This window comes from Bradyrhizobium genomosp. III (genome assembly GCF_000261705.1).
Classification (GTDB): Bacteria; Pseudomonadota; Alphaproteobacteria; order Rhizobiales; family Xanthobacteraceae; genus Bradyrhizobium; species Bradyrhizobium ottawaense.
Window position 1 is genome coordinate 1 of sequence record NZ_AJQF01000044.1, and the last position, 50,564, is coordinate 50,564.

Below are 50,564 nucleotides of genomic sequence, written 5' to 3' on the forward strand. Positions count from 1 at the left end.
GCAGGGGCCTTCGTATCCTCTCCGGCGGTGCTCTCACCCTCATCCTCGCCATCGTCGGCTTCGTGACCTGGGTCTATTCGCTCGGACCTCTCCCGCTCGACGAAGCCCGGCATGTCTCCACTACCATCGTCGACCGCAACGGCAAGCTGCTGCGGGCCTACGCCATGGCCGACGGCCGCTGGCGGTTGCCGGTCGATGCCAAATCCAGCGTCGACCCGACCTATCTGAAGCTGCTGTTCGCCTATGAGGACCAGCGCTTCTACGCCCACAACGGGCTCGACCCGCTCGCACTCGGGCGCGCCGCCTTGCAGCTGGCAACGCGCGGCCACATCGTCTCAGGCGGCTCGACCATCAGTATGCAGCTGGCGCGGCTGATGGAGCCGCGGCGGCAGCGCTCGCTCTACGCCAAGCTGCGGCAGATGGTGCGCGCGATCGAGATCGAGCGCAGCATGAGCAAGGAGCAGATCCTCGACCTCTATCTCGCGCTGGCGCCTTATGGCGGCAATCTCGAGGGCATCCGCGCCGCCTCGATCGGCTATCTCGGCAAGGAGCCGAAGCGCCTGTCGCTGGCCGAAGCCGCGCTGCTGGTCGCGCTGCCGCAATCGCCGGAGACGCGCCGCCTCGATCGCCATCCGGAGGCCGCGCGCAAGGCGCGCGATCGCGTGCTCGACCGCATGGTCGAGGAGCATGTGGTCAGCGCCGACGACGCAAGGCAGGCCAAGGCCGTGCCCGTGCCAAGACTGCGAAGGCCGATGCCGATCCTGGCGCCGCATGCGTCCGACACTGCGCTGTCGACGGTCAAGGATACGCCGGTCATCAAGCTGACGCTGGATGCGAATTTGCAGAAGGTGCTGGAGCCATTGGCGCGCGACCGCGCCATTGCGCTCGGGCCGAACATCTCCGTCGGCATCATCGTGGTCGACAACGAGAGCGGCGACGTGCTCGCACGCGTAGGGTCGGCCGATTACTTCGACGAGAGCCGGGCAGGGCAGGTCGACATGACCCGCGCGATCCGCTCGCCGGGCTCGACGCTAAAACCCTTCATCTACGGGCTCGCCTTCGAGGACGGTTTCGTCCATCCGGAGAGCCTGATCGACGACCGGCCGGTCCGCTTCGGCTCCTACGCGCCGGAAAATTTCGACATGACCTTCCAGGGCACGGTGCCCGTGAGGAAGGCGCTGCAACTCTCGCTGAACGTGCCCGCGATCGTGCTGCTCGACCGCGTCGGCTCCAGCCGACTGGCCTCGCGGCTCCGGCAGGCCGGCGGGAATCTGGTTCTGCCTAAGGACGAAGCGCCGGGGCTCGCCATGGGGCTCGGCGGCGTCGGCGTGACGCTGCAGGATCTCGCCCAGCTCTATACGGGCTTTGCCCGCCTCGGCACCACCAAGCCGCTGCGCGAGGTGATGGCTGACAAGGACGACCGCGAGCCGCTCCGGCTGCTGGACCAGGTCGCGGCCTGGCAGGTCGGCAACGTGCTGCTGGGCACGCCGCCGCCGGAGAACGCCGCTCACAACCGTATCGCCTTCAAGACCGGCACCTCCTATGGCTATCGCGACGCTTGGTCGGTCGGGTTCGACGGCCGGATGACCGTCGGCGTCTGGGTCGGCCGGCCCGATGGTGCGCCGGTTCCGGGCCTGATCGGGCGCGTCGCCGCCGCTCCGATCCTGTTCGATGCCTTCGCCCGCACCGGCAAGACGCTGGCCGCCTTGCCGAAGCCGCCAAGGGGAACCCTGGTTGCCAGCAACGCCAAGCTGCCGCTGCCGCTGAAGCGGTTCCGCCCGGTGGGGGAACTGGTGCGGACCGGCCGTGAGCAGGCGCTGCATATCCAGTTTCCGCTGAATGGCTCGCGGATCGACGTCGATCGCTCCGGGGGGCAGGAGAGCGCCGCGATGCCGGTCAAGGTCGCTGGCGGCGTGCTGCCCATGACTGTCATGGTTAACGGCACGGCGCTCGGCGAGATCGATGGCCGCCGCCAGCGCCTGATCGATCCGCCCGGTCCGGGCTTTGCGCGGCTCACCGTGATCGACGCCACGGGCGCCGCGGACACAGTCGTCATTCGAATTCAATGACCCTGCCTCAAGCGGTTGTGGCGATGGCGGTTTCAGCGTAAGCGGAACCAATGGCCGAGACCTATCCTACTCCCCGTTTTGGAGCGCCCCGCGAGCCGAAATCGCCCGCAAATCCGGGCAGCCGGCTCGTGAGCATGCTCGATGTCGCCACGGCCAGCCATGCCCGCGCCGTCGCCTTCCTGGTGCTGTGCGCGCTGCTGTTGTTCCTGCCGGGCTTCTTCACGATCCCGCCGATCGATCGCGACGAGGCGCGGTTCGCCCAGGCCACCAAGCAGATGGTCGAGAGCGGCGACTATGTCGATATCCGCTTCCAGGAGGACGTCCGCTACAAGAAGCCGGTCGGCATCTACTGGTTGCAATCGGCGACGGTCGAAGCCGCCTCGATGCTCAAGCTGCCGAAGGCCGAATTGCGGATCTGGGTCTACCGGCTGCCGTCGCTGTTCGGAGCGATCGGCGCCGTGCTCATGACCTATTGGGCGGCGCTCGGATTCGTCACGCGGCGCGCCGCGGTGCTGGCGGCGTTGATGATGTGCGCTTCGGTGCTGCTCGGCGTCGAGGCGCGGCTGGCCAAGACCGACGCGATGCTGCTGTTTTGCGTGACCGCCGCGATGGGTGCGATGGCGCGCGCCTATCTGTCCTGGCAGCGCGCCGAGGACGAGACGCATCCGCCGTGGAGCTGGCCTGCGATCTTCTGGACCGCGCTTGCGGTGGGCATCCTGATCAAGGGTCCGCTGATCCTGATGTTCGCGGGGTTGACCATCGTCGCGCTCGCGATCCAGGACCGCGATGCCTCCTGGCTGTGGAAGCTGCGTCCGGTCTGGGGCCTGATGTGGATGCTGGTGCTGGTGCTGCCCTGGTTCGTCGCGATCTTCTGGCGCGCGGGCGATGCCTTCTTCGCCGATTCCGTCGGCGGCGACATGCTGAGCAAGATCGGCGCCCAGGAATCCCACGGCGCGCCGCCCGGTATGTATCTGGCGCTGTTCTGGATCACGTTCTGGCCGGGCGCGCCGCTCGCGGCGATGGCGGCACCCGCGGTGTGGCGGGCGCGGCGTGAGCCCGGCGCGCAGTTTCTGCTGGCCTGGCTGATCCCGTCCTGGATCGTGTTCGAGGCGGTGCTGACCAAGCTGCCGCATTACGTATTGCCGCTGTATCCGGCGATCGCCATTCTCACCGCCGGTGCAGTGGAGCGTCGCGTGCTGTCGCGCTCCTGGCTGATGCGCGGCTCGGCCTGGTGGTTCGCGATCCCCGCGGCCGCCTCGATCATCGCGGTGGTCGGTGCGGTGATGCTGACGCGGCAGCCGGCTTTTGTGGCCTGGCCGTTCATCGCGGCATCGCTGATCTTCGGCCTGTTCGCCTGGTGGCTCTACGACAACAACCGCGCCGAGCGCTCGCTGCTCAACGCGCTGGTCGCGGCCCTGATGCTGGCGGTGGTGGTGTATGGCATCGTGCTGCCGTCCTTGACGCCCCTGTTTCCGAGCATCGAGATCGCGCGCGCGCTGCGCAACGTCACCTGCGTCGGGCCGAAGGCGGCGGCTGCCGGCTATCACGAGCCGAGCCTCGTCTTCCTGACGGGCACCCAGACCCTGCTCACGGATGGGTCGGGCGCGGCCGACTTCCTGAGGCAGGGGAGCTGCCGCTTTGCGCTGATCGAGCAGCGTTCGGAGCGGAGCTTCGTGCAGCGCGCCGAGGCGATCGGGCTGCGCTACAAGGTCGGCACCCGCATCGACGGCTACAATTTCTCGCAAGGGCGCGCGATCTCGATCTCGATCTTCCGCTCGGAAGGCACCGAATAGGATGCCTGTTACGACCAGCCCAGCGCCCCGTCCGGGCTATCCCGCGCAATTGCTCGCCGTGTCCCGGAGCGCGCTGGCGCAGCTCGTCCGCACGCCCTCGCATTCGCGCCGCGCAGAGGCCGCGCGAAAACTGGCGCGGCATTCGCTGTGGCTCAGTGCGGCGGGCGCGGCTCTCGTCATCGCGCTGATGCTCGCGTTCGACCAGACCGAGATCCAGCTGATGCCGGCTCGCGGCACGCCAAGCCTGTGGCCGATCCGCATCCTCACCGATTTCGGCAAGGACGAGTATCTGCTCTCGGTCCTCGGGGGCTTGCTGGTGGTGTTGGCGTTCGTTGCGGCCGGGCTTCACGGCACAAGCCGCGCGCTGCTCCTCGGTCTCGGCACACGGCTGCAGTTTGTGTTTCTGTCGATTGCCGTGTCGGCATTCGTTGCCGAGGTCCTGAAATATATCATCGGCCGCGGACGTCCGTTTGTCGGCGGCAAGGCCAATCCGTTCAACTTCATGCCGTTCGAGGGGACGGGGGCTTATGCCAGCCTGCCGTCGGGCCATGCCGTGGCGGCGTTCGCTCTGGCATTTGCAGTATCGGCATTGTGGCCGCGCTTGCGCGTGTTCATGTTCACTTACGCAATCGTGATCCTGTTGACGCGTCTGGTGCTGGTCGCGCATCACCCGAGCGACGTCGTGGCCGGCGCCCTGGTCGGCACGGTCGGCGCCATGGCGGTCCGCTATTGGTTCGCGGCCAGGCGGCTGGGCTTTGCCATCTGCGCCGATGGCACCATTGTGCCCCTTGCCGGGGCGGTTTCGGGCCATCTCAAAAGGGTTGCCCGCGGGGCATCCGCCCCATAAAAGCGGCTGCCTGTCGGGGCCGCCGGTTCCCCGGGAAGGTCCATTCCAACCACGAGCCTCGATTTGTCGTCGTCCCAGCCTTCGGTTTCCCAGCCCTCGGTTTCCATCGTCGTTCCCGTGCGTAACGAAGCCGACAACATCGCGCCGCTGATCGCGGAGATCGGCGCGGCGCTCGATGGCCGCTGGGCCTATGAGATCATCTACGTCAACGACGGCTCGACCGATGCGACCGGCGAGCGGCTCGCGGCGATCATGGCGCAGCGGAGCAATCTGCGCCAGCTTCGCCATGCCAGATCAGGTGGCCAATCCGCGGCCGTGCGCAGCGGCGTGCGCGCGGCGCGCGGGGCGATCGTGGCGACGCTCGATGGCGACGGCCAGAACAATCCGGCCTTCCTGCCCGACCTGATCGCGGCGGTCGAGAAGGGAGCAGGGCGCGTCGGCCTCGCCGCGGGGCAGCGTGTCGGACGCAAGGATACCGGTTTCAAGAAACTCCAGTCGCGCGTGGCCAACGGCGTCCGCAACTCCATCCTGAAGGACGGCACGCGGGATACCGGCTGCGGGCTGAAGGCATTCCGGCGCGAGGTCTTCCTGATGATGCCCTATTTCGATGGGCTGCATCGCTTCCTGCCGGCGCTGGTCCGGCGTGAAGGCTACGACATCGCCTATGTCGACGTGATCGACCGGCCGCGCCATTCCGGCGTGTCCAACTACGGCTTCTTCGACCGGCTCTGGATCGGCATCATGGATCTCGCCGGCGTATGGTGGCTGATCCGCCGCAAGAAGCCGACACCAGATGTGACTGAGGTGAACGCATGATCATTCAATACGGTCAGGCGCTGAGCAACTATCTCTACGACGTCTTCGTCGCCAAGTTCGATTTCTGGCTGGCGTTCGGCCTTGTCGCGCAGCTGTTCTTCACCGCGCGCTTCCTGGTGCAGTGGATCGCGAGCGAGCGCGCCGGCAACAGCGTGGTGCCGATGGCGTTCTGGTTCTGCTCGATGGGCGGCGGACTGATGACGCTGGTCTACGGCGTCGTGAAGCGCGAGCCGGTCATCATCCTCGGACAATCGCTCGCGACCATCATCTATATCCGCAACATCATGCTGATCATCAAGAACCGCGGCCGCGCCTCGAAAACGCTCGATCGCTGAGCCCAGGTTTTAGCGCGGCAACGCCGAGGCCGCGCCTGAGGCTGGCAGGGCGGCTGTCTCCGCCTCGGTCCTGCGATAGGGCACGCCGGCCGCGTCGAGCACGGGATAGGCGACCGAGCAGATGTGCGAGTGGATGCGGCGCAGATCGCGCAGCACGTCCAGATGCAGCGAGGTCGTCTCGATGGTCTCGGGGCGGCCCTCGCGCAGGCGGTCGAGGTGGCGCTCGACTGCGGCAAGCTCGGTGTTGCGCAGTGCAGTTTTCTCCACCAGTAGCTTGCGCGCCTCGTTGGCGTCGCCGGACATGAAGACGCCGAAGGCGATCCGCAGCGAGTCCATGGTGCGCTTGTGGAAGGCGGCGAGCTCGTCGGCCCCTTCCGCCGAGAACTGGAAGCGCCGCTTGATCTTCTTGGTGGCGAGCTCGCTCAGGCTCTTGTCGATGATGTCGCCGATATGTTCGAGGTTGATGGCGAAGGAGATGATCTCCATCGCGCGCCGCCCTTCGCTCTCGTCGAGGCTGCCCCGCATCAGCTTGGTCACGTAGAGCTTGATGGCCTCGTCGAGACCGTCGACGAAATTGTCCATCTTGGAGACCTGGTCGACCAGCGCACGGTCGCCGGTCATCATCGCCGCCATCACCTTCCGCAGCATGACCTCGACGAGATCTCCCATCCGCAACGTCTCGCGAGCGGCGTCGGCGAGCGCCAGTGATGGCGTCTCCAGCGCAGTCTCGTCGAGATAGCGCGGGCGGGCCGGATCGGCCTCCTGCACGCGATCCGGCAGAAGGCGTGTCAACAGGCGCGACATGGTGTCGAGCAGGCCGATGAAGACGACGGCCGTGCCGACATTGAAGGTGATGTGGAAAGCCGCCGTCATCTTGGCCAGATCAGGCTGCCAGGCGTGCATGTGCTCGGCGATCGTGCCGAGGAAGGGCAGGACGAGCGCAATCCCGATCACGCGGTTGACGAGATTGCCGACCGGCAGGCGGTAGCTCGCGGGATCGTCACGCCTGGCGCCCTCGAACACGGGATTGATGGCACTGCCGAGATTGGCCCCGAGCACCAGCGCCAGCGCCGCGTAGGGCGTGATGAACTGCGAATAGGCCAGCGACATGATCAGCAGCACGCTGGCGACGCTTGAATGCACGGCCCAGGTGACAAGGGCGGCGATGATGATGCACAATATGGGATCGCCCGTGATGGCCGACATCACGATGCGGACGCCCGGTGCGTTCTCCGCCGGCGCCAGCGTGTCGAGCAGGATATGCAGCGAGAGCAGCATCAGGCCAAGGCCGATGCAGACGCGGCCGATGTCCTTGATCCGCGATCGCGGGCCGGAGCGGAAGGCGACGAGGCCAAGCACGAACAGGACCGGCGCGACGGCTGCGATGTTGAACGACAGCACCTGCACGATCAGCGTCGTGCCGACATTGGCCCCGAGCATGATGGCAAGCGCCGCGGCAAGGCTGACGAGCCCCTCGGCTGCGAACGAGCTCGTGATCAGGGCGGTCGCGGTGCTGCTCTGGAGCAGCGCGGTGAGGCCGAGGCCGGCGGCGAAAGCGCTGCCGCGGTTGCTCAGCGCCTTGCCGAGCAGCCGCCTGAGGTCAGGACCGAAGGCGCGCAAGATCCCGCTGTGGACCATGTGCAGGCCCCACAGCAACAGCGCAACGCCGCCCATCAGATCGAGCAGAACCAACGTTCCCATGCTCCGTGTCCGGATTGGAGTCGATTTGTGAGGCTAGCGCCAAATGCTTGAGGTTCAAACCTTTTGTTGGCGCGTTGGCGTTAACGTTTACGCCAGCTGCACGTTCCCACGGCGCGCATTGCGCGTCCGTCGCGGCGCGCGTTGGCGCGTCCGCGGTCGAGATGCCTTGTGAGCAGGCTCACATTGCCGCTTTGAGGGCAGCGAAGCCGCGGTCGAGATCGGCCTTGAGGTCGTCGACGCTCTCGAGGCCAATGTGGAGACGCAGCGTCGGGCCGCCCGGCGCCCACTTGGTCGCGGTGCGATAGGCGTCGCAGTCGAAGGGAATCGCGAGGCTCTCGAAGCCACCCCAGGAAAAACCCATGCCGAACAGCTTGAGCGTGTTGAGCATGGTGTCGACGGCCTTCTGCGGTGCTGGCTTCAGCACGATGCTGAACAGGCCTGACGCGCCGGTGAAGTCACGCTTCCAGATCGCGTGGCCGGGATCGGTCTCGAGCCCCGGATGCAGTACGCGCGCGACCTCGGGTCTAGCAGCGAGCCAACGCGCCATGTCGAGCCCGGAGCGGTGATGCTGTGCCAGCCGCACCGACAGCGTGCGCAGGCCGCGCAGCGCCAGGAAGACGTCGTCGGGTCCAGCGCAGACGCCGAGCAGGCGGATGCCTTCAGTGACCATCGGCCAGGCCTTGGCATTGGCCGAGATGGTGCCGAACATGATGTCGGAATGGCCGCCGATATATTTGGTGGCGGCCTGCATGCTGATGTCGACGCCCTGTTCGAGCGAGCGGTGATAGAGCGGCGTCGCCCAGGTATTGTCGTCGATGACGAGCGCGCCGTGCCGATGCGTGACCTCGGCGATGGCGCGAATGTCCGGCATCTCGAACGATTGCGAGCCCGGGGCCTCCACCAGAACGGCCCGGGTGTTGGGCTTGAACAGCTTGTCGATGCCGGCGCCGATCATCGGATCGAAATAGCTGGTCTCGACGCCAAGGCGGGTGAGCATGCCGTTGCAGAAATTGCGCGAGGGCCGATAGACGTTGTCGCAGACCAGGAGATGGTCTCCGGCCTTGAGCACCGAGAGCAGGGTGGTCGAGATCGCCGACAGCCCCGACGGGACGATGCCGACGCCGGCGCATTGTGGTCCCTCCAGCGCCATCAGCGTCTCCTGGAACGCCTTGGTGGTAGGGGAACCGTGGCGGCCATACGTGAACTCGCCGCGATGGGCGTGCAGGTCCTCCGCAGTCGGGTAGAGCACGGTCGAGCCATGAAAGACCGGCGGATTGACGAACCCCTTCTGCGCCTTGGTGTCGCGGCCGGAGGTGACCAGCCGGGTCTCGGCCTGCTGCTCTTGGGGGTGCGAGGAATCCATGCGTCTGCTTTCAAAACCGCGTTTCCGCTCGGGCTTGGCGCCTGACGGGCTGGCCGAAAGGCCGCTGTCGTTAATAACAGAACACAGAAGAGTCCCGTCAACCCCTTGACCCGGCACGCCAGTCGTTCTGTGATGCGCAGGTGCTATTCAGTCGCCGCATGTTGAGGGGCCTGCCGCGACCTTCGATCCATCGTCTGACCGGACCTTGCGTCACAGCCATATCGGCCGGCGCTGCGGCGGGGATTAAGGTATGGCCTTTCGGGATCGGCGGGTGTTCGGCAAGGTTTTCCAGCATGACTCTTGCAGGGCTGGCCTTGATACGCCTGGCCCTGGCAGGGATGATCCTGAGACAACGTTCCTTGATACGACTTTGAAAGGCCCAAAGCCCATGAAACGCGTAACCCTGGCTCTCACCCTTGCTCTCGCCGCCGGCCTCTCCGCCCAGGCCGCCGATGCGCAAACGCTCAAGACGGTCAAGGACCGGGGCATGTTGTCCTGCGGCGTCAGCCAGGGCCTGCCGGGATTCTCCTCGCCCGACGACAAGGGCAACTGGACCGGCCTCGACGTCGACGTCTGCAAGGCGATCGCCGGGGCGATCTTCAACGATGCGACCAAGGTCAAGTACGTGCCGCTGTCCGCCAAGGACCGCTTCACCGCGCTTCAATCCGGCGAAATCGACGTGCTCTCGCGCAACACCACCTGGACCATCTCGCGTGATACCTCGCTCGGCGCCAATTTTACCGGCGTGACCTATTATGACGGGCAGGGCTTCATGGTGAAGAAGTCGCTCAAGGTGAATTCGGCGCTCGAGCTCAACAGCGCCTCGGTCTGCGTGCAGACCGGCACTACCACCGAGCAGAATCTGGCCGACTACTTCAAAGCCAACAACATGAAGTACGAGGTGATCGCGTTCGGCACCAACGACGAAACGGTCAAGGCCTATGAGGCCGGACGCTGCGACGTCTTCACCACCGATCAGTCGGGCCTGTACGCCAATCGCCTGAAGCTTGCCAATCCCAACGACCACATGGTGCTTCCCGAAATCATCTCGAAGGAGCCGCTCGGCCCCATGGTGCGCCACGGCGACGATCAGTGGTTCGACATCGTGAAGTGGACGCTGTTCGCGATGGTCACCGCCGAAGAGCTTGGCGTGAGCTCGAAGAACGTCGACGAGAAAGCAAAGCTGGAAAATCCCGAGTTGAAGCGCGTCCTCGGCACCGACGGCAATTTCGGCGAACAGCTCGGCCTGACCAAGGACTGGGTGGTGCGGATCGTGAAGGCGGTCGGCAATTACGGCGAGGTGTTCGATCGCAATGTCGGCGCGGGCTCGCCGCTCGCCATCAATCGCGGTCTCAACAATCTCTGGAACAAGGGCGGTCTTCAGTACGCGCCGCCGATCCGCTGATCATCCTGATCCGCTGGCAGCGGCATGAGCACCGAGGCCCGAAAACCGCCACCCCAGATCGCGCTGAAGATCAGGCGCGTTCTGGGTGGCAAGGCAGGCTGGAACGGCGTTGCCGTCCAGTTTGCCTTCGCGGCGATCCTGGGCTGGATCGGCTATGAGATCGTCTCCAATGCCCGCGCCAACCTCGAAAACCAGCACATTGCCGCCGGCTTCGGCTTCCTCAGGAATAATGCCGGCTTCGACGTCAACCAGACCCTGATCTCCTATACCGGCTCGGACACGTTCCTGCGCGTGTTCGTGGTCGGGCTCCTGAACACGCTCGTGGTCTCGGTGGTGGGCATCGTCTTCGCCACCTTGATCGGCTTCATCGTCGCGCTGTGCCGGCTGTCACCCAATTGGCTGTTGTCCCGCGTCGGCGAGATCTATGTCGAGCTCATCCGCAACCTGCCGCTGCTGTTCCAGATCCTGTTCTGGTACCTCGCGGTGCTGGCGGCCTTGCCCAATCCGCGGCAGAGCATCTCGCTGCTCGGCGTTGCCTTCATCAGCAATCGGGGCCTCGTCATTCCAAGCCCGGTCGGCGGAAGCGGCCTGGAGCCATTTCTGGCGATGCTGGCGCTCGGTATCGTCGCGTCCCTGGCCTTGCGCTTCTATGCGCGGCGCGCGCTGTTTCAGGAAGGGCGGATGATCCGGATCTGGCCCACTGTGCTTGGCCTGCTGTTCGGCCTGCCGCTCGCCACGATATTGGTGTTCGGTCTGCCCTTTACCTTCGAGCTGCCGCAGCTGAAGGGCTTCAATTTCGCCGGCGGATCGCGGATCATTCCGGAGTTCGTGGCGCTGACGCTGGCGCTGTCGACCTATACCGCCGCCTTCATCGCCGAGATCGTGCGCGCCGGAATCCTGTCGGTCCACAAGGGGCAGATGGAGGCGGGGGCCTCGCTCGGCCTCAGCCGCGGCACCACGCTCCGGCTGGTCGTCGTGCCTCAGGCCATGCGCGTCATCGTGCCGCCGCTGACCAACCAGTACCTCAATCTCACCAAGAACTCGTCGCTGGCGGTCGCGATCGGCTATCCTGACCTCGTCTCGGTGTTCGCCGGCACGTCGCTGAGCCAGACCGGGCAGGCGATCGAGATCATCGCGATGACCATGGGCATCTATCTCCTGATCTCGCTGCTCACCAGCGCGATCATGAGCGTCTACGGGTGGCGCGTCAGCCGGAGTCTGGGCGCATGAGCGATATCGCCTCGAGCAGCTTCGTCCGCCGGGACCTGCTCACCGAACGTCCCGCGCCTGTGAAGACCACGGGCTTTGTCGGGCTGATGCGCACGCGCCTGTTCAACTCGCCGACCAACATCCTGCTCACGATCGTTGGCGCCTTGCTGCTGTGGTTCACCATCGTTCCCTCGGTCAGGTTCCTGATGGTCGATGCGGTCTGGAGCGGCAAGGACCGCACGGCATGCCTCGCGGAGAACGCCGGCTTTGCGGTCGGCGCCTGCTGGCCCTACATCCAGGCCAAGCTGCCGCAATTGATCTACGGTTTTTATCCCGAGGCCGAGCGCTGGCGGGTCAACCTCACCTTCATTCTTGCGGTGGCCCTGCTGGTGCCGCTGCTCGTGCCGCGTCTGCCGGCGAAGGGGCTCAACGCCAGTCTGTTCTTCTTCGCATTTCCTGTGGTCGCGTTCTTTCTGCTGCACGGTGGCGGCATCAAGGGCTTTGGTCTCAGCTGGACCGCCGGCCTGCTGGAATTGTTCGACGACAGCATCATCGGCGCCGGGCAGGCCGTGCTCGGTCTCAGCAAGACATCCGCCGCCGCGCCGTTGTTGTGGTTGGTCGGGAATTTTATCGTGCTGGTCGGCACGGCGATCTCCTGGCTGATCCTTCCGCTGACCTGGCTGCGCGATCAGATCCAGGGCGCGGGTCAGTCGATCTGGGCCGATTTCGCCGTCACCACCGCGGTCGTGTCGTTGATCGCCTTCGGTCTCGGCGGCGGCTTGCGCACCGGCTGGCGCGCTCTGGCCTCGAGCATCGTTGCCTTCGGTGCCATCGCTATCGTGATCAAGCTGATGGGGCTCGATCGCGGTGGACTGCCGGTCGTGACGACGAATTTGTGGGGCGGCCTCCTGGTGACGCTGGTGGTCTCCGTCACCGGCATCGTCACCTCGCTGCCGATCGGCATCGCGCTGGCGCTCGGCCGCCGCTCCACCATTCCCTTGATCCGGATATTCTCGATCGCCTTCATCGAGTTCTGGCGCGGCGTGCCGCTGATCACCGTGCTGTTCTTCGCCACCTACATGCTGCCGCTGTTCCTGCCCGGCAATTTCACCGTCGACGGCCTCGTCCGCGCGCTGATCGGCATCGCGCTGTTCACGGGCGCCTATCAGGCCGAGAACGTCCGCGGCGGGCTCGCCGCGATCCCGCGCGGGCAGGGCGAGGCCGCCGCGGCCCTCGGCCTGTCCTGGTGGAAGACGACCTCGCTGATCGTGCTGCCGCAGGCGCTACGTCACGTCATTCCGAACCTCGTCAACAGCTTCATCTCGCTGTTCAAGGACACCTCGCTGGTCTCGATCGTGGCGCTGTTCGATCTGCTCGGCTCGCTCAGGGCCTCGTTCTCGGACCCGAAATGGTCGACGCCTTCGACCGCGTTCACCGGCTTCGCCTTCGCCGGGATCATCTACTTCATCTTCTGCTTTGGAATGTCGCGCTACTCGCTGTTCGTCGAGCACCGCCTCAACGCCCACCGTCGCAACTGATCGAGGTCACCATGTCCGACCCCATCGTCAAGATTTCCGGCCTCAACAAATGGTACGGCGACTTCCACGTGCTGCGCGACATCGACCTCGCGGTCGAGAAGGGAGAGCGCATCGTGATCTGCGGACCCTCGGGCTCCGGCAAGTCGACCCTGATCCGCTGCATCAACGCGCTGGAGGAATTCCAGGAGGGCGAGATCGTCGTCGACGGCATCGCGCTCGGCCCCAACCTCAAGCACATCGACGCGGTGCGCCGGGAAGTCGGCATGGTGTTCCAGAGCTTCAACCTGTTCCCGCATCTGACCGTGCTGGAGAACTGCACGCTGGCGCCGATCTGGGTGCGCAACATCCCGAAGAAGGACGCCGAGATCAACGCGATGAAGTTCCTGGAGCGGGTCAAGATCCCGCATCAGGCCAACAAGTTTCCGGGTCAGATGTCCGGCGGCCAGCAGCAGCGCGTCGCGATCGCGCGGGCCCTGACCATGAACCCGAAGGTCATGCTGTTCGACGAGCCGACCTCGGCGCTCGACCCCGAGATGGTCAAGGAGGTGCTGGACACCATGGTGGACCTCGCCGAGGAAGGCATGACCATGCTGGTCGTCACCCACGAAATGGGCTTTGCCCGCGAGGTCGCCAACCGCGTGGTCTTCATGGACGCCGGCCAGATCATCGAGGCCAACACGCCGAACGAGTTCTTTGCGGCGCCCCAGCACGCCCGCACAAAACTGTTCCTGAGCCAGATCCTGCGCTGAGCACTCGCCATCCGGAGGCCGCGCCGGCCTGACTGACCCGCCAGCCTGGCACCATCCGAATCAGCTGTGCCTCTTTCCGGGCCATCTTCCGGAGAGAGACCTTGCAGAGCAGTGTCGGCGCGCGCGCATTCCAGAATGCGCGATTGCAAAAGAAGTTGAGGAAGCAGGCGGACGCCGTCATGTCGCTCGCGGTCGAGGCGCTGCGGCAGGGCCGATTTGCCGAGGCCGAGACGCTCTGCCGCGGCATTGTGGAGGAGGTTCCGGATCATTTCCACGCCACGCACCTGCTCGGCCTGCGCGCGTATGAGGGCGGGCGGCTGGAGGAGGCGCAACGACTGTTCGAACGCGCGGTTGCGCTCGATCCGCGCTCGCCCGATGCCCATGGCAATCTCGGCGCCGTGTATTCCGATCTCCAGAAATTTCAGGACGCCCGCGCATGCCAGGAGAAGGCCATTGCGCTGAAGCCGAATTGTCCGATCACCCTGACCAATCTCGGCAATACGCTCCTGAATGTCGGCCTCGGCGAACAGGCGATCGGGCTGCACGAACGCGCGATCGGGCTGCGGCCCGACTATGCCGATGCATTTTGCAACCGCGGCATGGCAGAGCTGTTGATCGGCCGGTCCGAGCGCGCCAAGGAGAGTTTCGATCGCGCCCTGTCGCTTCAGCCGCGTCATGCGGAAGCGATCGCCGGCAAGGGCATGGTGTGCATCGAGCTCCGGCATTATGAGGAGGCGGAAGCCGCCCTCGCGGCAGGGCTCGCGATCAAGCCGGGTTCACCGCGGATTCTGGCCCAGCGCGGACGGCTCAATTTCGATCTGCACCGGCTGGAGCAGGCGGCGGCGGACTTCGATGCGGCACTGGCGCAATCGCCGCGGCTCGAGCTCGCGCTGCGCGGCAAGGCGCAAGTCAACCTTCTCTTGGGGAACACGACGCAGGCGATCGCGGCCGTCAAGATCCTGCTCGAGGACAATCCGCGGTCCGATTACGCAATCGTGCTTCTCGGCGCCTGCTATGCGAACCAGGGAGACGTCGCGACGGCACTCGAGCATCTCGACGCGGCGCTCGAGATTTCACCTGACTATGCGGATGCGATCGCACGCAAGATATTCATCCTGGATTATCTGCCGGAGGCCGATTTCGCGGTCCAGCAGGCGGCGCGAAAATCCTGGTGGGATGCGATCGGCGCCCGACTGCCGCAACGGACACTGCGGCCCCGGGAGCTCGATCCGGACAGGCGGATCGTCGTCGGCTATGTCGCCTCGGAATTCAGGAACCACTCGGCAGCGTTCGCGCTGTTGCCGGTGCTGCGCCATCATGATCACGCCAGGTTCGAGATCGTCTGCTATTCCTGCTGGCCGCTGCAGGATGAGATCACCGAGAGTTTCAAGCCCCTCGCGGACGTCTGGGTCGATGCCGCGCAGCTTTCGGACGACGAGCTCCTCGATCGAATCCAGGCGGACAAGATCGATATCCTGATCGACGTGTCCGGGCATACGGCTGGCAACAGGCTCCCCGTATTTGCCCGCAAGCCGGCCCCGATACAGGTCACGGGTTTCGGACACGCCACGGGCACGGGCCTTCAGACCATGGATTACGTGCTCGCCGATCCAATCTTCATTCCGCACTCGGCGCGCCATTTGCTGGTCGAGAAGGTCCATGATCTGCCCTGCCTGATCACGATCGATCCCATCCTGGACGTGCCGCCCTCGGAGCTTCCCATGCTCCGGAACGGCCATGTGACCTTCGGTGTGTTCAACCGCATCTACAAGATCTCGGATGAGGCGATCCGGGTGTGGTCGAAAGTGATGCGCGAGGCGGCGGGTTCGAAGATCATCATCAAGCACGGGCTGCTCGACGATCCCTTGCTGCGCGACGGCCTGATCGCACGGTTCGCAGTCCAGGGCATTGCCGAAGACAATATCACCTGCCTGGGCTCGACCACGCGCCACGAGCATCTGTTGGCCTTTGCGCAAGTCGACATCTCCCTCGACACCTTCCCGCAAAATGGCGGCATCAGCACCTGGGAATCTCTCTATGCAGGTGTTCCAGTCGTCGCCAAGCTCGGCAACGGCTCTTCGTCGCGCGCCGGCGGCTCGATCGTGGCGGCCGTCGGCCTCGACGACTGGGTCGCCGAGGATGACGACGGCTACGCCGCGATCGCGTGCAAATATGCGGCGCAGCCCGCTCATCTGGCGACGTTGCGGGCGGAACTGCCGGCTCGGATCGCAGCCTCGCCTGCCGGCAACGTCGAACTCTATACGCGTGAGGTCGAGGCGGCCTATCGCCGGTTCTGGCAGGATCATTGTGCCGGCGCCTCGGAACGCGGCGAGGTGGCGAGCCAGAGCTGAGCCCCGGGAAATCCCGGAGGCGATGCCGGTCTGCTGACGAGCCGGCCAGGGCTGCGAATCAGTTAGACTCCGGGTCAGGGCATCCTCCGGAGAGACACCTTGCAGAACAGCGGCGGCGGCGCGCGCGCATTCCAGAATGCGCGATTGCAGAAGAAGTTGATGAAGCAGGCCGACGCCGTCATCGCCGCTGCGGCGAACGCCTATGGCCAGGGCCGCTATGCCGAGACCGAGGCGCTGTGCCGCGAAATCCTGAAAGCCCTTCCGGATCACGTCGACGCTGTGCATCTGCTCGGCATGTGCGCCCATGACGGCCGGCGCCTCGAGGAGGCGAAAGAGCTGCTGGAGCGCGTGATCGCGCTCGATCCGCGCCTGCACGATGCCCATAACAACCTCGCAACCGTGCATTTCGACCTCGGCAATTACGAGGAGGCGCGGCGATGCCAGGAGAGGGCGATCGCGCTGAAGCCCAATTTCGCGGTTGCGCTGACCAATCTCGGCAACACGCTGATGCATCTCGGGCTATACGAACAGGCGCTCGAGCTGCACGAGCGCGCCATCAAGATCAAACCGGATTATGCCGACGCACTCTGCAATCGCGGCATGGTCGAGCTCGTGCTTGGGCAGATCATGCGCGCCAAGGAGAGTTTCGATCGGGCCCTGCTGTTTCAGCCGCGTCACGCGGAGGCCATCGTCGGCAGCGGCATGGTCAGCATGGAACTGCGGCACCACGAGGAGGCGGCAGCCAAGCTCGCCATGGCGCTCGCGATCAAGCCCGGCGCGCCGAGGATCCTGGCCCAGCGCGGGCGGCTCAGTTACGAGCTGCAGCGCCTGGAGCCCGCGCTTGCGGACTTCGATGCGGCGCTTGCGATTTCGCCCAAGCTCGAGCTGGCCCTTCGGGGCAAGGCGCAGGTCTGCCTCGTCATGGGACGGACCGCGCAGGCGATGGCGGCGGCGACGACCTTGATCGAGCGAAATCCGCGCTCCGAGATGGGGTTGGCGCTGCTGGGCTTCGCCTATTCCAACCAGGGAGACATGGACTCCGCGATCCAATATCTCGATCGCGCGCTTGCGCTCCGACCGGATTATGGAGACGCGATCAGGGGCAAGATCTTCTTGCTGGACTACCTCGCGGACGCCGATTTCGCGGTCCAGCAGGCGGTGCGCAAGTCCTGGTGGGATGCGATCGGCTCGAAGATACCGCGAAGGACGCTGCCGAAGCGGCCGCTCGATCCGGACAAGCGGATCGTGGTCGGCTACGTCGCCGCCGAATTCCGGCAGCATTCGGCGGGACTTACCCTGCTGCCCGTGCTGCGCAACCACGATCACGCCAAGTTTGAGATCATCTGCTATTATTCCTGGCCGGGAGCGGACGAGTACACCGCCAAGTTCAAGTCAATGGCGGACGTCTGGGTCGACGCCTGGCAGATGTCGGACGACGAGCTCGCCGATCGTATTCAGGCCGACAACGTCGACATTCTGATCGACGTTTCCGGCCACACGACCGGCAACAGGCTGCAGGCCTTCGCGCGGAAGCCGGCTCCGATCCAGGCCACGGGATTCGGACACGCGACGGGCACGGGCATGCCGACCATGGACTATGTGCTCGCAGATCCCATCTTCATTCCGCCATCGGCTCGGCATTTGTTTCCGGAAAAGATCTACGATCTGCCGTGCCTGATCACGATGGAGCCAGTCACTAATCTGCAGCCCTCCGAGCTGCCGATGCTCCGCAACGGCTACGTCACCTTCGGCGTGTTCAACCGCATCTACAAGATTTCGGATGATGCGATTCGTGTGTGGTCGCGCATCATGCGGGAGGTGCCGGGATCGAAGATCATCCTCAAGCATGGTTTGCTCGATGATGCCCTGCTGCGCGATAGCCTGATCGCACGCTTCATCGCGCAGGGCATTGCGGAGGAGGACATCACCTGCCTCGGCACCACCTCGCGCGACGACCACCTGATGGCCTTCGACAAGATCGATATTTCGCTCGACACGTTCCCGCAGAATGGCGGCATCAGCACCTGGGAATCCCTCTACAAGGGCGTTCCCGTCGTCGCCAAGCTCGGCATTGGAGCCTCTTCGCGTGCCGGCGCCTCCATCGTGGCCGCCGTCGGTCTCGGCGACTGGGTCGCCGAGGATGACGACGGCTATGTCGAGATCGCCCGCAGATTTGCGTCGCAGCCCGAGCATCTGGCGAAGTTGCGCGCGGGATTGCCGGCTCGGATCGCAGCCTCGCCCGCCGGTAATGTCGAGATCTACACGCACAGGGTCGAGGAGGGCTACCGCCAGTTCTGGCGCGACTATTGTGCCGCGGCTGCAGAGTGCGGCGACGCTGTAGCAGGCGAGGCAGACCCACCCAGCGGTTCCTGAGCAGGCAAGTCCTGGGCGAGCCCGGGATATCCCGGAGGGATTTCAGGTTCGGCTGGCCTGCCGCGCGAATCAGCTAGACTCGCCAATGGGCCATCTCCCGGAGAGACACTTTGCAGAGCAGCGCCGGCGCGCGCGCATTCCAGAATGCGCGATTGCAGAAGAAATTGAAGAAGCAGGCCGACGCCATCATCTCCGCCGCGGCGAGCGCTTATGGCCAGGGCAGATATGCGGAGAGCGAGGCGCTTTGTCGCCAGATCGTGCAAGCCGTTCCGGATCATTTTGACGCCACGCATTTGCTCGGCCTGAGCGTGCAACAGGGCGGGCGCCCGGAGGAAGCGCAACAACTGCTTGAGCGCGCGATCGCAATCGATCCACGTTCGCACGAGGCGCATCACAATCTCGCCGCTGTCCACCTGTCCCTTCAGAAATTTGAGGCCGCCCGCGCGTGTCAGGAAAGGGCGATCACGCTGAAGCCGAATTTTCCGCCGGCCCTGGCCGGCCTCGGCAACGCCTTGCTCCAGATGAACCTGCCGGAACAAGCCATCGAACTGTATGACCGCGCCATCGCCTTGAAGCCCGACTACCCCGATGCGCTCTGCAATCGGGGTCTGGCCGAGCTGGCGCTGGGCCGATTTGACCGCGCCAGACAGAGTTTCGAGCGCGCGCTGTTGTTTCAGCCGCGTCACGCCGAAGCCCTCATCGGCAAGGGCGTGGTCGGGATCGAGCTCAAGCATTACGACGAGGCGGAAGCCGCGCTCGCAGCGGCGTTCGCGATCAGGCCAGGTTCGGCAAAGCTCCTCGCGCACCGCGGACGGCTCAATTTCGCGCTGTCGCGGCCCGAACGGGCAGCTGCGGATTTTGACGCGGCACTGGCGCTTTCACCGAAGCTCGAAGTGGCTTTGCGGGGGAAGGCCGAAGTCTCGTTGAGCGTGGGGAATACGGCGCAGGCGATCCTGGCCTGCACGGCGTTGCTCGAGGAAAATCCGCGCTCGGCGATCGCCCTGGCGCTGCTGAGCTCCTGCTTTGCCAACCAGGGAGAGATCGCAGCCGCCATCGAACATCTCGACGCCGCTCTGGCAATTGCGCCGGACCAGCCGGACTTGATCGCGCGGAAGATCTACTTTCTCGACTTTCTCTCCGAGGCCGATTTCGCGGTCCAGCAGGCCGCGCGCAAATCCTGGTGGGATGCGATCGGCGCCAGATTGCCACAGAGGAAGCTCGCACCCCGGCAGCTCGATCCCGGCAGGCGGATCGTGGTCGGGTATGTCGCGGCCGAGTTCTGGTACCACTCGGCGGCGTTTGGCCTCTTACCGGTGCTGCGCCACCATGATCACGCCAAGTTCGAGATCGTCTGCTATTCGTGCTCGCCGGTACGAGATGAGATGACAGCCAAGTTCAAGTCGTTGGCGGACGTCTGGGTCGACGCCGCGCAGCTTTCGGACGATGAGCTGGCCGATCGTATCGAGGCCGACAAGGTCGATATCCTGATCGACGTGTCCGGGCATACGACCGGCAACAGGCTTCCGGTCTTCGCCCGCAAGCCGGCCCCGATTCAGGTCACGGGCTTTGGACACGCCACAGGCACGGGCCTTCAGACCATGGACTACGTGCTCGCCGATCCGATCTTCATTCCGGAATCGGCCCGTCATCTGCTGGCCGAAAAGGTCTACGATCTGCCGTGCCTGATCACGATCGATCCGATCCTGGATGTGCCTGCTTCGGAGCTTCCCATGCTCCGCAACGGCCATGTCACTTTCGGCGTGTTCAACCGCGTCAACAAGATCTCGGACGAGGCGATCCGCGTTTGGTCGAAAGTGATGCGCGAGGTGGTCGGATCGAAGATCATCATCAAACATACGCTGCTTGACGATTCTCTGGTACGCGATGGCCTTCTTGCGCGACTCGTGAACCAGGGCATCCCAGAAGAGAACATCACCTGCCTGGGCTCGTCAGCGCGCGCGGAACATCTTCAGGCCTTCGCGAGAGTCGATATTTCGCTCGATCCCTTTCCGCAGAATGGCGGCGTCAGCACCTGGGAATCCCTCTATGCGGGCGTTCCTGTCGTGGCCAAGCTCGGTCATGGCGCCTCGTCGCGCGCCGGCGGCGCCATCGTGGCGGCGGTCGGGCTTGACGACTGGGTCGCCGAGGATGACGACGGCTATGTCGAGATCGCCCGCAAATTTGCCTCGCAGCCCGAGCATCTCGCGAAGTTGCGCGCGGGCCTGCCGGCTCGGATCGCAGCCTCGGCGGCCGGCAATGTCGATATCTACACGCACAGGGTCGAGGAGGGCTACCGCCAGTTCTGGCGCGACTATTGTGCCGCGGCCTCGGAACGCGGCGAGGTCGCGTAAACCGGCCGAACGGCGCTGACGTTGTGGACCCGCGTCCCCGACCCGAGGGGGCGCGTGACGATCACACGAAGGGTGGCTTGATGTTGCTGCGCTTCTCCAACCATTCCGGCACCGGCAGGTTCTTGGCGCGCATGAAGTCCGCGTTGAACAGCTTCGACTGATAACGGCTGCCGGAATCGCACAGCACGGTGACGATGGTCTTGCCGGGCCCGAGCTGATTGGCGAGGCGTATTGCGCCCACGATGTTGACACCGGTCGAGCCGCCGAGGCACAGGCCCTCGTGCTGCAGCAGCTCGTAGATCACGCCGACGGCTTCGGCATCGGGAATGAGATAGGCATCATCGACCTTCGCGGTCTCCACGATGGCGGTCGCCCGGTTGAGGCCGATGCCCTCGGTGATCGAGCCACCCGGCGTCGCCTTGGGATCGCCGGTCCTGAAGTATTCATACATGCCGGCGCCGTGCGGATCGGCGCATGCGATCCGCACGTTCTTGTTCTTCTCTTTCAAGGAACGGCTGACACCAGCCAGCGTGCCCCCGCTGCCGACCGAGCAGACGAAGCCGTCGACCTTACCGCCGCTCTGCTCCCAGATTTCGGGGCCCGTGGACTCGTAATGCGCCTTGGCATTGTCGAGGTTGTTCCACTGATCGGCGAACAGCACGCCGTTCGGCTCGGTCTTGCGCAGCTCGTCAGCAAGACGGCGACCGACATGCTGGTAGTTGTTGGGATTGGCGTAGGGCAGGGCCGGCACCTCGATCAGCTCGGCGCCGCACAGCTTCAGGAAATCCTTCTTCTCCTGGCTCTGCGTCTCCGGGATCACGATCAGGGTGCGGTAGCCGCGGGCGCTCGCGACGACCGCAAGGCCAATGCCGGTATTGCCGGCGGTCGCTTCCACCACCAGACCACCGGGCTTGAGCTCGCCGCGCTTCTCGGCCTCCAGGATCATCCATTTGCCGGCGCGATCCTTGACCGACTGGCCGGGATTCATGAACTCGGCCTTGCCGAGAATGGTGCAGCCGGTCAGTTCCGAGGCGCGCTTCAGCTTGATCAGCGGGGTGTTGCCGATGGCTTCGACAACGTCATTTCGAATGGTCATGTCGGGGAAATCGCTACCAAGGGGGTTGATCTGGTCGGCCAGAACCTAGTGCTTGGGAGGCCAAAGGGGAAGGCTTTTGCGCTGCGGCGAAACCGGCTGAAACGCCTGTCCAAACAGCGATATTCTCGAGAAGCGAGGCCGGCGATGATGTGTTCGGCCACGCGGCGAGATATCGATAGGAGGAAATGGCTGAACTCCGCCAGAGCACGGAAGATGACGGTCGCCACCAGCCGCTTCACGACCGCTTTTTTCCAAGGGTGAGATCAGCCGAAACCCGAGGGACGTGGATGGTCTGGATGGCCGAAATCATATCTGCACCAGGGATGGCTCCCTTTCGGGAATTGAAGGCCAGGTGAGATGGAGCGGCCGGAGCGCACGACTGAACCGACGCCGCGCGGGGCTGGTGCGGTCGGATGGAAAGGCTCAGATGCCACTGTGGCAGCAATAACACATGAAATCTTGGTAAGCTTGATCGCGTATCCCAATGTTTCAGAATGAGAGAAATCCCTGCGAGACAGTCACCTTTCGAATTCAGATCGGCTCGCTCGCACCTGATTGGCGTGGCCATCTCGCAACTGCGGGACTGTCCCGCAGTTCAGCGCCCGGCTAGTATGATTTTTGAGGTTCCGCAGAAAGCATCGCCGCTGTGAACGAGTTGTCCAAAGCCCCCCGACTGTCCCGCCGCGAATCGGTTAATCCGGCTGTGCGGCGGTTCGATCTGCCCGGCGGGGGATGGATGTGACAGAGGATGTTCCTGCGATCGCCATGCGGCGGTCTGAAGGTTCTGCATCCCGGACGCTGCGCGCGGCGCGCTGGATTGCGGTGTTGTGCCTTGCCGCCGCTTCGGGTGCTTGCGTGCTGACCCAGGACCTTCCCGATCCCGCCCTCGACGTTCCCACGCAGTACAAATATGCGGGCAAGGGTGATGCGCCGCCGTCACTGGATTGGTGGCGCGGGTTCCGCTCCGCGGAGCTGACGCAGCTGATGGAGGAGGCGCAGACCGTGAACCTCGACATCGCCGCCGCCGTTGCGCGCATCGTCCAGGCCGACGCCCAAGCGCGGCAGGCGGGTGCGGCGCTGCTGCCGAGCGTGTCGACAGGCGGATCGGAAACCTATTCGCGCACTTCGGGCTCCAGCGCGTCCGGCCTCTCCATCGGCGGGCGCGAGGTCGTCAATTACTCGGCATCGCTGAGCGCGAGCTACCAGCTCGACTTCTGGGGCCAGAATCGCGACGCGCTGCAGACAGCGGAGGAGACCGCGAACGCCAACCGCTTCGATCGCGACACGGTCGCGCTAACGACGCTGGCGGCCGTCGCCAATGCCTATTTCCAGGTGCTGGCCTCGCAGGATCGCATCAGGACCTCACAGCGCAACATTGCGAGCGCGCAGCGCATCCTCGATGCGGTCAGGGAGCGGCGCAAGGCCGGCACCGGCACCGATCTCGACGTCGCCCAGCAGGAGAGTGTGCTTGCCAACCAGAAGGCCCTGGTGCCGCCGCTGCGCCAGACGCTCGACCAGAACGTCAACGCACTCGCCGTGCTGGTCTCGCGCCCGCCGGAGAGCGTGCGCGTGCTCGGCGGCTCGCTGGACCGGATCGCAATCCCGCGCGTGACGCCCGGCCTGCCGTCGGAGCTCCTGACGCAGCGGCCCGACATCCGCCGGCAGGAGGCGCAGCTCGCCTCGGCGACGGCGAATATCGGCAATGCCCGTGCTCAGTTCTTTCCGACCATCCAGCTCACCGGCAATGGCGGCTATCAGAGTTCGGCCTTGGTCTCGCTGTTCCAGCCCCATGCGGCCTTCTTCCAGCTCGTCGGCAGCGCCACGCAGCCGATCTTCGACGGCGGCAAGATCCTCGGCAATTTCGAGTTCGCCAAGGCGCGGCAGGACGAATTGCTCCAGACCTACCGCAAGACCATCATCCAGTCGTTTGCCGACGTCGACAATGCGCTGTTCTCGATCAAGCAAACCACGATCAAGCTGCAATTGCAGCGCGACGTCGTCGTCGCCTCGCGCCGCGCCTTCGATCTCTCCGAGCAGCAATTGCGCGCCGGCACCGCCGACATCGTGACCGTGCTCAACACTCAATTGACCCTGTTCCAGGCGGAAGACGCGCTGTCACAGGCGCAACTGGCCCGCTTGCTCGCCATCGTCAGCCTGTATCAGGCGCTCGGCGGCGGCTGGGAGCCGCGAATGGAGAAACCGGTCAATGCTCTTTAAGCCGGATACGAAGGACGCGAAGGAGGGGACGGCGAAGAAGTCGCGCGGCCGCGGCTTCATCATGACCCTGATCACGCTCGCGATCCTCGGCGGCCTGTTCTATCTCGGCTGGACTGCCACGCATCAGCAGCAGGCCAACAACCGCAACAACCAGAGGCTCGATCTGCCGGTGCCCGTGCTCGCGGCCACGCCCCGCGTTCAGGACGTTCCGGTCTATCTCGACGGCGTCGGCGCGATCCGCGCGCTCAACACCGTGACCGTGCGCTCGCAGGTCGACGGCAAGCTGATCGCCGTGAACTTCACCGAGGGCCAGGACGTCAAGAAGGGCGACGTGCTCGGCGAAATCGATCCTGCGCTCTATCAGGCCACCTACGACCAGGCGGTCGCCAAGAAGGCGCAGGACCAGGCCCAGCTCGCCAACCAGCGCATCGACCTGACACGGTACGAGCAGCTCGCTGCCTCCAACGCCGGCTCCAAGCAGCAGGCCGACACCCAGCGCGCGCTGGTCGCGCAGACCGAGGCGCTGGTCAAGGCCGACCAGGCTGCGATCGACAACGCGGCGGCGACGCTGAGCTACACCAAGATCGTGGCGCCGCTCTCGGGGCGAGCCGGCCTGCGCCAGGTCGATCAGGGCAACATCATCCACGCCTCCGACACCACGGGCCTCGTGGTGATCACGCAATTGCAGCCGATCGCGGTGTGGTTCAGCCTGCCGCAGCAACAGATCATGCGCGTCAACGCCGCGGCCGCCAAGGGCACGCTCGCGGTCGACGTGTTCGGCAATGATGGCATCACCGTGATCGATACCGGCAAGCTCACCGGCATCGACAACCAGGTCGACCAGACCACCGGCACGCTCAAGCTCAAGGCGGAATTTCCCAACGCCAACTACCAGCTCTGGCCGGGCCAGTTCGTCAATGTCCGTCTCAAGGTCGAGACGCTGATGCAGGCGCTGGTGGTGCCGACATCAGCCGTGCAGCGCGGCCCGATCGGAACGTTCAGCTATGTCATCGGCGATGACAATATCGTCTCGGCCAAGCCTGTGACGGTGACCCAGCAGAACGAGCATGACGCCGTGATCGCCAGCGGCCTGTCGGCGACCGACAGGGTCGTCACCACGGGCTTTGCCAATCTGTCCGACGGCTCCAAGGTGACCGTCGGCCGCGACGACCAGACCCCGTCGGCTGATCTTGCCCCGCGCAAGCGCTCGCGCGGGCCCGACGCCCAGAAGAAGGATGGTGCCAAGGAAGGGCAGAAGGAGCACCAGAAGGACGGACAGGGTAAGGACGGCGAGTTCCGCGCCAAGCGCAAGAGCAGCGAAGGCGACCAAAAAGGACAGACCGGGCCGGCTCCAGGTCCGGGGGCATCGGGAAGTGGAGCCAAGCAGCCATGATCCCGACAACAGCCGCTTGAAGCGGCAGGCAGATCCCATGGGTGTCTCCGAACCCTTCATCCGCCGTCCGATCGCGACCTCGCTGCTCGGCATCGCGCTGCTGATCGGCGGGCTGCTGGGCTATTTCGCGCTGCCGGTCTCGGCGCTGCCGCAGGTCGATTTCCCGACCGTGCAGGTGACGACGCAGCTTCCGGGCGCGAGCCCCGACGTGATCGCCTCGCTGATCACGGCGCCCTTGGAGCGGCAGCTCGGGCAGATCCCGTCGCTGTCGGCGATGAACTCGACCAGCTCGTTCGGCGTCAGCCAGATCTCGCTGCAGTTCGATCTCAACCGCGACATCGACGGTGCGACCCAGGACGTGCAGGCCGCGATCAACGCCGCGGCGGGCGTGCTGCCCAAGACGCTGCCGTATCCGCCGACCTACGCCAAGGTGAACCCCGCGGACGCGCCTGTCATGACGCTGGCGCTGCGCTCCGACACCATCTCGCTGCGGGCGATGAGCGACATCGCCGACACGCTTCTGGCGCAACGGCTGAGCCAGATCTCCGGCGTCGGACGGGTCTCGGTGCTCGGCGGGCTGAAACCGGCCGTGCGCATCCAGGCCGATCTGGCGCGGCTTGCCGCCTACGGCATCGCCATGGAAGATCTGCGCACCGCAATCGCCAATGCCAACGTCTCCGGGCCGAAAGGCTCGCTCGACGGCGCGCAGCAATCCTACATCATCGCGGCCAACGACCAGATCGCCGCCGCCGACGCCTACAAGCCCGTCATCATCGCCTACCGCAACGGCTCGCCGGTCACCATCGCCGACGTCGCGCAGATCGTCGATGGCCTCGAGAACGACCGCACCGGCGGCTGGTACCAGGGCACGCCCGCCGTCATAATCGACATCCAGCGCCAGCCCGGTGCCAACGTGATCGACGTCGTCAGCCAGATCCGCGCCGAAATCCCCAAAGTGCAGCGCGCGATCCCGGCCGGTGTGAACCTCACCATCGTGTCCGATCGCACCGTGACCATCCGCGCCTCGGTCCACGACGTGCAGTTCACGCTGGTCCTCAGTGTCGTGCTGGTGACGCTGGTGGTGCTGCTGTTCCTGCGCTCGCTGCGGGCGACCCTGATCGCCGGCGTGGCGCTGCCGCTGTCGCTGATCACCAGCTTCGGCATCATGTATTTCGCCGGCTTCAGCCTCGACAATTTGTCGCTTATGGCGCTCACGATCGGCACCGGCTTCGTGGTCGACGACGCCATCGTCATGATCGAGAATATCGTCCGCCACATGGAGAATGGCGACGGGCCGATGGAGGCCTCGCTGAAGGGCGCCAGCGAGATCGGCTTCACCGTGATCTCGCTGACGGTGTCGCTGATCGCGGTGTTCATCCCGCTGCTGTTCATGTCCGGCCTCGTCGGGCGCATGTTCCGCGAGTTCGCGCTGACCTTGACGATCGCGGTTGTGACCTCGGCCGTGGTCTCGCTGACGCTCACGCCGATGATGTGCTCGCGCCTGCTCAAGCATGCTCATGAGGAGCTGGCGGTGCCGGGCCTCGCCGCCATCAGCCGCTTCATCGACCGCACCGTCGAGGCCTATCACCGGACGCTGCTGGTGGTTTTGCAGCACCAGCGGACTACGCTGGTCGTGACCTTCGCCACGCTGATTGCGACCCTCGTCCTCTACGTCGTTGCCCCAAAAGGCTTCCTGCCGCTGCAGGACACCGCCTCGATCACGGCGGTGACGGAGGCCGGGCCGGACGTGTCGTTTGCCGAGATGCAGAAGCGGCAGGGCGAGGTCGCCGACACCATCAAGGCGGACCCTGACGTGGTCGGCGTGGTCTCGGTGATCGGCGCTGGCTCGGTCAATCCGACCACCAATGTCGGCCGTCTCGTCATGACCTTGAAGCCGCGCGGCGAGCGGCGGGACGATGTCAGCGTGGTCGTGACCCGGCTGAAGCAGCGGGTGGCGGGCATTCCCGGCATGACCGTCTATTTCCAGCCGGTGCAGGACGTGCAGATCTCGACCCAGTCGAGCCGCTCGCAATACCAGTACACGCTGACCGGCACCGATGCGGCGCTGGTGTCGGAATGGGCGCGCAAGCTGGTTACGGAGATGCGGCGCGATCCCCTGTTCCGCGACGTCTCCTCGGAGGCGCAGGAGGGCGGATTGCGGGCGCAACTCGACGTCGATCGCACCCGCGCTGGCCAGCTCGGCGTCAGCCTGCAAGGCATCACCGATACGCTCAACGACGCCTTCGCGCAGCGCCAGATCTCGACCATCTACGGCCAGGCCAACCAGTACCGCGTGGTGCTCGAGGCGCTGCCGATGTACCAGCGCGATCCCTCGATCCTTTCAAAACTCTATCTGCCGGGCGCCGCGAGCGCGACCGCCGGCGCGCCCAACGCCCAGGTGCCGCTGTCGGCCGTGGCGACGCTGAAGCGCACCACCGCGCCGCTCGCGATCTCGCACCAGGCGCAATTCCCGTCCGTGTCGCTCAGCTTCAACCTCGCGCCGGGCGCCGCGCTCGGCGATGCCGTCGACGCCGTCAAAGCGATCGAGACCCGGATCGAAATGCCCAACAGCATCGTCGGCGTCTATGCCGGCGATGCCGCCGAGTTCGCCAAGGCGCTGGCGGGACAACCCTGGCTGCTGCTCGCGGCCGTGATCACGATCTACATCGTGCTCGGCGTGCTCTATGAGAGCTACATCCACCCGATCACGATCCTGTCGACGCTGCCCTCGGCCGGCGTCGGGGCGATCCTGGCGCTGGTGCTGTGCGGGCAGGACCTCTCGGTGATCGGCCTGATCGGCATCATCCTGCTGATGGGCATCGTCAAGAAGAACGCGATCATGATGATCGACTTCGCGCTCGAGGCCGAACGCGGGCAGGGCATGTCGCCCAACGAGGCGATCGTGCAGGCCTGCCTGTTGCGCTTCCGTCCGATCATGATGACGACGCTGGCGGCGCTGTTCGGCGCCTTGCCGCTGGCGATCGAGAGCGGCACCGGCGCCGAGCTGCGCTTTCCGCTCGGCATCTCCATCATCGGCGGCCTGCTGCTCAGCCAATTGCTGACGCTCTACACCACGCCCGTGATCTACCTCGCGCTCGACCGCATCAACCGCCGCCTCGAGCAGGCGCTGCCGCCGGCCGAATCCGGCGGACCACCGGTCGCGGGCGCGACCGAGGGGATGCAGTGATGGCATCGATCTCGGAGCCCTTCATCCGCCGCCCGGTTGCCACCACGCTGCTGTCGATCGGGTTGTTCCTGCTGGGTGTGGTCGCCTACGATTTCCTTCCCGTCGCCTCGGTCCCGAACGTCGACTTTCCCGCCATCTTCGTCTCGGCCAGCCGGCCCGGCGCCGACCCGTCGGTGATGGCGGCCACGGTGGCTTCACCCCTGGAGCGGCGGCTCGGCGAGATCTCGGGCATCAACCAGATCACCTCGACCTCGACGCTCGGCAATACCAGCATCCAGCTCCAGTTCGACATCGGCCGCAACATCGACAAGGCCGCGCGCGACGTGCAGGCAGCGATCAACGCCGCGATGGTCGACTTGCCGAGCGACCTGCCGACGCTGCCGCGCTTCCGCAAGGCCAACACCGCCGGCGCGCCCGTCTTCGTGCTGGCGCTGACCTCCAAGACGCTATCCGCCAGCGCGATTTACGACGTCGCCGACACGGTGCTGGCGCAGCGCATCTCGCAGGTGCCTGGAGTCGGCGACGTCACGGTATCAGGCGCCGACCAGCCGGCCGTGCGGGTTCAGCTCAACCCCGTCGCGCTGTCGAACGCCGGCATCGCCACCGACGACGTCAGGACCGCGATCGTCAACGCCAACCCGCTCGGCCCCGTCGGCATCTTCAACGGCGAGCGCCAGAGCGAGACGCTGGCCCTCAACAAGCAGATGCGCACGGCGAAAGAGTTCCGCGACATCGTCATCAAGAGCGCCAACGGCAATTTCGTGCGGCTGTCCGACGTCGCCGACATCGAGGATTCCGTCCGCAACGCCCGCTCGATCGCCTGGTTCAACAAGCAGCCGGCGGTGCTGATCCAGATCACCAAGCAGGGCGATGCCAACGTCATCGATACCGTCGACAGGGTAAAGGCGCTGGTCCCCCAGCTGAAGCAGTGGATTCCGGCCGGCGTCGAGATCTCCACCCTGGTCGACCGCACCGGGACGATCCGCGCCAGCGTGCTTGACATGCAATGGACATTGCTGGCGACCGCGGTCCTGGTGATGGTCGTGGTGTTCGTGTTCCTGCGCAGGCTGACGCCGACGATCGCGGCCGGCATCTCGGTGCCGCTGGCGCTGGCCGGAACCTGCGCCGGCATGTGGGTCGCGGGCTTCTCGATCGACAATCTGTCGCTGATGGCGCTCGCGATCTCGGTCGGTTTCGTGGTCGACGACGCCATCGTCATGATCGAGAACATGTATCGCAATCTCGAGCACGGCATGCGGCCGCTTCGGGCGGCGCTGGAGGGCGCGAGGCAGATCGGCTTCACGGTGGTCTCGATCAGCCTGTCGCTGATCGCGGCGTTCACGCCGCTGATCTTCATGGACGGCATCGTCGGTCGCCTCTTGCGCGAATTCTCGCTGACGCTGACCTTCGCCATCCTGGTCTCGACGCTGGTGTCGCTGACGGTGACGCCGATGATCTGCGCCCATTACATCCGGCAGGCTACGTCCGGCACGGCGACGCTGTTCGACCGCATCATCGAGGGCTCGCTGACGCGCATCGTCGCCTTTTACGCCCGAACCTTGCGCACCGTGCTGGACTACCCGCTGGCGACGCTGCTGGTGTTCTTCGCCACCATCGGTCTCACCGTGACGCTCTACATCAAGGTCCCCAAGGGCTATTTCCCGACCGACGATTCCGGCTTCGTGATCGGAGCGACGCGCGCCTCGGCCGACATCTCGTTCCAGTCGATGCTCGGCCTGCAGCAGCGGCTCGCCGACATCGTGATGCAGGACCCGGCCGTGGCCGGCATCGGCTCGACCGTCGGCGCCGGAGGCGGGCCGGGGGGAGCGACCTCGAACCGCGGCGTCATGTATATCAGCCTGAAGCCGCCGGAGGAGCGCGACCACGTCTCGACGCAGGTCGTGATCGACCGTCTGAGGCGCGCGCTGTATCCCGTGCCCGGCATCCGCCTCTTCATGTTCGCCGCCCAGGACGTCCGCGCCGGCGGGCGGCAGAGCGATTCCGACTACCAGTACACGCTGACCAGCACCGACCTCGGTCTGCTGCAGAAATGGGCGCCGATCGTGGCCAAGCGCATGGAGAGCGTCGAGGGCATCACCGACATCTCCAGCGACCGCGATCCCGGCGGGCTTCAGCTCACGCTCGCGATCGACCGCCAGAAGGCCTCGGCGCTCGGCGTCAGGGTCCAGGATATCGATAATGCGCTGAACAACGCCTTTTCTCAGCGGCAGATCTCGATCATCTACACCCAGCGCAACCAGTACATGACCGTGTTGGAGATCGATCCGAAATTCCAGGTCGATCCCTCCAATCTCGAGCGCATCTACGTCGCCGGTGCGGGCGACGCGCAGGTGCCGCTGTCGGCCGTGGTGCACGCGACGCGTGGGTTGGCCGCGCTCGCGGTCTATCACTCGCAGTCGTTTCCCTCGACCACGGTGTCGTTCAACCTGCTGCCGGACGTGCAGCTTCAGGCGGCGACCCAGAACATCCAGCGCGCGGTCGAGGAGCTGCATATGCCCGAGGGCATCCGCGGCAGCTTCGACGGCAACGCCGGCGACTTCGCCAAGACCAGCGGCCGCCAGCCGCTGCTGATCCTCGGCGCGCTGGTGGCGATGTATATCGTGCTCGGGGTGCTCTATGAGAGCCTCGCCCATCCGCTCACGATCATCTCGACGCTGCCCTCGGCCGGGCTCGGTGCGCTGCTCGCCCTGCAGCTCACCAACACGCCGCTGACGGTGATCGCCTTCGTCGGCATCATCCTGTTGATCGGCATCGTCAAGAAGAACGGCATCATGATGGTGGATTTCGCGCTCGACGCCGAGCGCCAGCGCGGCCTGTCCTCGGCGGAGGCGATCTTCGAGGCCTGCCAGGCGCGCTTCCGCCCGATCCTGATGACGACCATGGCGGCGCTGTTCGCCGGCATTCCGCTCGTGGTCGCGACCGGCCCCGGCACCGAGCTGCGCCGTCCGCTCGGCATCACCATCATCGGCGGCCTGTTCGTCTCGCAGATCCTGACGCTCTACACCACGCCCGTGATCTACCTCTTGATCGACCGCCTGCGGCGGCGGTCGGAGCCGCGTCCGGTGCCTGCGCCGGCGGAATAGGTTGTTGAAGCGCCGCATCAAGCGTATAGCGGCGCCCATGTCGAACCCGCCAGATATTGCCGCCGCCGATCCGATCCCCGAGTGCCCGCATTGCCAGAAGCCGATGCCGCTGTGCATCTGCGACAGCGTCACGCCGATTGAAAAGAGCCGCCTCGGGCTCCTGATCCTGCAGCATCCGCAGGAGCAGGACAGGGCGCTCGGCACCGCGCGGCTGCTGGCCCGGCATTTTGCCGATGCCACGGTGCGGGTCGGCCTGTCCTGGCCGAGCCTGTCCAAGGCGCTGGGACGGCCGGTCGAGAACGCCTCGCATTGGGCCGTGCTCTATCTCGGCTCGGCCCGCGCCGCCGATCTCGAAGCGGAAGGCGAGATCGTCGCGCTCAACCGCAAGGGCGAGGTCGCGGAGAACCAGCGCGGAATCCTCGGCAAGCTCGAAGGAATCGTGCTGCTCGACGGCACCTGGAGCCAGGCCAAGGCGCTGTGGTGGCGCAATCCCTGGATGCTCAAATGCCAGCGCGTGATCCTCAACCCGGCGCATCCCTCGCGCTATGGGCGTCTGCGCAAGGAGCCGCGCAAGGACGGGCTCTCCACGATCGAGGCTGCGGCGACGATTCTCGCCGGGCTCGAGCGGCGTCCTGACATCGCCGAGACGCTGAATGCGAGCTTTGAACGCCTGTTAACACGCTACCGCGAGGTCCAGGCCGAGATGCCGGAATTGGCGCCCAAGCCTGCCCCGAAGGGCCGGCGCGACTTCCGGCGGCGCAAACGAGCCTGACTTCGGCCTAGTTCATCTGTACGGTCGATTGCACCGCGAGGGCCGGGCGTCTAGAGACGATCGGCCGACACCGGTTTCGATCTGCTCTCCTGTTGCGGCATCGGAGAGCGAGAACCTGAGGGGCAGTCGTATTCAGCTCGCAGCAAAGGAAATTCTGGCACAGGCGGCGCGGCCCGATCGTTGGGGCACGCTCGCGCTGATGGACATTTCGCTGCGCTACCGCAGGACCGTGATCGGCCCGCTCTGGATCACGCTGACGCTGGCCGCGACGATCGCAAGTGTCGGCACCGTCTATGCGGCGCTGTTCAGGCAGGACATCGCCACCTTCCTGCCGTCCTTCGCGGTCGGCCTGATCGTCTGGACCCTGATCGCCACGACGCTCCAGGAGGGCTCCAACATCTTCGTGGCGTCCGGCCATCTCATCAAGGCGGTGCCGGCGCCGCTGATCGTTCATATCCTCCAGATGATCGCGCGCAACGTCCTCATCTTCGCGCATCATTTGGTGATCGTCGTGCTGCTCTATGTCGTGATGCCCTGGCCGCTGCACTGGAGCATGCTGCTCGCGCTGCCCGGGTTTGCGATCCTGTTCCTCGCGCTGCTCGGCGGCTCGGTCGCACTCGGCATGCTCTGCGCGCGTTTTCGCGACATTGGTTCGGCGATCGTCAGCGGCCTGCAATTCGTCTTCTTTCTCACGCCGATCATCTGGACCGAGGACAGCGCGCGCGGCACCGCGTTTCACTGGCTGACGCGGGTCAATCCGTTCGCGACGCTGCTCGATCTGGTGCGGCGGCCTCTGTTGTCGCAGCCGACCGATGCGGAGCAATGGCTGTTAGGGGCCCTCTATGCGATCGTCGTGGCCGTCATCGGCCTCGGCTGCTACGCAAAATACCGCCATCGCGTGGCGTATTGGCTGTGATGCGCATGACCACCACGGCCCACATCGTGCTACGCGACGTCTCGGTCACGTTTCCGGTGCTGTCGTTTCGCGACCGCTCGCTGCGCAGCCGGTTCGTCGGCGCCGTGACGCTGCGCCGGAAGGCGGCGGTCTCGCACCTCGTCAAGGCATTGAACGAGGTCAGCCTCGATATCCGCGCCGGCGACCGCCTCGCCATCATCGGCGCCAATGGTGCCGGCAAGACCACGCTGCTGCGGGTTCTCGCCGGCATCTATCATCCGACGGCGGGCAGCATCGACGTGCGCGGCCGCTGCCTGTCGCTGTTCGATTTGCAGGCCGGCTTCGACGAGGAAGCGACCGGTTACGAGAACATCATGCGGCGCGGGCTCGTGATCGGCGCGCGCCGCGCCGAGATCGACGCGCGGCGGGCGGAGATTGCCGAGTTCACCGAGCTCGGCGACCGGCTCGACCTGCCGCTGCGCACCTATTCCAGCGGCATGATGCTGCGCCTGATCTTCGCGGTCGCAACCGCGGTCGAGGGCGAGATCGTGCTGCTCGACGAATGGATCGGCGTCGGCGACCAGCAATTCCGCAAGAAGGCGCGGCAGCGATTGGATGAGATCCTGGTGCTCGCCTCGCATGACATCGAGCTGATCCAGAGCACCTGCAACCGGGCGATCCTGCTGGAGCAGGGGAAGATCATCGCGGCCGGCGCAACCGATACGATTCTCGCGCAATATCTGGCGGGGTCCGGCGGGAAGAAGGCGTAGCGGTTCGAAGGTCCCCCTGACGGGGCGGCCTCCAGCCAAAATCGGACGAAGGCGGTTGCCTAAACCCTTCATCCCCTATATTGCTCCGGCCTTACGGGGCCACGTGGCGGAGTGGTTACGCAACGGTCTGCAAAACCGTGTACACCAGTTCAATTCTGGTCGTGGCCTCCATCATATCCCTCTGATCTCCCAGCATAATTCGATTTCGCCGCCGGCGCCGCTGATGCTGCGCGCAACGTTCTGCCGACGTGAGAGGCGGATCGATCACCGGGTTTGTCCGGAGCTCGCTGGAACCCCCGATTCACGCCCGTTGGCATAGACTTCGCATCTGCGAAGTGATGCGACCGACATCAACGAGCGCTGGAGCACCCGTGGGCGACATCGTCCGATTTGTCCCGAAATCCGAGCTGGAGCGGGCCCGCCTCATCCGCGAGGCCCGTGCGATCTATGACAGCATCTTTCCATCGGCCGCACCCGACCGGGCGCCGCAGGATGGCGAGGAACGCGTCAAGACCTGATCGGCGCGCCACCCGATTTCCGGCGACGGCAAAACGCCCGCGAAAGCGGGCGCTACGGCTCACCGTGAAAGCAGCCCTCAGCAGGCTGCGTACCATCCGTCGGGGAACGGCAGGAGGGGCCAGGCGCCCTCGTTGTCATTGGCGGCTTTGGGCGTCGCGTCAAAACTCCACGAGCGGGGCACGAACTCCTCCTCCGGCGCGGGAGCAAAGTCTTCAATGACCATGGCGTCCCGGACGGCATCCAGCAACAAGTTGAATTCGGCTTCGCTTCTCATCGCACCCTCGCAGAACGCGGACGGCGCAATGTCGCAAAGCCGGTTTGTTACCCGGTTGAGCGGATCGTTCGCATTTTAACGATCCGGCGATCGGGTCCCGATTGGTTAGCGGTTTGTAAAAAATCCCCTGGGAAACTCTAGGTTCCTCCGCCGCGCCGGCAATGTGAAAGAGATCACATCCTCGGCGGTTTATTTCTCCTACCCCTTCGCATACCGGCCCGATGCAGGCTGGAGCGGGCACGGCGGAACGGGAGACTGGTCATGAAGGCGAGGTTCTTGCGGTTTGCGGGTGTGAAGAGCCGGGCGCGCCGCGCCTCCACGGTCGGGCTGTTCCTGACGCTGTTTGCTTCCGCCGCCCACGCGCAGGGGACAGCCGAACAGCGCCGGGCCTGCACGCCCGACGTCTACCGGCTCTGCGCCGGCGAAATCCCCAACGTCCGCGCCATCACGGCGTGCCTGCGGCGCAACCGCTCGAGCCTGAGCGAAGCCTGCCGCAGCGTGTTCGATCAGGCCGGCGGCTGAGGACCTGTGGATTTGTGCGCAGCAAGTGGCTCGCGCCGGCTGACGAATTCGCGATGGCGGTCCTGTGGATATGCTGCGGACAGCCTGTGGATCAACGGGGGCCGCAGCTCCCGTCACCCGGATGGGATCGCAGCGCAATCCGGCTCCTAGCCTACAAGCGGTTGCGCTGCCCGACGGGCAAAACACGCTAGCCGTGGGGCAAGACGCGCAGGCGAAAATATTCGCCTTTACAGAATTTCGGCTTTGTCGCATTGTCCCGCCACCTCACCCCGGTCAGAGGGGCGTATCGCGATCGTCACGAAACGTGGGGTGAGCTGCGGTGGACGTGGGTCACATCGGCGCGAAGGGTTTTGCAGGGCGGAGCGCCGTGAGCAAAGACCTCGCGCACACGACCGGTGTGATCGGCGTACGGCAAAATCGTGTCGTCCTGGCGCCCGGGGTCTGTGCGCCAAGTCTTGCGGTGATGTGTATTGCTCAACCGGGCAAGCGCATCAGCCATCCGCAAGGCGACGGGGGCGATAGTGCAACGCTCCCCGGGGAGAGCACGACATAAGCCGTCAAACCACTGCGCAGGGAAGGCCGGGTTGTCCTGGCTACACCTGTATGCCGCTGTGCAGCTTCTTGTCACGCAGGTTTCGCACAGTGGACCGCGGGTGCCAGCCGGCACCCGGTCTTCCCTGCGCCCTCTGACAAAGAGGGCGATGAGATGAGCAAAGCTCGGGCAGAGTGAGCCGCGAGGATGCGGATCTGTGTCTGCGTTACACATTGCAAGTTGGTGGAGCGAGGCGTTGCGTGGGGGAGCGCTTAGTCTCGCGTGCCCCGGACGCTGCGCAGCGTCTCCCCGGCGATGCGAAGCATCGTCCGGTTCGACGGTGCGCTGCAGAGCCGGGACCCATGCATCAGCAAGGTGCGCGGCTTCCCGGGGCCCGGCTCTGCGCCGCAACGCTGACGGCTGCAGCTTGTCCGGGACACGAAGGCTGCGCGAGCCGCAACCGGCTTGCCGAACCCTCCCTGCATTTCGTTTCAAATTGCAACCCGCGCGTGCAAGAAGTCTTGATCGGGTGTGATCTAGGGGTGAACGCCCGGCTTGAACGTGGGTCCCTGGCACAACGACTAATAAGTAGCGTGCATGAGGGTCAGGGAAACGTGATTGCGCCTCCTCTTTCTAAAGCACCAAAATGGTGCTTTAGTGCTTTCCATGAGCCAGTCGCCCCGAAACGCGCCGTCCGCGCTGCGTTACAGGCTTGCCCCTGATTCGGCCGCCAAGGCCGCGCTGGAGGCGACGTTCAGGGCTTATGACCGCATGATGGAGATCCTCGATGAGGTCGCGCGGAGCCACAATGTCGGCTCCAATGTCGTCCTGCTGCATGCCCACGCCTATGACCCGATCCGCAAACAGACCGCGCTGCCTTCGCGCCTGGTGACGCTGGGCCTGCGTGACCGCGCCGAGTATCGCGCGGCACAGGGCCGCCGTCTGCCGCTCGACGACAAGCTCGCCAAGATCAAGGGGCCGGCCACCATCTCGATTGCGACCGTCGAGGGACGCTTCAGCGTGCCCTTCGACTATGCCGGCTATGCCGAGGGCTGGGGGCAAAGCGTGCCCGCGCGCCTCATCCGCACCGACGACGGCTTTGAAGTTCACTACGGCGTCACGCCGAACAATCTGCCAGAGGAGGAGAACGCCATGGATACCATCGCTGCCGCTCCCGAAAACTTCCTGTCCCGGGTCGGGCGCCTGATCGCCGGGATCGCCTATGACGCGATCGAGCAGGCGGAAGGCAAGAACAAGCTGAAAGTGGTCGGGCAGGCCATCCGCGAGATCGAGCGGGCCGAGAGCGAAGCGCGCGACGGGCTGGCCGCTGCGCGTGCCGAGGAGTATCGCCTCAACGCGCGCCGTACCGAGATCGAACGCGAGATGGCCGATCTCGCCCCCAAGATCGAGGGCGCGATCGCTGACAGCCGCGACGATCTCGCCCGCGCCGGCATCGCGCGGCAGATGGATCTGGAGGCGCAGTTCGATGTGCTCTCCCGGGCCATCGACGAGAACAACGAGAAGATCGAGCAATGCATCACCTCGCTGCGCGCGGTGCTGTCTGCGCTCCAGGACGCCGAGCAGCGCCGTGCCGATCTCGAAAAGAGCGAGGCGGCGGTAATCCATCAGGCCTCGACGTCATCCCGAAAACAGGGCGGCGGCTCTGCGGCAGCGAAGGCGCTGCGGGCGGGCAGGGCGGTGGCACGCGCCACCGGCGTGCCGCCGGGTATTCCCTATTCGAGCGACATCGACGAGCTCAGCACGCTGCATCGCGACAAGGAAATTGCGGCGAGGCTCGCGCGATTGAAGTCGCGCTCCTGAGTACCGTGTCATGAGCGCTCTGCTCGAACACGTCATGTCGCCGGAGGTCAGGCCGTTCGCGATCGCGGCGGCCATGATCCTCATCGTCGGCTCGATCGAAGTGGTCTCGATGCTGGTCGGGGCTTCCTTGAGCGAAATGCTCGGCACCAACATCGATTTCGCTCACCCCAGCGACAATGGCGTGATCAACGCCATTTCCTGGATCAATGTCGGCGGCGTGCCGCTTCTGATCTTCCTGCTGCTGCTGCTCGGCGCCTTCTCCATCACCGGCTTCCTGATCCAGGACATCGCGCGAATGGTTGCGGGGCCCTTGCCGGCAACGCTCGCCTCGGTCGGGGCCGTCGCGGTCTCGGTTCCGCTGGTCCGCGCTGCCAGCAGGGCGATCGCGCGGGCCATTCCCAGGGATGAAAGCTATGCCGTTGGCCTCGGGGATCTCGTCGGCCGCATCGGTGAGGTCGTCATCGGCCCGCTCGACCAGGGGCCGCCCGGGCGCGTCAGCGTCGCCGACGTCCACGGCAACCGCCATTTCGTCTGGGCGGTTGCGGCGCCGGCGTCATCGCCCCTGCCACAGGGAACCATGGTCCTGCTGGTCGACCGCGACGGCACCCGCTTCGTGGCGGTCAAGGCCGACGATGAACTCAAACCTTCCAAGCCCACTCTAAACAGCTAGCAAGTCATCATCGGAGAACATCATGTTCGACATCGCAGTCCCGGCCATGATCGGCGTCGCGCTGATCGTCGTCCTGGGGATCGTCTTCACCATCCTCTACAAGCGCGCCACCCGCGACGAGGCTTTCGTGCGCACCGGCCTCGGCGGCAAGAAGGTCGTGCTGGACGGCGGCGCCATGATCCTGCCGATCTTCCACTCCTATGCCAGCGTCAATCTGAAGACGCTGCGGCTCACCGTGGAACGCAAGGAGCGGGAATCCCTCATCACCAAGGACCGGCTGCGCGTCGACATCGTCGCCGAATTCTACGTGCGCGTCCGTCCCGACGATGAGAGTATCGCGCTTGCAAGCCAGACGCTGGGCGCGCTGACCAATGACGCCGAGGCCCTGCGCAACCAGGTCGAGGCGAAATTCGTCGACGGCCTGCGCTCGGTGGCGGCGACCATGTCCATTTTGGAGCTGCAGGAAAAGCGCAGCGATTTCGTCAAGCACGTGCAGGCCACGGTCGAGTCCGACGTCAAGTCGAACGGCCTCGAGCTCGAATCGGTGTCATTGACAAAACTCGACCAGACCGACGTCAAGTTCTTCAACCCGGAGAACTTCTTCGACGCCGAAGGTCTCACCCAGCTCAAGACCGTCACCGAGACGCGCCGGCGCGACCGCAACGCCATCGTGCGCGACAACGAGGTGGCGATCGCCCAGAAGGACCTCGAGGCGCGGCAGCAGACCCTCGGCATCGAGCGCACCAAGAAGGAAGCCGAGCTGTCGCAGGAGCGCGACATCGCCAACAAGACCGCGAGCACCCGCGCCGAGGTCGCAACCGCGACGCAGACCGCGCGCCTGACCGAGGAGAATGCCCGCATCGATACCGACCGTGCCGTTGCCGAGAAGGAAGCCGGCGCCAAGCAGGTCAAGGAAACCGCGGTGATCGAATCGGATCTGGCGATCAACAAGCGCAAGACCGACGCCCAGCGCGAGATCCAGATCGCGACCCAGGAGAACGAGATCCAGATCGCCTCCAAGAGCAAGCAGACCTCTGAAGCCGTCGCCGAGGCCAAGACCGCCGAAGCGATCGCGGTCTCCGCGGAGGAAAAAGTCGTGACCGCACGCGCGGTCGAGGTCGCCGATCGCGCCCGTCTCACCCAGGTGCTGGCCGCGCGGACCGAGGCCGAGCGCAAATCGACGGAGCTGATCGTCGCGGCCGAAGCCGAGAAGAAGGCCTCGCTCGATCGCGCCGAGGCCGTGAAGACGCTGGCCACGGCCGAAGCCGAGTCCAACAAGATCAAGGCCGTCGGCGTGCGCAACATCGGTGAGGCGGAAGCTGCCGTCATCACCATGAAGAACGAGGCGCAGAACAAGCTCGGCAGCAACGTCATCGACTTCGAGATCGCCAAGAAGCGGATCGAGACGATGCCGTCGGCGCTGGCCGAGATGGTCAAGCCGATCGCCAACCTCAAGGACGTCCGTATCCTGCACACCGGCGGCGCCTTCGGCGGCAACGGCGCCGGTGGAGGCAATGTCGGCTTCGGCGAGGGACTCGCCGGCGAACTCCTCAAGGTGCATGCGCTGCGTCCGATGATCGACGAGATCCTGCGCCAGAGCGGCTTTGCGCCCGACGACGATCCCGTGAAGGCGCTGGTCGGCGCCGTGACGGGGAAGAGCAACGGCGCCGCCGTGCCGGCTCCGGCACCGGAGAAGACGAACACCGCCGATCTATGAATGCCCGTTCATTGCTGCGGAGAATTCGAATCGATAAACAGGCTGAGCGCGTCTCGCGTCGCGCAACGTGCCGGAGTGACGATCGATCGTCTTGAACCTTTCGATCGCACTCCGGACGAACCTTCCAAGGCAACGACATTGGTTGCCGCGGCGCCTGCGCCGATCGACGCCAGGCGCTGAAGCCTGTTTCGATCGGGGAATTTCATATGAAATATTTTCTGTCTGGACTGATCGCGATCGGCCTTTCGATCGCCGCCATGCCCTCGTTCGCGGCCGATGCCCGCAACGTCACCGTCGTCAACGAGACCGGCTATGCCATCAAATTCCTGGGCTTCAACGCGCCGGACGATGGCCTGGACGAATGGGACAATGAACTCGAGAAGGTTTTGCAGAACCAGGCCAGCACCTATGTCGAGTTCGACGAGGACGACGAGGGCTGCGTCTGGAACATCCGCGTCGACTGGCAGAACTACGACGAAGCCGTGCTCTGGAAAAACGTCAACCTCTGCAAGATGACCGCGCTTCGGCTGCGCTACGATCCCGGCACCAAGACCACCTCGTTCCTCGCCGAGTAGCGTTTGGCCGACACGGCCCGGAGGAGGGGGCGTCCCAGCCTTCCTCCGGCGCATTGCGGATGATGACGAATTCGTCCTTTGCAAGCGCAAGCGGCTTTGTTATACGCAGCCGCGCGCGAACGACTGGTTCGCCTTTTCCTCGGTAGCTCAGCGGTAGAGCATCCGACTGTTAATCGGATGGTCGCTGGTTCGAATCCAGCCCGGGGAGCCAAATTCTGCCGCAGATTCAATGATTTATGGCCGCGCCCTCATGTAGCGCGCGACGTCGTTGTCTTGCTCTCTGAGCCGCGCATCCATAGATTCTTGCCCGGAATCATCCTCAAGCAGATGTGTGCACGGGCGCCGTCACGCCATGCGGGTGGCGCCAAATCGACTCAATTGAAATCGAGCCTCGGGTTTGCCGGATCTCAACGGAGCTGATTCCCATGCCAGACATCCAGGTCGACCATATGGCCCCCTCGATTCTGCCGGCCGACATTCCCGAGCTCAGCGACGACGAATGCCTCGCCTGTCTGGCGCGTGCGGTCGAGACGCCCGATTCGGCGCGGCTGGACGAAGTCGCCGCTCTCATCGGCCGCCTCGCGGTGGCCATCGAATAATCCGTCCCGACCCTGATGCGGTAACATGCGGATGCCCTAGCTGCGCAGGCTAACGGCCGTGTTGCGTTTTGGCCGTGCATGCTCCAAAGATGCCGCGAATTTCGTCCGCGGCATCGTCCGCCTTGCAGGGTCCGCAAATGTCCGGTTTCTCGACCGCGCGCCTCAAAATGGTCGATGGCCAGGTGCGCACCAATGACGTCACCGATCGTCGTGTTCTCGATGCCATGCTCACGGTTCCACGCGAGGCCTTCGTGCCGGCCGACCGGCAGGCGCTGGCCTATCTCGATCTCGATCTCGACGTGAGCGAAGGCGCTGCCAAGCGGTTCCTGATCAAGCCGCAGCTGACCGGCAAGCTGCTCCAGGCCGCCGAGATCGGCGAGGGCGACAACGTGCTGGTGGTCGGTTGCGCCACGGGTTACCTCGCCGCGCTGACCGCCAAGCTGGCCGGCCAGGTCACCGCCACCGAATGCGATTCGGCTTTGGCCGCGAAAGCCAAGGCCGCCCTGAACCTTGCCAACGTCACCTGCAAGGCTGCGGCCTGCGCCGACGGCGATCCGTCCGCCGCTCCCTATGACGTGATCATCCTCAATGGCGCGACTGAGGTGACCCCGGAAGCGCTGCTCGGGCAGCTGAAGGAGGGCGGGCGTCTGGTGGGGGTGTCGGCCGAATCCAGGCCGCCGCGCGCCATAATCGTGACCCATACCCATGGTGAATTCGGCCATCGGGCCCTGTTCGACGCTGCCGCTCCGGTCCTTCCCGGGCTGGAGCGGGCGGCCGCCTTCGTCTTCTGACGCCCAAAACGCGATAAAATCCCGTTCTGAATCAGAAGTGTGGCCGGGATGCTGCACGTGAAGAGTTTCCACCGAGAACTACCCTCAGGTAGTTCCGTCGCGCTTGACCGCGTCTTATGTTGCGGCGGGGCAACGACTCCACTCGTAGACGGTAACCCAGCTCGCGGGCACGAGCCGGGCGTTAGAATGAACGGAATTTTTGGGATGCATGGGGTGAAGCTCTTCACCGGAGCTGCGGTTTCGGTCCTGCTGCTCGCGCTTGCCGGGCCGACGCCTGCCTTGGCGGACACGATCGAGTCCGCGCTGGTGCGCGCCTATCAGAACAATCCACAGCTCAACGCACAGCGCGCCCAGGTGCGCTCGACCGATGAAAACGTGCCGCAGGCGCTGTCGGGATATCGCCCGAAGGTCTCGCTGACGGCGAGCGGGGGCATTCAGTACTCGGACTTCAAAAGTGCCACCAACAGCGATCCGATTAACGGTAAGGGCTATCCCCGAAGCGTGGGACTGACTGCCACCCAGACGCTCTACAACGGCAACCAGACCGCCAACAGAACGCGCGCCGCGGAGAGTCAGGTTTCCGGCTCCCGCGAAGCGTTGCGCAGCCTCGATCAAACCGTGCTGCTCCAGGCCGCCACGACCTACATGGACTATCTGCGCGACGCGGCGACGCTCGAAGTCCAGCGCAGCAACGTGCGCGTGCTCGAGCAGACGCTCAAGCAGACCCGTGATCGCTTCAATGTCGGCGAGGTGACGCGCACCGACGTTGCGCAATCGGAAGCACAGCTGGCGGCTGGCAGGACGCAGGCCCTGACCGCGGAAGCAAATCTCACCACGACGCGCGCGAACTTCCGTCGCATCATCGGCAACGAGCCGACGAATCTGGCACCCGGCTCGCCGGTGGATCGCTTCCTGCCTGCGACGCTCGCTGCCGCGGTCGAGCTCGGCCTCGTCGAGCATCCGAACGTCACGGCCGCGATGTTCGGCATTGACGTCAATTTCTTGCAGGTCAAGGTTGCCGAGGGCGCTCTGCTGCCCACGGTCACCCTGCAGGCGGGCGTGACCCAGGCCTACGAACAATCTTTGATTCAGTACCGCTCGCTCAGCGCTTCCGCGCTCGCGCAGATCTCGGTGCCGATCTATCAGGGTGGTTCCGAATATTCGCTGATCCGCCAGTCCAAGGAAAACCTGGCGCAGCAACGTCTCAACCTCGAAAACACGCGGGATCAGACCCGCGCGACCGTCGTGCAGTGGTGGGGTTCGCTGCAGGCCGGCAAGGCGCAGGTGCAATCGGCGCAAGCGCAGGTGACGGCGTCCGAGATCGCGCTGAACGGCGTGCGTGAAGAGGCAAAGGCCGGTCAGCGCACCACGCTCGACGTGCTCAACGCGCAGCAAGCGCTGGTCAATGCGCGCGTCGCGCTCGTGACCGCGCAGCACGACCGTGTCGTCGCATCGTACAACGTCCTCGCCGCCGTCGGCCGTCTGGCGCCGCAGGTCCTCGGCCTTGGGACGACGGTTTATGATCCTAGCGTTCACTACCATCAGGTCCGCGATAGCTGGGCCGGCGTGCGTACGCCTGACGGGCGCTGATTCCCGTACTCGTCCGGTCGGCCTCGTGAATTGCCGAGGCCGACCGGCGCTTTGCTTGCAATCACCAAAATCCCTGACATAGCCTTTCCAAGACGATGCGGGTCGATTCGCCTCGCAGTGATGCCGTATGCGTAAAGCTTGAGTGCCGGGGGCAGGGGCGCACCGCTGCACGTTGAGCCGTGATCTGGGGACAAGTCGGGCTGCCGCGACGAAAATGTCGGGCCACCCATCCGGAACCGGCCAATCCTGTCGTGCTTGGTGTAAAACAACGCATGCGAGGGCGTTGATGATGTGGAGTCGGAGATGACGCAGCCTGCAAAGGTCACAGAACCCTCGATGGAGGAGATTCTGGCCTCGATCCGGCGCATCATTGCCGACGATGAGGCCAAGCCGCCGCCGGCTGAGGCTGCAAAGCCGGCGCCAGCTCCTGCAGCGCCCGCACCCAAGCCGCAGGCGATGAACGACATTCCGCCCTCCAAGGTTGCCCCTGCCAAGCCTGCCGCTGAAAAGCCCGCGCCACCCCCTGCCGCAAAGCCAGCACCGGCCCCACCGCCTGCACCTGCGGCGGATGCATCCAATAACCAGGACGATATCGACGCGCTGCTGGCGGGGCTCGATGCGGCAACACCTGCGCCGGAGGTCCGCGAGCCTGAGCCGGAGCCCGAGCCTGAGCCCGACGTGCTCGAATTGACCGACGAGATGGCGATGGACCCGACGCCGCCTCCGCCGCCGCCGAGCTTCCGCAAGGTCGAGCCGCGCGACGACCTCGAATTCGCCGAATCGCCGCCGCCGCGTCCGACCCCGCCGCCGTCCTACGCGCCGGTGGACTTCGATGCCCCGCCGCTGCCGCCGCAGCAGCCCATGCTCGCGCAGTCGACGGTCTCGGCGGTCGAATCCGCCTTCAACTCCCTGGCCCATACGGTGCTCAGCAGCAATGCACGGACGCTGGAGGATCTGGTCAAGGAGATGCTGCGTCCGATGCTGAAATCCTGGCTCGACGACAATTTGCCGGGGCTCGTTGAACGCATCGTGAAGGCCGAAATCGAGCGGGTCTCGCGCGGTGGCCGCTGAGACGGTCGTGCGGCCCCGATAAAGCCCTGCTCCTGTGGCATATTCGGTCTGCGGACCGGGCTGGAAAGCCTTTGCCGCTGAGCTTCCCGTTGACTTGACCCGCACACGCGGCTTTCTAACAGCCCCATGATCGAGAAAAATTACCAGCCCGCCGATATCGAAGCCCGCATGTCCGTGGTGTGGGAGGACAGCCTTGCCTTCAAGGCCGGCCGCCCCGACCGCCGCGACGCCGTGCCCTTTACCATCGTGATCCCGCCGCCGAACGTGACGGGCTCGCTGCACATGGGCCACGCCCTCAACAACACGCTGCAGGACATCCTGTGCCGGTTCGAGCGCATGCGCGGCCGCGACGTGCTGTGGCAGCCCGGCACGGACCATGCCGGCATCGCCACCCAGATGGTGGTCGAGCGGCAACTGATGGAGCGCCAGCAGCCCGGCCGCCGCGAGATGGGCCGCGAGAAATTCCTGGAGCGGGTCTGGCAGTGGAAGGCCGAGAGCGGCGACACCATCATCAACCAGCTCAAGCGGCTCGGCGCCTCCTGCGACTGGTCGCGCGAACGCTTCACCATGGACGAGGGCCTGTCGAAGGCCGTCATCAAGGTGTTCGTCGAGCTGCACCGCGACGGCCTGATCTACAAGGACAAGCGGCTGGTGAACTGGGACACCAAGCTGCTGACCGCGATCTCCGATCTCGAAGTGCAGCAGACCGAGGTGAAGGGCCATCTCTGGTATCTGCGCTATCCGATCGAGGGCAAGACATTCAGCCCTGAGGATCCCTCGAGCTTCATCGTCGTCGCCACCACGCGCCCCGAGACCATGCTCGGCGATACCGGCGTTGCCGTGCATCCCGAGGACGAGCGCTACCTGAAGCTGGTCGGCAAGAACGTGATCCTGCCGCTGGTCGGCCGCAAGATCGCGATCGTCGCCGACGATTATTCCGATCCCGAGAAGGGCTCGGGCGCGGTCAAGGTGACGCCGGCGCACGACTTCAACGACTTCGAGGTCGGCAATCGCCACGGCCTGCGCCGGATCAGCGTGATCGACAGGGAAGGCTGTCTCGATCTCGTCGACAACGAGGATTATCTGCGCGACCTGCCGGAAGGCGCCGGACAATTCGCCGAGGAATTCCACAAGGTCGACCGCTTCGCCGCGCGCAAGCGCATCGTCGAGCGGCTGGAATCGTTCGGCTTCGTCGAGCGGATCGAGCCGCACACCCACATGGTCCCGCACGGCGATCGCTCCAACAGCGTGATCGAGCCGTATTTGACTGACCAGTGGTACGTCGACGCCAAGACGCTGGCAAAGCCCGCGATCGCGGCGGTGCGTTCGGGCGAGACGTCGTTCGTGCCGAAAAACTGGGAAAAGACCTATTTCGAGTGGATGGAGAACATCCAGCCCTGGTGCATCTCGCGCCAGCTCTGGTGGGGCCATCAGATCCCGGCCTGGTACGGCCCCGATGGCAAGGTGTTCGTCGCCGAGACCGAGGAGGAGGCCGTCAGCCACGCGCTCGGCTACTACGTCGAGCAGGAAGTCATCACGGCCGAGCAGGGCCGCGAGATGGCGCTCGAGCGCAACAAGCGCGAGGGCTTCATCACGCGCGACGAGGACGTGCTCGACACCTGGTTCTCCTCGGCGCTGTGGCCGTTCTCGACGCTCGGCTGGCCCGAGGATGCGCCCGAGGTGCAGCGCTATTACCCGACCAATGCGCTGGTGACCGGCTTCGACATCATCTTCTTCTGGGTCGCCCGCATGATGATGATGGGCCTGCACTTCATGAAGGAGGTGCCGTTCTCGACCATCTACATCCACGCCCTCGTCCGCGACGAGAAGGGCGCCAAGATGTCGAAGTCGAAGGGCAACGTCATCGATCCGCTCAACTTGATCGACGAATACGGCGCCGACGCGCTGCGCTTCACGCTGGCCGCGATGGCGGCGCAGGGCCGCGACATCAAGCTCGCGACCAGCCGCGTCGAAGGCTACCGCAATTTCGCGACCAAGCTCTGGAATGCTTCGCGGTTCGCCGAGATGAACCATTGCGCCGTGCCCGAGGGTTTCGAGCCGGCGAAGGCCAAGGAGACGCTGAACCGCTGGATCGCGCATGAGAGCGCGCACACCACGCGTGAGGTGACCGAGGCGATCGAGGCCTATCGCTTCAACGATGCCGCCGGCGCGATCTATCGCTTCGTCTGGAACGTCTATTGCGACTGGTATGTCGAGCTCGCCAAGCCCGTGCTGCTGGGCCCCGACAGCCCCGCCAAGGACGAGACCCGCGCCATGGTCGCCTGGGCGCGCGACGAGATCCTGAAGCTGCTGCACCCCTTCATGCCTTTCATCACAGAAGAGCTGTGGGAGGTGACGGCCAAGCGCGACGGTCTGCTCGCATTGGCGCAATGGCCGCTGAAGCCGGCCGAGCCGACCCCGGAGCAGCTCGCAATCCTCGCCGCAGCGGCCGGACCGACCGAACCGCTGATGTCGCCGATGCTGGTCATGCCGATCTTCGACCACGCGGACTTCACCGATCCCAAGGCGGAAGCCGAGATCGGCTGGGTGATCGACCTGATCACGCAGATCCGTTCGGTGCGTGCCGAGATGAACATTCCGCCGGCGACGCTGACGGCGCTGGTGCTCGTCGGCGCTTCCGCCGAAACCAGGGAGCGCGCGCCGCGCTGGACCGACGTCATCAAGCGCATGGCGCGGCTGTCGGACATCTCCTTCGCCGATCGCGCGCCCGACGGAGCGGTTCAGCTGCTCGTCCGCGGCGAGGTGGCCGCGCTGCCGCTCAAGGGCGTGATCGACGTCGCCGCCGAGCGCACGCGTCTCGACAAGGAGATCGGCAAGGCCGACGCCGACATCAAGCGCGCCGAGTCCAAGCTCGCGAACGAAAAATTCGTCGCCAACGCGGCCGAGGAGGTCGTCGAGGAGGAGCGCGAAAAGCGCGAGACCGCGCTGGCGCGCAAGGCCAAGCTGCTCGAGGCGCTGGAGCGGCTGAAGCAGGCGTCCTGAGAACGCTATTTCGGGAACGGCTTGCTCAAAAACTTCGAGCCCCTGACGCCATAGCGCCAGGGCAGCTCGACGGCCTTGGTGATGCCGATCCGGATGCCGGCAACCACCTCCAACTCCTCGGTCCTCGCATGCAGCGCGATCGGAGACCGGTCCAGCGGCAGCGTGTTGTGCGCGATGGTGATGCCGAGCGCCTCGGTCAGCTTGCCCGGACCCGAGCACAGCGCGTGCGCATCCTGGAGGTGACGCCGGCGGCGCATGACGGCGATCCCGTGCGTCGGCTCCAGCGCGCGGATCAGCACGGCGCTGGCCGAGCCTTCCTCCTCGCAGACGAAGTTCACGCACCAGTGGATGCCGTAGGAGCGATAGACATAGGCATAGCCGGGCGGGCCGAACATCACCTGGTTCCGCGGCGTCGGCCCGTTGTAGGAGTGCGCCGCCGGCTCGGTATGATGATAGGCCTCGACCTCGACAATGAGGCCGCCGACGCCGTCGACCAGCATGGTGGCACCGATCAGGTCCCGGGCGACCTCGCGGACGTCGCGGTTGAAAAAGGCCCGCTTCAGAACCTTGCCGAGCCGCGGTGTGGAAGTCTTCGATACTGGAGCCATTCGAGGTGAGAATCGCCTGAGAACAGAGCAAGATATTGCCCATATCTGCCATGTTCCCTGAAGCGGCGCGAGCCGGGTTGCGATGCGTGGCGAGACCGACTAGGTAGGACCTGAACAGACCGGACACCCCATGGTCGTTATTGTCGATACCATCACGAACCCGCTGCGCCCGCGCCACCCCGAAAAGGTGAATCGCCCTGACTCCGCTTCGCCGCCGAAGCCGGACTGGATCCGCGTGCGCGCGCCCAATACCCGCGGCTACGGCGAGACCCGCAACATCGTGCGCGCCAACGGCCTGCACACGGTGTGCGAGGAAGCGGGCTGCCCGAACATCGGCGAGTGCTGGGACAAAAAGCACGCCACCTTCATGATCATGGGTGACACCTGCACCCGCGCCTGCGCCTTCTGCAACGTCAAGACCGGCCTGCCCAATGCGCTGGATGCAGCCGAGCCTGAGAACGTCGCCGAGGCGACCGCCAAGCTCGGCCTTGCCCATGTCGTCATCACCTCCGTGGACCGCGACGATCTCGCTGACGGCGGCGCCGAGCATTTTGCCCAGACCATCCGCGCGATCCGGGCGGCGTGCCCCTCGACCACGATCGAGATCCTGACGCCGGACTTCCTGCGCAAGGAGGGGGCGCTCGAGGTGGTCGTTGCCGCCAAGCCCGACGTCTTCAACCACAATCTCGAGACCGTGCCGTCGCGCTATCTCACGGTGCGGCCGGGCGCGCGCTATTTCCATTCGATCCGGCTGTTGCAGCGGGTCAAGGAGCTCGATCCCACCATCTTCACCAAGTCCGGCATCATGGTCGGCCTCGGCGAGGAGCGCCACGAGGTGCAGCAGGTGATGGACGATCTGCGCTCCGCCGAGGTCGATTTCCTGACCATCGGCCAGTACCTGCAGCCGACCCGCAAGCACCACGCCGTGATGCGCTACGTGCCGCCGGACGAGTTCGCCTCTTACGAGAAGGTCGCCTACACCAAGGGCTTCCTGATGGTGTCGGCGAGCCCGCTCACCCGCTCGTCGCATCATGCCGGCGAGGATTTTGCGAGACTGAGGGCCGCGCGGGCCGCAACCGCCCGCTGAACCGCCATGCCCAAATTTTCGAGCAAGCGCCGTGTCAATCACAGCGCCTCCGAGATGTTCGATCTGGTCGCCGACGTCGAGCGCTACCCGGAATTCGTGCCGCTCTGCAGCGCGCTGAAGGTGCGCCAGCGCATGGCCAAGCCTGATGGCACCGAGGTGCTGGTCGCCGACATGACGGTCTCGTTCAAGCTGGTCAAGGAATCCTTCACCAGCCGCGTGAGCCTCGACCGCGCCAATCAGAAGATCCTGGTCGAATATCTCCAAGGTCCTTTCAGCAACCTGGAAAACCGCTGGACGTTCGAGCCCAAAGGTGAGGGCGTTTGCGACGTCGGTTTCTTCCTGTCTTACGAATTCAAGAGCCGCATGCTGGCGCTGCTGATGGGCTCGATGTTCGACGCCGCCTTCGCGCGGTTTTCGAGCGCGTTCGAAAAGCGCGCGGATGCGATCTACGGCCGGCCGAAGCTGGCGTCGTCGTAGGTAACTCTCGTGTCCCGGACGCGCTGCAACGCCCTCGGCGTTGCTGCGCAGAGCCCGGGACCCACGCCGCCCGAACGCCTCGGAGAGATGGGCCCCGGCTCTGCAGCGCACCGCTGAAGCTGCGCTGCGTCCGGGGCACGAGAGCCATCCTCAATCCACCGCCTTCACCACATCAGGCGGCTGCGAGGCGTAGTACGCCGCGGCCTGCTCGATCTCCTGCGGCGTCATTCCGCGGGCGATGTTGCGCATCTGCTGGCTGATGTCGTTGCGCCGTTCACCGGAGGCGAAGGCGTGAAGCTGCGCCTTCATGTAGGCTTCGGACTGTCCCTCTAGCCACGGGCTGCCGGTCTTGTTGTCGAGGCTGCCATGGCAGG

At 65.2% G+C, this 50,564-nt stretch carries 37 protein-coding genes, 2 tRNA genes and 1 pseudogene; 34 read left to right on the plus strand and 6 right to left on the minus strand.

Annotated elements, in window-relative coordinates; all coding sequences use genetic code 11:
* The 5 genes from pbpC to IC66_RS0104000 all read left to right on the plus strand — a co-directional run.
* Positions 1-2,069: penicillin-binding protein 1C (gene pbpC, locus IC66_RS0103980; RefSeq protein ID WP_038946720.1), on the plus strand; the 2,069-nt coding region annotated here is incomplete at its 5' end.
* Positions 2,070-2,119: 50 nt separating this feature from the next.
* Positions 2,120-3,862, plus strand: a complete 1,743-nt coding sequence (locus IC66_RS0103985) for an ArnT family glycosyltransferase (RefSeq protein WP_028144723.1) — start codon at positions 2,120-2,122, stop codon at positions 3,860-3,862.
* A gap of 1 nt (position 3,863) precedes the next feature.
* Positions 3,864-4,709: a phosphatase PAP2 family protein gene (locus IC66_RS0103990; protein WP_038946721.1), complete on the plus strand. Its 846-nt coding sequence runs from the start codon at positions 3,864-3,866 to the stop codon at positions 4,707-4,709.
* Between the two features lie 63 nt (positions 4,710-4,772).
* The gene (locus IC66_RS0103995; protein WP_038946722.1) at positions 4,773-5,525 is read left to right on the plus strand and encodes a glycosyltransferase family 2 protein; all 753 of its coding nucleotides are present in this window, start codon (positions 4,773-4,775) and stop codon (positions 5,523-5,525) included.
* The gene (locus IC66_RS0104000; protein WP_018323154.1) at positions 5,522-5,860 is read left to right on the plus strand and encodes a lipid-A-disaccharide synthase N-terminal domain-containing protein; all 339 of its coding nucleotides are present in this window, start codon (positions 5,522-5,524) and stop codon (positions 5,858-5,860) included. The genes IC66_RS0103995 and IC66_RS0104000 overlap by 4 nt, the downstream gene beginning before the upstream one ends.
* A 9-nt stretch (positions 5,861-5,869) precedes the next feature.
* On the opposite strand, the gene IC66_RS0104005 is transcribed toward IC66_RS0104000, so the two are convergent.
* A complete protein-coding gene (locus tag IC66_RS0104005) occupies positions 5,870-7,561 on the minus strand; it encodes a Na/Pi cotransporter family protein (protein WP_038946723.1) in 1,692 nt (563 codons plus the stop codon).
* Positions 7,562-7,739: 178 nt separating this feature from the next.
* On the minus strand, positions 7,740-8,924 hold the full coding sequence (gene metC, locus IC66_RS0104010; protein WP_038946724.1) for a cystathionine beta-lyase: 1,185 nt from the start codon (positions 8,922-8,924) through the stop codon (positions 7,740-7,742).
* 388 nt (positions 8,925-9,312) lie between these two features.
* Between metC and IC66_RS0104015 the strand changes: the two genes are divergently transcribed.
* The 7 genes from IC66_RS0104015 (at position 9,313) to IC66_RS0104045 (ending at position 20,900) form a co-directional block, all read left to right on the plus strand.
* Positions 9,313-10,329 (plus strand): amino acid ABC transporter substrate-binding protein, encoded by a 1,017-nt coding sequence (locus IC66_RS0104015; protein ID WP_028144715.1) that lies wholly within the window; start codon positions 9,313-9,315, stop codon positions 10,327-10,329.
* A gap of 24 nt (positions 10,330-10,353) precedes the next feature.
* Entirely contained in the window at positions 10,354-11,559 is a 1,206-nt protein-coding gene (locus IC66_RS0104020) for an amino acid ABC transporter permease (protein WP_028144714.1), read from the plus strand.
* Positions 11,556-13,076 carry an amino acid ABC transporter permease gene (locus tag IC66_RS0104025; RefSeq protein ID WP_028144713.1) on the plus strand — a complete coding sequence of 507 codons (1,521 nt, stop codon included), beginning with the start codon at positions 11,556-11,558 and terminating at the stop codon, positions 13,074-13,076. Before IC66_RS0104020 ends, IC66_RS0104025 begins: the two co-directional genes overlap by 4 nt.
* 11 nt (positions 13,077-13,087) lie before the next feature.
* Complete coding sequence (locus IC66_RS0104030) at positions 13,088-13,825, plus strand: amino acid ABC transporter ATP-binding protein (RefSeq protein ID WP_018323160.1); 738 nt, start codon at positions 13,088-13,090, stop codon at positions 13,823-13,825.
* A gap of 101 nt (positions 13,826-13,926) precedes the next feature.
* The gene (locus tag IC66_RS0104035; protein ID WP_038946726.1) at positions 13,927-16,176 is read left to right on the plus strand and encodes an O-linked N-acetylglucosamine transferase family protein; all 2,250 of its coding nucleotides are present in this window, start codon (positions 13,927-13,929) and stop codon (positions 16,174-16,176) included.
* A gap of 99 nt (positions 16,177-16,275) precedes the next feature.
* Complete coding sequence (locus tag IC66_RS0104040) at positions 16,276-18,549, plus strand: O-linked N-acetylglucosamine transferase, SPINDLY family protein (protein WP_083859257.1); 2,274 nt, start codon at positions 16,276-16,278, stop codon at positions 18,547-18,549.
* 110 nt (positions 18,550-18,659) lie between these two features.
* Entirely contained in the window at positions 18,660-20,900 is a 2,241-nt protein-coding gene (locus tag IC66_RS0104045) for an O-linked N-acetylglucosamine transferase, SPINDLY family protein (protein WP_038946728.1), read from the plus strand.
* Between the two features lie 61 nt (positions 20,901-20,961).
* On the opposite strand, the gene IC66_RS0104050 is transcribed toward IC66_RS0104045, so the two are convergent.
* Positions 20,962-21,996 carry a cysteine synthase A gene (locus IC66_RS0104050; RefSeq protein WP_038946729.1) on the minus strand — a complete coding sequence of 345 codons (1,035 nt, stop codon included), beginning with the start codon at positions 21,994-21,996 and terminating at the stop codon, positions 20,962-20,964.
* A gap of 732 nt (positions 21,997-22,728) precedes the next feature.
* On the opposite strand from IC66_RS0104050, the gene IC66_RS0104055 reads away from it, so the two are divergent.
* The 9 genes and pseudogenes from IC66_RS0104055 to IC66_RS47565 all read left to right on the plus strand — a co-directional run bounded on the left by IC66_RS0104055 (position 22,729) and on the right by IC66_RS47565 (position 34,852).
* Positions 22,729-24,213 carry an efflux transporter outer membrane subunit gene (locus tag IC66_RS0104055; protein WP_038946730.1) on the plus strand — a complete coding sequence of 495 codons (1,485 nt, stop codon included), beginning with the start codon at positions 22,729-22,731 and terminating at the stop codon, positions 24,211-24,213.
* Positions 24,203-25,606: an efflux RND transporter periplasmic adaptor subunit gene (locus IC66_RS0104060; RefSeq protein WP_038946731.1), complete on the plus strand. Its 1,404-nt coding sequence runs from the start codon at positions 24,203-24,205 to the stop codon at positions 25,604-25,606. Before IC66_RS0104055 ends, IC66_RS0104060 begins: the two co-directional genes overlap by 11 nt.
* A gap of 37 nt (positions 25,607-25,643) precedes the next feature.
* On the plus strand, positions 25,644-28,793 hold the full coding sequence (locus tag IC66_RS0104065) for an efflux RND transporter permease subunit (protein ID WP_038946732.1): 3,150 nt from the start codon (positions 25,644-25,646) through the stop codon (positions 28,791-28,793).
* A complete protein-coding gene (locus tag IC66_RS0104070) occupies positions 28,793-31,897 on the plus strand; it encodes an efflux RND transporter permease subunit (protein ID WP_038946733.1) in 3,105 nt (1,034 codons plus the stop codon). The genes IC66_RS0104065 and IC66_RS0104070 overlap by 1 nt, the downstream gene beginning before the upstream one ends.
* Before the next feature lie 37 nt (positions 31,898-31,934).
* A complete protein-coding gene (locus IC66_RS0104075) occupies positions 31,935-32,669 on the plus strand; it encodes a tRNA-uridine aminocarboxypropyltransferase (RefSeq protein ID WP_028144704.1) in 735 nt (244 codons plus the stop codon).
* 199 nt (positions 32,670-32,868) lie between these two features.
* Positions 32,869-33,585, plus strand: coding sequence for an ABC transporter permease (locus IC66_RS0104080; protein ID WP_028144703.1), 717 nt, complete (start codon positions 32,869-32,871; stop codon positions 33,583-33,585).
* Positions 33,586-33,746: 161 nt separating this feature from the next.
* A pseudogene (locus IC66_RS0104085) lies at positions 33,747-34,334 on the plus strand (ABC transporter ATP-binding protein); the annotation flags it as partial.
* 97 nt (positions 34,335-34,431) lie between these two features.
* A tRNA-Cys gene (locus IC66_RS0104090) sits at positions 34,432-34,505 on the plus strand.
* Positions 34,506-34,705: 200 nt separating this feature from the next.
* A complete protein-coding gene (locus IC66_RS47565) occupies positions 34,706-34,852 on the plus strand; it encodes a hypothetical protein (protein WP_162832223.1) in 147 nt (48 codons plus the stop codon).
* Between the two features lie 77 nt (positions 34,853-34,929).
* On the opposite strand, the gene IC66_RS0104100 is transcribed toward IC66_RS47565, so the two are convergent.
* Positions 34,930-35,127: a hypothetical protein gene (locus IC66_RS0104100; protein WP_028144701.1), complete on the minus strand. Its 198-nt coding sequence runs from the start codon at positions 35,125-35,127 to the stop codon at positions 34,930-34,932.
* A 261-nt stretch (positions 35,128-35,388) separates the two neighbouring features.
* Between IC66_RS0104100 and IC66_RS0104105 the strand changes: the two genes are divergently transcribed.
* The 11 genes from IC66_RS0104105 (at position 35,389) to IC66_RS0104155 (ending at position 48,018) form a co-directional block, all read left to right on the plus strand.
* Positions 35,389-35,649: a hypothetical protein gene (locus tag IC66_RS0104105; RefSeq protein ID WP_015686208.1), complete on the plus strand. Its 261-nt coding sequence runs from the start codon at positions 35,389-35,391 to the stop codon at positions 35,647-35,649.
* A gap of 1,189 nt (positions 35,650-36,838) precedes the next feature.
* Positions 36,839-38,002 carry a PspA/IM30 family protein gene (locus IC66_RS0104110; protein WP_028144700.1) on the plus strand — a complete coding sequence of 388 codons (1,164 nt, stop codon included), beginning with the start codon at positions 36,839-36,841 and terminating at the stop codon, positions 38,000-38,002.
* 10 nt (positions 38,003-38,012) lie between these two features.
* Positions 38,013-38,672: an OB-fold-containig protein gene (locus tag IC66_RS0104115; protein ID WP_028144699.1), complete on the plus strand. Its 660-nt coding sequence runs from the start codon at positions 38,013-38,015 to the stop codon at positions 38,670-38,672.
* 22 nt (positions 38,673-38,694) lie between these two features.
* Positions 38,695-40,389 carry a flotillin family protein gene (locus IC66_RS0104120; RefSeq protein WP_028144698.1) on the plus strand — a complete coding sequence of 565 codons (1,695 nt, stop codon included), beginning with the start codon at positions 38,695-38,697 and terminating at the stop codon, positions 40,387-40,389.
* A gap of 206 nt (positions 40,390-40,595) precedes the next feature.
* Positions 40,596-40,964, plus strand: a complete 369-nt coding sequence (locus IC66_RS0104125; RefSeq protein ID WP_028144697.1) for a hypothetical protein — start codon at positions 40,596-40,598, stop codon at positions 40,962-40,964.
* A 136-nt stretch (positions 40,965-41,100) separates the two neighbouring features.
* A tRNA-Asn gene (locus IC66_RS0104130) sits at positions 41,101-41,175 on the plus strand.
* 214 nt (positions 41,176-41,389) lie between these two features.
* The gene (locus IC66_RS47570) at positions 41,390-41,563 is read left to right on the plus strand and encodes a hypothetical protein (protein WP_018320416.1); all 174 of its coding nucleotides are present in this window, start codon (positions 41,390-41,392) and stop codon (positions 41,561-41,563) included.
* 137 nt (positions 41,564-41,700) lie between these two features.
* Positions 41,701-42,354: a protein-L-isoaspartate O-methyltransferase family protein gene (locus IC66_RS0104140; RefSeq protein ID WP_038946736.1), complete on the plus strand. Its 654-nt coding sequence runs from the start codon at positions 41,701-41,703 to the stop codon at positions 42,352-42,354.
* Positions 42,355-42,558: 204 nt separating this feature from the next.
* Complete coding sequence (locus IC66_RS0104145; protein WP_028144695.1) at positions 42,559-43,944, plus strand: TolC family outer membrane protein; 1,386 nt, start codon at positions 42,559-42,561, stop codon at positions 43,942-43,944.
* 303 nt (positions 43,945-44,247) lie between these two features.
* Positions 44,248-45,015 (plus strand): PopZ family protein, encoded by a 768-nt coding sequence (locus tag IC66_RS0104150; RefSeq protein WP_038946737.1) that lies wholly within the window; start codon positions 44,248-44,250, stop codon positions 45,013-45,015.
* A gap of 126 nt (positions 45,016-45,141) precedes the next feature.
* The gene (locus tag IC66_RS0104155) at positions 45,142-48,018 is read left to right on the plus strand and encodes a valine--tRNA ligase (protein ID WP_038946738.1); all 2,877 of its coding nucleotides are present in this window, start codon (positions 45,142-45,144) and stop codon (positions 48,016-48,018) included.
* A 5-nt stretch (positions 48,019-48,023) separates the two neighbouring features.
* Here IC66_RS0104155 and IC66_RS0104160 read toward each other — a convergent pair whose 3' ends face one another.
* Complete coding sequence (locus IC66_RS0104160) at positions 48,024-48,626, minus strand: DNA-3-methyladenine glycosylase (RefSeq protein WP_038946739.1); 603 nt, start codon at positions 48,624-48,626, stop codon at positions 48,024-48,026.
* Positions 48,627-48,756: 130 nt separating this feature from the next.
* Between IC66_RS0104160 and lipA the strand changes: the two genes are divergently transcribed.
* On the plus strand, positions 48,757-49,713 hold the full coding sequence (gene lipA, locus IC66_RS0104165) for a lipoyl synthase (protein WP_028144691.1): 957 nt from the start codon (positions 48,757-48,759) through the stop codon (positions 49,711-49,713).
* 6 nt (positions 49,714-49,719) lie between these two features.
* Positions 49,720-50,190 (plus strand): type II toxin-antitoxin system RatA family toxin, encoded by a 471-nt coding sequence (locus IC66_RS0104170; RefSeq protein ID WP_028144690.1) that lies wholly within the window; start codon positions 49,720-49,722, stop codon positions 50,188-50,190.
* A gap of 150 nt (positions 50,191-50,340) precedes the next feature.
* On the opposite strand, the gene IC66_RS0104175 is transcribed toward IC66_RS0104170, so the two are convergent.
* A partial coding sequence (locus tag IC66_RS0104175; protein ID WP_038946740.1) for a cytochrome c occupies positions 50,341-50,564 on the minus strand: 224 nt, incomplete at its 5' end.

Coding starts and splice junctions, on each gene's coding strand:
- IC66_RS0104140 (WP_038946736.1), top strand. CDS start 41,701: ATGTCCGGTTTCTCGACCGCGCGCCTCAAAATGGTCGATGGCCAGGTG.
- IC66_RS0104125 (WP_028144697.1), top strand. CDS start 40,596: ATGAAATATTTTCTGTCTGGACTGATCGCGATCGGCCTTTCGATCGCC.
- IC66_RS0103985 (WP_028144723.1), top strand. CDS start 2,120: ATGGCCGAGACCTATCCTACTCCCCGTTTTGGAGCGCCCCGCGAGCCG.
- IC66_RS0104115 (WP_028144699.1), top strand. CDS start 38,013: ATGAGCGCTCTGCTCGAACACGTCATGTCGCCGGAGGTCAGGCCGTTC.
- IC66_RS0104030 (WP_018323160.1), top strand. CDS start 13,088: ATGTCCGACCCCATCGTCAAGATTTCCGGCCTCAACAAATGGTACGGC.
- IC66_RS0104170 (WP_028144690.1), top strand. CDS start 49,720: ATGCCCAAATTTTCGAGCAAGCGCCGTGTCAATCACAGCGCCTCCGAG.
- IC66_RS0104065 (WP_038946732.1), top strand. CDS start 25,644: ATGGGTGTCTCCGAACCCTTCATCCGCCGTCCGATCGCGACCTCGCTG.
- IC66_RS0104050 (WP_038946729.1), bottom strand. CDS start 21,996: ATGACCATTCGAAATGACGTTGTCGAAGCCATCGGCAACACCCCGCTG.
- metC (WP_038946724.1), bottom strand. CDS start 8,924: ATGGATTCCTCGCACCCCCAAGAGCAGCAGGCCGAGACCCGGCTGGTC.
- IC66_RS0104005 (WP_038946723.1), bottom strand. CDS start 7,561: ATGGGAACGTTGGTTCTGCTCGATCTGATGGGCGGCGTTGCGCTGTTG.
- IC66_RS0104120 (WP_028144698.1), top strand. CDS start 38,695: ATGTTCGACATCGCAGTCCCGGCCATGATCGGCGTCGCGCTGATCGTC.
- IC66_RS0103990 (WP_038946721.1), top strand. CDS start 3,864: ATGCCTGTTACGACCAGCCCAGCGCCCCGTCCGGGCTATCCCGCGCAA.
- IC66_RS0104100 (WP_028144701.1), bottom strand. CDS start 35,127: ATGAGAAGCGAAGCCGAATTCAACTTGTTGCTGGATGCCGTCCGGGAC.
- IC66_RS0104060 (WP_038946731.1), top strand. CDS start 24,203: ATGCTCTTTAAGCCGGATACGAAGGACGCGAAGGAGGGGACGGCGAAG.
- IC66_RS0104055 (WP_038946730.1), top strand. CDS start 22,729: ATGGATGTGACAGAGGATGTTCCTGCGATCGCCATGCGGCGGTCTGAA.
- IC66_RS0104070 (WP_038946733.1), top strand. CDS start 28,793: ATGGCATCGATCTCGGAGCCCTTCATCCGCCGCCCGGTTGCCACCACG.
- IC66_RS0104075 (WP_028144704.1), top strand. CDS start 31,935: ATGTCGAACCCGCCAGATATTGCCGCCGCCGATCCGATCCCCGAGTGC.
- IC66_RS0104150 (WP_038946737.1), top strand. CDS start 44,248: ATGACGCAGCCTGCAAAGGTCACAGAACCCTCGATGGAGGAGATTCTG.
- lipA (WP_028144691.1), top strand. CDS start 48,757: ATGGTCGTTATTGTCGATACCATCACGAACCCGCTGCGCCCGCGCCAC.
- IC66_RS0104105 (WP_015686208.1), top strand. CDS start 35,389: ATGAAGGCGAGGTTCTTGCGGTTTGCGGGTGTGAAGAGCCGGGCGCGC.
- IC66_RS0104015 (WP_028144715.1), top strand. CDS start 9,313: ATGAAACGCGTAACCCTGGCTCTCACCCTTGCTCTCGCCGCCGGCCTC.
- IC66_RS0104160 (WP_038946739.1), bottom strand. CDS start 48,626: ATGGCTCCAGTATCGAAGACTTCCACACCGCGGCTCGGCAAGGTTCTG.
- IC66_RS0104025 (WP_028144713.1), top strand. CDS start 11,556: ATGAGCGATATCGCCTCGAGCAGCTTCGTCCGCCGGGACCTGCTCACC.
- IC66_RS47570 (WP_018320416.1), top strand. CDS start 41,390: ATGCCAGACATCCAGGTCGACCATATGGCCCCCTCGATTCTGCCGGCC.
- IC66_RS0104145 (WP_028144695.1), top strand. CDS start 42,559: ATGCATGGGGTGAAGCTCTTCACCGGAGCTGCGGTTTCGGTCCTGCTG.
- IC66_RS0104000 (WP_018323154.1), top strand. CDS start 5,522: ATGATCATTCAATACGGTCAGGCGCTGAGCAACTATCTCTACGACGTC.
- IC66_RS0104020 (WP_028144714.1), top strand. CDS start 10,354: ATGAGCACCGAGGCCCGAAAACCGCCACCCCAGATCGCGCTGAAGATC.
- IC66_RS0104155 (WP_038946738.1), top strand. CDS start 45,142: ATGATCGAGAAAAATTACCAGCCCGCCGATATCGAAGCCCGCATGTCC.
- IC66_RS0104080 (WP_028144703.1), top strand. CDS start 32,869: ATGGACATTTCGCTGCGCTACCGCAGGACCGTGATCGGCCCGCTCTGG.